This window comes from Planococcus sp. TJ-201, from assembly GCF_058268495.1.
In genome coordinates this window covers 400333-458003 of the sequence record NZ_JBZDOG010000002.1, presented here as the reverse complement: position 1 = coordinate 458003, position 57671 = coordinate 400333, and the positions used below count along the sequence as shown (strand labels likewise).

At 46.7% G+C, this 57671-nt stretch carries 55 protein-coding genes, 1 other RNA gene and 3 other annotated features (1 of these 59 running past the window's edge); of the genes, 52 read left to right on the top strand and 4 right to left on the bottom strand.

The genetic code is table 11. The features are described 5' to 3' along the window. The 9 genes from AC4EG4_RS08015 to AC4EG4_RS07975 form a co-directional block, all read left to right on the top strand. On the top strand, nt 1–1219 hold the 3' portion of the coding sequence (locus AC4EG4_RS08015) for a VanW family protein (RefSeq protein WP_490987472.1). 287 nt of this gene lie to the left of the window's left edge; the window shows 1219 of its 1506 coding nt (coding positions 288–1506); its start codon lies off the left edge, out of view; its stop codon occupies nt 1217–1219. Nucleotides 1220–1242: 23 nt separating this feature from the next. Next, nucleotides 1243–2901 (top strand): GspE/PulE family protein, encoded by a 1659-nt coding sequence (locus AC4EG4_RS08010; protein ID WP_490987471.1) that lies wholly within the window; start codon nt 1243–1245, stop codon nt 2899–2901. Between the two features lie 4 nt (nt 2902–2905). Then, entirely contained in the window at nt 2906–3946 is a 1041-nt protein-coding gene (locus AC4EG4_RS08005) for a type IV pilus twitching motility protein PilT (RefSeq protein ID WP_490987470.1), read from the top strand. A 1-nt stretch (nt 3947) separates the two neighbouring features. Then, nucleotides 3948–5159, top strand: coding sequence for a type II secretion system F family protein (locus tag AC4EG4_RS08000; RefSeq protein WP_490987469.1), 1212 nt, complete (start codon nt 3948–3950; stop codon nt 5157–5159). 132 nt (nt 5160–5291) lie between these two features. Beyond that, nucleotides 5292–5753: a prepilin-type N-terminal cleavage/methylation domain-containing protein gene (locus AC4EG4_RS07995; RefSeq protein ID WP_490987468.1), complete on the top strand. Its 462-nt coding sequence runs from the start codon at nt 5292–5294 to the stop codon at nt 5751–5753. A gap of 30 nt (nt 5754–5783) precedes the next feature. After that, nucleotides 5784–6710, top strand: coding sequence for a type IV pilus biogenesis protein PilM (gene pilM / locus AC4EG4_RS07990; RefSeq protein WP_490987467.1), 927 nt, complete (start codon nt 5784–5786; stop codon nt 6708–6710). 2 nt (nt 6711–6712) lie between these two features. Beyond that, nucleotides 6713–7468, top strand: a complete 756-nt coding sequence (locus tag AC4EG4_RS07985; protein ID WP_490987466.1) for a PilN domain-containing protein — start codon at nt 6713–6715, stop codon at nt 7466–7468. Beyond that, complete coding sequence (locus tag AC4EG4_RS07980; protein ID WP_490987465.1) at nt 7465–8259, top strand: pilus assembly protein PilO; 795 nt, start codon at nt 7465–7467, stop codon at nt 8257–8259. Before AC4EG4_RS07985 ends, AC4EG4_RS07980 begins: the two co-directional genes overlap by 4 nt. Before the next feature lie 203 nt (nt 8260–8462). Further along, nucleotides 8463–9218 carry a prepilin peptidase gene (locus tag AC4EG4_RS07975; RefSeq protein WP_490987464.1) on the top strand — a complete coding sequence of 252 codons (756 nt, stop codon included), beginning with the start codon at nt 8463–8465 and terminating at the stop codon, nt 9216–9218. Between the two features lie 39 nt (nt 9219–9257). Here the strand turns inward: AC4EG4_RS07975 and AC4EG4_RS07970 are convergent, their stop codons facing one another. After that, entirely contained in the window at nt 9258–10784 is a 1527-nt protein-coding gene (locus tag AC4EG4_RS07970) for an AbgT family transporter (RefSeq protein ID WP_490987463.1), read from the bottom strand. Nucleotides 10785–11171: 387 nt separating this feature from the next. Here AC4EG4_RS07970 and AC4EG4_RS07965 point away from each other — a divergent pair, with 387 nt between their 5' ends. From AC4EG4_RS07965 to pheA, 15 genes are all read left to right on the top strand, one after another. Continuing rightward, nucleotides 11172–11780, top strand: a complete 609-nt coding sequence (locus tag AC4EG4_RS07965; protein ID WP_490987462.1) for a Maf family protein — start codon at nt 11172–11174, stop codon at nt 11778–11780. After that, entirely contained in the window at nt 11774–12466 is a 693-nt protein-coding gene (gene radC / locus AC4EG4_RS07960) for a RadC family protein (protein WP_490987461.1), read from the top strand. Before AC4EG4_RS07965 ends, radC begins: the two co-directional genes overlap by 7 nt. 94 nt (nt 12467–12560) lie before the next feature. Beyond that, nucleotides 12561–13589, top strand: a complete 1029-nt coding sequence (locus tag AC4EG4_RS07955; protein ID WP_490978729.1) for a rod shape-determining protein — start codon at nt 12561–12563, stop codon at nt 13587–13589. Between the two features lie 13 nt (nt 13590–13602). Continuing rightward, nucleotides 13603–14487: a rod shape-determining protein MreC gene (mreC, locus tag AC4EG4_RS07950; protein WP_490978728.1), complete on the top strand. Its 885-nt coding sequence runs from the start codon at nt 13603–13605 to the stop codon at nt 14485–14487. Then, nucleotides 14484–15014, top strand: coding sequence for a rod shape-determining protein MreD (gene mreD / locus AC4EG4_RS07945; RefSeq protein ID WP_490987460.1), 531 nt, complete (start codon nt 14484–14486; stop codon nt 15012–15014). Before mreC ends, mreD begins: the two co-directional genes overlap by 4 nt. A gap of 22 nt (nt 15015–15036) precedes the next feature. Further along, nucleotides 15037–15702, top strand: coding sequence for a septum site-determining protein MinC (minC, locus tag AC4EG4_RS07940; protein ID WP_490978726.1), 666 nt, complete (start codon nt 15037–15039; stop codon nt 15700–15702). Between the two features lies 1 nt (nt 15703). Then, a complete protein-coding gene (gene minD / locus AC4EG4_RS07935; RefSeq protein WP_490978725.1) occupies nt 15704–16504 on the top strand; it encodes a septum site-determining protein MinD in 801 nt (266 codons plus the stop codon). Nucleotides 16505–16564: 60 nt separating this feature from the next. Next, a complete protein-coding gene (locus AC4EG4_RS07930; protein ID WP_490987459.1) occupies nt 16565–17503 on the top strand; it encodes a nuclease-related domain-containing protein in 939 nt (312 codons plus the stop codon). Nucleotides 17504–17726: 223 nt separating this feature from the next. Further along, nucleotides 17727–17808, top strand: a sequence feature (ribosomal protein L21 leader region). 14 nt (nt 17809–17822) lie between these two features. Continuing rightward, nucleotides 17823–18131 (top strand): 50S ribosomal protein L21, encoded by a 309-nt coding sequence (rplU, locus tag AC4EG4_RS07925; protein WP_490978722.1) that lies wholly within the window; start codon nt 17823–17825, stop codon nt 18129–18131. 2 nt (nt 18132–18133) lie between these two features. Further along, entirely contained in the window at nt 18134–18463 is a 330-nt protein-coding gene (locus tag AC4EG4_RS07920; RefSeq protein ID WP_490978721.1) for a ribosomal-processing cysteine protease Prp, read from the top strand. Between the two features lie 13 nt (nt 18464–18476). Then, a complete protein-coding gene (gene rpmA / locus AC4EG4_RS07915) occupies nt 18477–18770 on the top strand; it encodes a 50S ribosomal protein L27 (protein WP_308787978.1) in 294 nt (97 codons plus the stop codon). A 138-nt stretch (nt 18771–18908) separates the two neighbouring features. Beyond that, nucleotides 18909–19424, top strand: a complete 516-nt coding sequence (locus AC4EG4_RS07910; RefSeq protein WP_490987458.1) for a Spo0B domain-containing protein — start codon at nt 18909–18911, stop codon at nt 19422–19424. Between the two features lies 1 nt (nt 19425). Further along, nucleotides 19426–20715, top strand: a complete 1290-nt coding sequence (gene obgE, locus AC4EG4_RS07905) for a GTPase ObgE (protein ID WP_490978719.1) — start codon at nt 19426–19428, stop codon at nt 20713–20715. 16 nt (nt 20716–20731) lie between these two features. After that, on the top strand, nt 20732–21184 hold the full coding sequence (locus AC4EG4_RS07900; RefSeq protein WP_490978718.1) for an ACT domain-containing protein: 453 nt from the start codon (nt 20732–20734) through the stop codon (nt 21182–21184). Between the two features lie 15 nt (nt 21185–21199). Then, a complete protein-coding gene (gene pheA / locus AC4EG4_RS07895; protein WP_490978717.1) occupies nt 21200–22063 on the top strand; it encodes a prephenate dehydratase in 864 nt (287 codons plus the stop codon). Between the two features lie 223 nt (nt 22064–22286). On the opposite strand, the gene AC4EG4_RS07890 is transcribed toward pheA, so the two are convergent. Beyond that, on the bottom strand, nt 22287–22820 hold the full coding sequence (locus AC4EG4_RS07890) for a transcription repressor NadR (protein WP_490987457.1): 534 nt from the start codon (nt 22818–22820) through the stop codon (nt 22287–22289). 125 nt (nt 22821–22945) lie between these two features. On the opposite strand from AC4EG4_RS07890, the gene ruvA reads away from it, so the two are divergent. The 14 genes from ruvA (at nt 22946) to dtd (ending at nt 38240) form a co-directional block, all read left to right on the top strand. Further along, a complete protein-coding gene (gene ruvA, locus AC4EG4_RS07885) occupies nt 22946–23542 on the top strand; it encodes a Holliday junction branch migration protein RuvA (protein WP_490978715.1) in 597 nt (198 codons plus the stop codon). An 18-nt stretch (nt 23543–23560) separates the two neighbouring features. Then, nucleotides 23561–24559, top strand: a complete 999-nt coding sequence (gene ruvB, locus AC4EG4_RS07880; protein ID WP_490978714.1) for a Holliday junction branch migration DNA helicase RuvB — start codon at nt 23561–23563, stop codon at nt 24557–24559. After that, nucleotides 24556–25638: a tRNA preQ1(34) S-adenosylmethionine ribosyltransferase-isomerase QueA gene (gene queA / locus AC4EG4_RS07875; RefSeq protein WP_490987456.1), complete on the top strand. Its 1083-nt coding sequence runs from the start codon at nt 24556–24558 to the stop codon at nt 25636–25638. Before ruvB ends, queA begins: the two co-directional genes overlap by 4 nt. Then, complete coding sequence (gene tgt, locus AC4EG4_RS07870) at nt 25635–26777, top strand: tRNA guanosine(34) transglycosylase Tgt (RefSeq protein ID WP_490978712.1); 1143 nt, start codon at nt 25635–25637, stop codon at nt 26775–26777. Before queA ends, tgt begins: the two co-directional genes overlap by 4 nt. A gap of 42 nt (nt 26778–26819) precedes the next feature. Continuing rightward, nucleotides 26820–27095 carry a preprotein translocase subunit YajC gene (yajC, locus tag AC4EG4_RS07865; protein WP_142827736.1) on the top strand — a complete coding sequence of 92 codons (276 nt, stop codon included), beginning with the start codon at nt 26820–26822 and terminating at the stop codon, nt 27093–27095. A 120-nt stretch (nt 27096–27215) separates the two neighbouring features. Further along, the gene (locus tag AC4EG4_RS07860; RefSeq protein ID WP_490987455.1) at nt 27216–27530 is read left to right on the top strand and encodes a post-transcriptional regulator; all 315 of its coding nucleotides are present in this window, start codon (nt 27216–27218) and stop codon (nt 27528–27530) included. 159 nt (nt 27531–27689) lie between these two features. Then, complete coding sequence (gene secDF, locus AC4EG4_RS07855; RefSeq protein ID WP_490987454.1) at nt 27690–29963, top strand: protein translocase subunit SecDF; 2274 nt, start codon at nt 27690–27692, stop codon at nt 29961–29963. 76 nt (nt 29964–30039) lie between these two features. Beyond that, nucleotides 30040–30393, top strand: a complete 354-nt coding sequence (locus AC4EG4_RS07850; protein WP_142827739.1) for a LapA family protein — start codon at nt 30040–30042, stop codon at nt 30391–30393. Nucleotides 30394–30477: 84 nt separating this feature from the next. Then, nucleotides 30478–32820, top strand: coding sequence for a single-stranded-DNA-specific exonuclease RecJ (recJ, locus tag AC4EG4_RS07845; protein ID WP_490987453.1), 2343 nt, complete (start codon nt 30478–30480; stop codon nt 32818–32820). Further along, on the top strand, nt 32811–33323 hold the full coding sequence (locus AC4EG4_RS07840; protein ID WP_490978707.1) for an adenine phosphoribosyltransferase: 513 nt from the start codon (nt 32811–32813) through the stop codon (nt 33321–33323). Before recJ ends, AC4EG4_RS07840 begins: the two co-directional genes overlap by 10 nt. A 92-nt stretch (nt 33324–33415) precedes the next feature. Beyond that, a complete protein-coding gene (locus AC4EG4_RS07835; protein ID WP_490978706.1) occupies nt 33416–34972 on the top strand; it encodes a glycosyl hydrolase family 28-related protein in 1557 nt (518 codons plus the stop codon). A 20-nt stretch (nt 34973–34992) separates the two neighbouring features. Then, nucleotides 34993–35517, top strand: a complete 525-nt coding sequence (locus AC4EG4_RS07830) for a type 1 glutamine amidotransferase domain-containing protein (protein ID WP_490978705.1) — start codon at nt 34993–34995, stop codon at nt 35515–35517. 80 nt (nt 35518–35597) lie between these two features. Next, nucleotides 35598–37790, top strand: a complete 2193-nt coding sequence (locus tag AC4EG4_RS07825) for a RelA/SpoT family protein (RefSeq protein ID WP_490978704.1) — start codon at nt 35598–35600, stop codon at nt 37788–37790. A gap of 9 nt (nt 37791–37799) precedes the next feature. Next, nucleotides 37800–38240, top strand: a complete 441-nt coding sequence (gene dtd / locus AC4EG4_RS07820) for a D-aminoacyl-tRNA deacylase (protein WP_490978703.1) — start codon at nt 37800–37802, stop codon at nt 38238–38240. Nucleotides 38241–38420: 180 nt separating this feature from the next. Here the strand turns inward: dtd and AC4EG4_RS07815 are convergent, their stop codons facing one another. Beyond that, nucleotides 38421–40016, bottom strand: coding sequence for an N-acetylmuramoyl-L-alanine amidase family protein (locus AC4EG4_RS07815; protein WP_490978702.1), 1596 nt, complete (start codon nt 40014–40016; stop codon nt 38421–38423). A gap of 112 nt (nt 40017–40128) precedes the next feature. Beyond that, nucleotides 40129–40367, top strand: a binding site (T-box leader). Between the two features lie 55 nt (nt 40368–40422). Between AC4EG4_RS07815 and hisS the strand changes: the two genes are divergently transcribed. The 4 genes from hisS to AC4EG4_RS07795 all read left to right on the top strand — a co-directional run bounded on the left by hisS (nt 40423) and on the right by AC4EG4_RS07795 (nt 44583). Beyond that, nucleotides 40423–41703 carry a histidine--tRNA ligase gene (gene hisS / locus AC4EG4_RS07810; protein WP_490978958.1) on the top strand — a complete coding sequence of 427 codons (1281 nt, stop codon included), beginning with the start codon at nt 40423–40425 and terminating at the stop codon, nt 41701–41703. Nucleotides 41704–41705: 2 nt separating this feature from the next. Further along, a complete protein-coding gene (gene aspS, locus AC4EG4_RS07805) occupies nt 41706–43490 on the top strand; it encodes an aspartate--tRNA ligase (protein WP_490978701.1) in 1785 nt (594 codons plus the stop codon). A 44-nt stretch (nt 43491–43534) separates the two neighbouring features. Then, a non-coding RNA gene (gene ssrS, locus AC4EG4_RS07800) (6S RNA) lies at nt 43535–43717 on the top strand. A gap of 101 nt (nt 43718–43818) precedes the next feature. Next, nucleotides 43819–44583, top strand: a complete 765-nt coding sequence (locus tag AC4EG4_RS07795; protein ID WP_490978700.1) for a tRNA threonylcarbamoyladenosine dehydratase — start codon at nt 43819–43821, stop codon at nt 44581–44583. Nucleotides 44584–44679: 96 nt separating this feature from the next. Here the strand turns inward: AC4EG4_RS07795 and AC4EG4_RS07790 are convergent, their stop codons facing one another. Next, nucleotides 44680–45972, bottom strand: coding sequence for a replication-associated recombination protein A (locus AC4EG4_RS07790; protein WP_490978699.1), 1293 nt, complete (start codon nt 45970–45972; stop codon nt 44680–44682). Between the two features lie 280 nt (nt 45973–46252). Here AC4EG4_RS07790 and cymR point away from each other — a divergent pair, with 280 nt between their 5' ends. From cymR to mltG, 10 genes are all read left to right on the top strand, one after another. After that, on the top strand, nt 46253–46669 hold the full coding sequence (cymR, locus tag AC4EG4_RS07785; RefSeq protein WP_490978698.1) for a cysteine metabolism transcriptional regulator CymR: 417 nt from the start codon (nt 46253–46255) through the stop codon (nt 46667–46669). 15 nt (nt 46670–46684) lie between these two features. Continuing rightward, nucleotides 46685–47818: a cysteine desulfurase family protein gene (locus AC4EG4_RS07780; protein WP_490987452.1), complete on the top strand. Its 1134-nt coding sequence runs from the start codon at nt 46685–46687 to the stop codon at nt 47816–47818. Between the two features lie 14 nt (nt 47819–47832). Next, nucleotides 47833–48951: a tRNA 2-thiouridine(34) synthase MnmA gene (mnmA, locus tag AC4EG4_RS07775; RefSeq protein WP_490978696.1), complete on the top strand. Its 1119-nt coding sequence runs from the start codon at nt 47833–47835 to the stop codon at nt 48949–48951. Between the two features lie 14 nt (nt 48952–48965). Beyond that, nucleotides 48966–49625, top strand: a complete 660-nt coding sequence (locus AC4EG4_RS07770) for a tetratricopeptide repeat protein (protein WP_490978695.1) — start codon at nt 48966–48968, stop codon at nt 49623–49625. A 24-nt stretch (nt 49626–49649) separates the two neighbouring features. Then, entirely contained in the window at nt 49650–52067 is a 2418-nt protein-coding gene (gene recD2 / locus AC4EG4_RS07765; RefSeq protein ID WP_490987451.1) for an SF1B family DNA helicase RecD2, read from the top strand. Nucleotides 52068–52374: 307 nt separating this feature from the next. Beyond that, nucleotides 52375–52586 (top strand) — a binding site (T-box leader). A 42-nt stretch (nt 52587–52628) separates the two neighbouring features. After that, entirely contained in the window at nt 52629–55253 is a 2625-nt protein-coding gene (gene alaS / locus AC4EG4_RS07760) for an alanine--tRNA ligase (RefSeq protein ID WP_490987450.1), read from the top strand. Between the two features lie 89 nt (nt 55254–55342). Next, nucleotides 55343–55609: an IreB family regulatory phosphoprotein gene (locus AC4EG4_RS07755; protein WP_490978692.1), complete on the top strand. Its 267-nt coding sequence runs from the start codon at nt 55343–55345 to the stop codon at nt 55607–55609. 2 nt (nt 55610–55611) lie between these two features. Next, on the top strand, nt 55612–56028 hold the full coding sequence (gene ruvX / locus AC4EG4_RS07750; protein ID WP_308788005.1) for a Holliday junction resolvase RuvX: 417 nt from the start codon (nt 55612–55614) through the stop codon (nt 56026–56028). Between the two features lie 13 nt (nt 56029–56041). Further along, nucleotides 56042–56350, top strand: a complete 309-nt coding sequence (locus AC4EG4_RS07745; RefSeq protein ID WP_490978691.1) for a DUF1292 domain-containing protein — start codon at nt 56042–56044, stop codon at nt 56348–56350. Nucleotides 56351–56477: 127 nt separating this feature from the next. After that, nucleotides 56478–57602: an endolytic transglycosylase MltG gene (gene mltG / locus AC4EG4_RS07740; RefSeq protein WP_490978690.1), complete on the top strand. Its 1125-nt coding sequence runs from the start codon at nt 56478–56480 to the stop codon at nt 57600–57602. Nucleotides 57603–57671 lie beyond the last annotated feature (69 nt).

The window sequence follows — 57671 nt, the reverse complement described above, 5'->3', positions numbered from 1 at the left end:
ATTAGAAGAAACAGCTCAGCAGGCACAGTCGGGTGTGCAAAATAGTTTCATCTATGATCTTCAAAGCAGAACTACTGAACAATTTTTAGCGGAAAACTTCCCTCAAGCAGAATTTTCTGCCTCGGAAGCCGAAATGCTTACCGCAAAGCTGGAACAGGCACTTCAATCAGGGCTTGAGCAAACGCATGTGACCATCAGCGATGATTCACTTACCATCGATCGTGAAACGGTAGCTGAAGTGGTTTTCCCAAGAAGCCCCTCTAGTGAAGCAGCTATAGCTGTTGTAGCTGCAATCAATGAAATCCAGATTGCCCCAGGTGCAAGTTTTTCATTTTTGGACTTTGTTAATGAAGGCAATTTTATTGGTATGACAAACAGTGAACTAACTGAAATCGCTTCAGCAATTTACTCAGCAGTACTTCAAACAAACTTTAAAATAGAAGAACGCAGTATTGGAACTGAAATTCCGGACGAAATTCCAGTCGGCCAAGAAGCGGCGATTAACCTTGAACTGGGCATTGACTTGGTGTTTTCCAATCCCAATGCCAGCTCGTTTACTTTAAATACAGCATTTGAAGGTGATTCTTTAACGGCTTCATTGACCGGCTTTCCATTTGTTTATGACTATGTGGTATTGACAGGCGCGACAGAAACTGTTCAACCACGCCTAGTTAAGCAGTACAGCGCATTTGTTACAAGTGGTATTGCGGTAGACGAAGCGGGAAGCGAAGGGGTCCGGCTCGAAATGATTCGTTCGGTACTATCAGAAGGAGAAGAACTGGAGTCTGAAACGATATCAACCGATTTTTACCCACCTGTTAACCGAGTTGAAATTTATCCATTAATCGCACCACCTGTAGAAACGGTTCCAACTGAAAACGCTGATGGAGTGACGGAAGATCCAACAGATGGTTCGACAGATGGTTCAATAGAAGGTCAGAATTCAAATGGCGGCCAAGCATCAACGGATTCTCCAAATGGAAATACGGATACGGGTTCTGGAACGACAGGCGGACAAAATTCTTCTGGAGGCACTCCGTCCACCGGATCAGGAAATGGGAACACCAATAATGCTGGTTCTGGAACTGGAAACACGGGATCAGGGGCAGGGAATAATTCACCAGATCAAGAAACTGGCAGTTCAACTCCGGATTCAAACAACAATTCAGGGTCAGACCAACCGGTTTACGATAAAGGCGGAAATTTAGTCCATCCGTAATCGATTTTAAGGAGGAGAAAGGATTGGCGAAAATACGCAAGCGGCTAGGCGACATTCTGGTTGATCATGGACTGTTGACACAGTCAGACCTGGACGAGGCGCTCAATACGAAAAAAGCAGAGCAAAAAATAGGGGATGCTCTTCTCCAACGGGGACTGATCACCGAACAACAGCTGATTGAAACACTTGAAGTACAGCTGGGCATTCCGCACGTTTCGCTTTTCCGTTATCCTTTTGACAAAAACCTGTTTAATATGGTGCCAAAGGAAATGGCGAAGCGCAATCAGCTGGTGCCATTAAAAATAGAAGGCGACAAATTATTTGTGGCCATGACCAACCCGATGGACTATATCACAATTGATGACTTGCGTTTGACGACAGGCTTTCAAATTCAGCCGGCTATCGCATCTAAAGAAGATGTCACGAAAACCATCTCCAAATACTATGATGAAGAATCCTTTGACGAATTTATCGTCGATTTGCCTGAGAGAACCCAAGAACAACAAGAAGATATGGGCGACTTGGATGCCCCGATTGTCCGCTTGGTCAGCCAAATTCTTTCCACCGCCGTATCGCTGAAAGCCAGTGATGTGCACATGGATCCACAGGAAAACCGCGTATTGATTCGTTACCGGATTGATGGGTCGCTTCGCACAGAGCGAGTCTTACCAAAAGCGATGCAAGGAATGATCACAGCGCGGATTAAAATATTGGCCAATCTAGACATTACAGAAAGCCGCATTCCACAAGATGGCCGCATCAAGACGAATGTAGACACGCGACCGATCGATTTGCGTGTCTCTTCATTGCCGACCGTATACGGTGAAAAAATTGTTATGCGGATCCTCGATTTGAGTGCCAACTTGACCGATATTTCCAAGCTTGGCTTCAGCAAGTTAAACATGGAGCGGTTTATGCATGAAATCGATAAACCAAACGGCATCATCCTAATTTCGGGTCCGACGGGCTCTGGTAAGTCGTCTACACTTTATGCTGCGTTAAACAAACTAAATAGTGAAGAAGTCAACATCATCACTGTCGAAGACCCGGTTGAATATCAGCTGGAGGGCATTAACCAAATTCAAGTGAATACAAATGTCGGATTGACCTTTGCGGCAGGGCTTCGTTCGATTCTCCGTCAAGACCCGGACATTGTCATGGTCGGGGAAATTCGGGATAAAGAAACAGCGGACATCTCTATACGCGCCTCGCTTACCGGCCATTTAGTATTGAGTACCATTCACACCAATGATTCCATCGCGTCGATTACGCGTTTAATGGATATGGGCATCGAGCCGTTTTTGGTAACAGCTTCGCTTAATGCCGTTGTGGCACAGCGCCTGATTCGCAGAGTGTGCCGAGATTGCCGGGAAATTCACCAGGCGACTGACCGAGAAAAACACATTTTTGAAAAACGAGGCTTGACGATTGATACCATTGCACGTGGAAGCGGTTGTTCCCAGTGCAACATGACCGGCTACCGTGGACGTATGGCCATTCATGAAGTGCTGGTTGTGGATGAAGAAATAAAAGACATCATCAACCGCAACGGTACGGCTGGGGAAATACGCGAAGTAGCCATGAAAAACAAGACAATTTTCCTGATTGATGACGGCCTATCAAAAGTGAAGGAGGGCATGACGACAACAGAAGAAGTTCTGCGCGTTGCCATGATGGACTAAACCTATGCCTACTACCTATATCGATGAAATATTAACCGCAGCCAGTAAACTGGACGTATCAGATATTCACTTAACCGCAGGAATTCCACCAGTTTTTCGAATGAATGGAGAACTTCAACGATACGGAGACACAATCGTTACCCCAGATCAAACAAAAGAAATCAGTGAAGCATTGGTTCCCGAGAAAGCATGGGAAGCATTTCAGTTAAAAGGCGAAATGGATTATTCGTATTCTTTGCCGGGGGTTGCCAGATACCGGGTGAACTCGTTTCAACAGCGCGGATCCGTATCGCATGCGTTCCGTGCCATTTCTGCAGGAGTTCCAACGATCGACCAATTGAAAATGCCTGGCATACTAAAGACACTAGCGGAAACCCATCAAGGTTTGATTTTGGTAACTGGACCAACGGGGTCTGGTAAATCAACCACTTTGGCCGCGATGATTCGCCACATAAACGAAACGATGACCAAACACATCATTACGCTTGAAGACCCGATCGAATATTTGCACCGGCATGGCAGTTCGATCATCAACCAGCGGGAAATTGGCTTTGACACCAATTCGTTTTCCAATGGCTTGCGGGCAGCTTTGCGCCAAGACCCGGATGTGATTTTGGTCGGGGAAATGCGTGACTTGGAAACGATCACCACCGCCATTACCGCAGCTGAAACCGGGCATTTGGTTATGGCGACGCTCCACACATCCAGTGCTGCTTCGACCATTGAGCGGATCATTGATGTATTTCCAGCTGGCCAGCAAGCTCAAATTCGGACGCAGCTCGGCGGTGTTTTAAAAGCGGTAGTCTCACAGCGACTGCTGCCAAAAGCAGACGGCAAAGGACGTATCGCTGCAACAGAAATAATGATCAATAACACTGCCGTTTCGAACTTGATCCGTACCGAAAAAGTACATCAAATTCCAAACGTTATTTTGACCAATCGAGCAGCAGGCATGCATATGATGTCAACATCCATTCAGGAATTGTTGACGAGCGGAAAAATTACTCGCCAAATCGCTCACCCTTACCTGAAAGGGGAAGAGTAGCATGGCGCGATTTAAATACGAAGGCCGCGATACGAAGAAAGTAAGAAGCGGAGTTGTTACTGCCGCCAATCGTAGGGAAGCGATCATTAAGTTGCGTGATGATGGCGTTAAAGTAATCGACATAAAAGAAATTGAAACGACAGCGCTTCAAAAGGATATTACACTTGGCAATCCGGTCAAACGTGATCAGTTCATCATGTTCCTGCGCCAGTTTTCTACGTTGATGCGTGCCGGTGTAACGATCGTCGATACGATTCGGATTTTGTCACAGCAAGTCGAATCTAAAGCATTGGGCAAAACACTTGCCATTGTAGAAGACGAACTGCGAAAAGGCAATACGTTATCGGATAGCTTGGCAAAACATCCGAAAATTTTTGAACCTTTGACAATCAACTTGATTAAGGCTGGAGAAATGTCAGGGAACATCGACGAATCTTTGGATCGCTTGGCAACCCATTACGACAAAGCGTACCAAACGAGGCAAAAAGTTATTTCCGCGATGTCTTATCCGGCAATTGTAGGCTTTTTGGCAATTGGTGTAGTAATCTTCCTTTTGGCAACGATCGTCCCCATGTTCGTAGACATGTTCGAAGGATTTGGTGGAGAACTTCCGTTATTAACGCAGGTGGTTATGCAAGCGAGTGACTTTACTATCAGTTACTGGTACTTGCTTGTCGCCGCATTTCTCGTAATGGCAGTGTTGTTTTGGTTGATGAAGCGCAATAAAAGAGGACGAATGGCGTTGGATACCATTTTACTGAAACTTCCGGTGTTCGGGAAAATTTTCAAAAAATCGGCTTTGGCCCGATTGACGCGTACCTTGAGTTCGCTGTTTTCCAGTTCAGTCCCGATTTTACAGGCAATGACCATGGTTGAAAAAGTGGTCGACAATGCCGTGATGTCGAAAGTGCTGCTGGAGTCACGCGACTCACTGGAAAGAGGGGGATCGCTAACAGAACCGATGCGCAACCATTGGGCATTTCCTCCGTTGATTCCCCATATGATTTCAATTGGTGAACAGACAGGATCACTCGATCACATGTTGCTGAAAGTTGCGGAGTTTTATGAAAAAGAAGTGGATGCAGAAACGGATCGCTTAAAAGCACTTATTGAGCCATTAATGATCGTATTGCTTGCTGCATTGGTCGGGACTATAGTCCTTTCTATCATGCTTCCGATGTTTGAAATGTTTAATAATGTGGATAATTTGTAGTCTTTTTAGAGTGGTCTATTAAAAATATTTTACAATAAAACAAGAAACTGCTCTTGCTATAACTATGACTTTTGTTATAATTAAGCTGTACTCATAGTAGTGCTAAATAGTAAAAAAATGGAGGAAAGAAAAATGAAAAAGTTTTTAAAGAGCAAGTTGAACAATGAAAAAGGTATGACATTGATCGAGCTTTTAGCCGTTATCGTAATCATCGCGATTATTGCTGCAATTGCTATTCCAGCGATTGGGAATATTATTGAGAATAGCCGTTATAGTGCTACTAAGTCGGATGCTTTAAATGTGATTTCAGCAGCTCAAATTTATTACGCTGATAATGCAGGAGATACAGATGTTACAGTAACTGAGTTGGATACAGCAGGGTATTTAGAATCCGCAGGAAATATCCCTGATGCAGCCATAATAGCTAAACCAACTACAGGAGAATTGGAATTAACAGCAGATGCTATTGCATTTTCAGGTTCAAAGACTGTGAAATTCACAAGTGCAACAGTTACTAGTATTAATGCTGATAACCAAAGAGGTAGTAGTGATACAATTGCTACAATAACTGCAACTCCTGTTACAGAAGACTAAAATTTCAAACCATTTCTAGGAGCTGAAAAAATGGCCTTACCGTTTTTATCGAAAAAAGCACGCGTCGTGACAATTACTATAGAAGAAGATGCCGTTCGGTATGTAGAGCTGAAATCTGCAGAACCGCTCTCGATCAGCCAGGCGGAAGAGACGGCTCTTCCGGCCGGGATTATCAGAGATGGCGAAATTGTCGACGTGGATGCGCTTGGATCGATACTCGGTGAGGCTGTCAATCAGTGGGGTCTCTCTAAGAAGTCAGTCCGATTCCTCGCCCCTGACGAATTCGTTATCATCCGCAAAGTCACATTTCCCCAAGGTGTTAAAGTTGATGAGCTGAAGGGCCATTTCTTTATTGAAATCGGTTCGACACTTTATCTGCCCTTCGAAGATCCGGTGTTTGACGTTGTGCCATACAACGACAATGCTGAAGTGTTGATCATCGCTTCAAAAGAATCAGTTGTTAACTCGTATGAACAATTATTTGACCAAGCCAAAATGAAAGCCGCAGTGGCGGATATCACGCCGCTCGCTTTATACCGTCTGGCTTATCTGCAGCACGATTTCGATGAAGAAGAGCATGTCATGATGATCGATCTTCAATCAAAAAAAATGACCGTTTCAATTTTCCATGCGCACTATCCGTTGTTTATGCGTCCGGTTGAATTGAACTTGGCCGAAGAAGAGTTTACGGATCCAGATATGTTTATTGAAGAAATTGAAACGGAAGCTGAAAAGTTGGGCAATTTTTATCGCTACAGCATGAATGCCGGAGAAGCGGGCATTACGAAAGTAGTCTGCAATGGCCTGAGAGATTGGCCGGAACTGCAGTCAAGGCTTGAAAAGCGTTTGAATGTACCGGTTTATCCGATCGTTATGAAACCCATCCCTTCCGAATTAAGCGACAGCATTCCTGAACGTTTTAACCGTGCCATCGGTTTAGCCCTGAAAGAGGTGTAAGCATGTTAGTAGATATTAATTTATTGCCGCAAAAAGAGCGGGAACGTCCCGTTATCCTTTTTGCGGCAATTGGGATTTTATTAGTGGCTGTTATAATATGGGCGATCTTTTTCTTTATGGCACAGTCACAAACCGATCAGCAAGCAGCTGCCAATGCAGAATATACACAAGTGGCTGCCCAAAGTGCTGCTATCCGCACCCAATTGGAAGCTTCTATCGGCCTAAACGATGAGCAACAGTTGCAGGCCACTGTTGATTGGGCAGAAGGCTATCAATTTGATACCGTACCGTTATTAGATGACCTTGTGTCAAGGCTCCCGGAACGCGGATTTTTTGATTCGTTTTCATTCGTTCAACCGAACCTTGCAACATTAACGATTCAATTTGATACATCTCGCGAAGCGGCATATTACTTGGCCCAGTTAAAAGCTTCAGCGTTTTTGGAGTCGGCCCAGTTGGATTCTGTCACCAATGAAGAACTGGATGCGGAGACAGAAACGGATCCAAATACAGGGACTGCAGAAGAAATCATTGAAAATCCACGCTATTTGGCTACGTACAGCCTGGTTTATGTTGATGAGCGTTTGCCGGAAGAAGCAACGGTCAATGCAGATGGCACGGTAACAGAAGTTCCTGCGACTGAAGATGAGGTTCCGGTAACTGAAGAAGTACCAGTTGAAGAAGAGGTGCCTGCAGCAGAAACCCCGGTTGAAGAAACGGAAACGGTTCCTGCAGAAACTGAGGTGGATGTGCAATGAGCAGTTTAACAAAACGCCAAAAAGAAATGGCATTGATCATATTAGCGGTTCTTTTGTTGGCCGGTAGCGCAGCGTTTTCTTATTTTTCGTTGTATGTGCCGGCAAGAGATGCACGCGTCCAGTCTGAGCAATTGCTTACTTCGGAAAAAGAAGTGCTGATGGCTTTAGAGGCACAGCAGGAAGCAGCACCGCCAACCGAAAAAATCAGCACCCGGGACTTGCAGCGTCAAGTTTCGGTAGAACCGTTGACAGATTTGATTTTGTTGCAAGTCGAACAAGCTGAGCTGATTTCAGAGACTTTGGTGACATCGGTCAATTTTACAGAGGCGCCAGTCACATTGCTTCAGCCGGTTGAAGGGTTGGAAAGTATCCAAGAAGTTGTGGCGGCCATTGAGTTTAATGCAGTGGACTACAACAGCATTATTACCTTTATTGAAGAAATTGAGAAAATGGAACGGATTATGGTAGTCGGTGCGATTGATTTTGCTGCCAACCCGGAGCTTACTCGGGCAGATCAGCTTGGAGAACCGTTGACAGTGTCTGTATCGTTTTCAGCCTATTACCGGCCAGATTTAGTCGCATTAGCAGATACTCAGCTGAAAGTCGATTCTCCAGCGCCGGCGAATAAGATAAATCCTTTGCCGCAAAATGACGGAACCAGCTTAGTTGCACCCGAAATAGTGCCTGAAGAAACGACAGAAGTCGAAACGCAGATTACGACTGACGATCCTGATACGGAAGTAAACGTGGAAGTTGATGTCGAAGAAAGTGAAGAAACGTCCGCTCAATAATAAATGAAAGAGAGAAATCATTGTGATTTCTCTCTTTTTGGTAGAGTGGGGTTGGGTGGTTCTTTCTGCAAACAAAGGGATGTATCGCGCAAACAAACTAAGATTTCCCGCAAATAAAATCCAGTATCCCGCAAACAACAGCTCGGATGATCGCTTTTCGTCTGCGAAAAGGGTCGCTAAAAACTATAGCAAAGAGGGTTCTTATGGTTCTGACGTATTCAATATTTATCTCCTTGTTTGGGCTCGTGTTCGGCTCGTTTTTCAATGTGGTCGGCTTGCGTGTGCCGAAAAAAGAATCGATTGCTTATCCGCCATCCCATTGCACCAATTGCCAGCGGCGTTTAACGGCAATTGATTTGGTGCCGGTCTTTTCATATTTATTCCTAAAGGGCCAATGCCGAACGTGCGGCTCGAAGATTCATTGGATTTATCCCTTAATGGAAGCAATCACCGCGATTTTATTCGTGGCGTCGTATTTGGTGTTTGGGTTTACGCCAGAATTGATCGTGGCCATCCTGTTTGTTTCGATGCTGGTGATTATCACCGTGTCGGACATCGCTTATATGCTGATTCCCGACAAAGTGCTCTTGCCGTTTGCAGTCGTGCTGCTCGGACTGCGCTTTGTCATTCCGCTTGATCCGTGGTGGGACAGCCTGCTCGGTGCTGCAGTTGGATTTTTGCTGCTGTTCTTAATTGCAGTGGTGTCAAAAGGCGGGATGGGTGGTGGCGATATTAAGCTCTTTTTTGTGATCGGTCTTGTGCTTGGAATAGCCGGTACGCTGATGACCTTGTTCTTTGCTTCATTTATCGGAGCAATTGTCGGCATTATCCAGCTTCGCGTGACGAAACAAGGGCGCAAAACACCCATTCCGTTTGGCCCATCCATTGCAGCTGCAGCGATCATCGTCTATTTCTGGGGCGACGGCATGCTCGCGTGGTATTGGAATATGTTGATGTAAAAAAGCTCAAGGAGATGTCCCTTGAGCTTTTTTCTTGCTTTAATTTGAATAAAAAATAGGTGAAGCCGGACCGAGGTCGAGACCGAACAGCATCCAAACGATCAACATCAATGACCAGATGATCATGAAGAAAATGGAGTATGGGAACATAACCGAAATCAACGTGCCGATGCCCATTTTCTTATCGTATTTCTGGGCAAAGGCGATGACGATTGCAAAATAGGTCATCAGCGGCGTGATGATGTTTGTCGACGAGTCAGCGATGCGGTAAGCCATCTGCGTCAGTTCAGGCGAATAGCCAAGCTGCATCATGATCGGCACGAACACGGGCGCCATCATGGCCCATTTCGCAGAAGCTGAACCGATAAACAGATTGATGATTCCAGTGACAAGGACAAAGCCAAGAATCAGCGGAATGCCTGTCAAGTTGGCGGCTTCCAGTACTTCGGCGCCATATACACCGAGTACCATGCCGATGTTGGATTCCGTGAAATAAGCGACAAATTGGCCAGCGGTAAATGCCAAGACGATGAACATCCCCATGGTGGCCATTGTGTCCGTCAAATGTGCGGCGACGTCTTTGTCGCTGCGGATGTCTTTAGTAGCGATGCCGTAGAACAGTCCTGGGATAAAGAACAGGAGTGTGATGATCGGCACCAATGAACTCATAAATGGCGACTGGACAATGCCGCCGTCTTCGGCACGCAAAATGCCGTTTTCAGGAACAATTAACAGTGCAGTAAGAATGATTCCGAACAGTGCTGAAATTCCAGCCCATAGGAGGCCTTTTTTTTCTTCGGCAGTCAATCCTTTCAATTCTTCACGGTATTGGCCGTGGTATTCACCAAGGCGCGGTTCAACCACTTTTTCCGTAACGACTGCGCCAACAATGGTCAACAGAAAGACGGAAGCAATGATGAAGTAATAATTCATCGCAATGTTCATGCCTTCCGCATAAGTAGGGTCGATGATGGCAGCTGCAGCAATGGTCATTTCACCAAGCATGGCGTCTGTTGCCGACAGCAGCAGGTTCGCTGAGAATCCAGCAGAAACTCCGGCAAATGCGGCAGCGAGGCCAGCCAGTGGATGGCGCCCGAGCGCTGCGAAAATAACGGCGCCAAGTGGAGGAAGGACAACATAGCCGGCGTCAGAAGCAACGCTCGACATAATTCCGGCAAAGACAAGACCTCCCGTGATCAAGAATTTCGGAACGGATAGGACGAATGCTCGCAAGACAGCACTGATGAGTCCTGTGCGTTCCGCAATTCCGATACCGAGCATCGTAACCAAGACTACGCCCAATGGTGCAAATCCAATAAAGTTGTCGACCATGCTGGCAAATATGTACTGGATCCCTTCGGCGTTCAGCAAGTTGTTCACCTCGATGATTTCGCCTTCTTGCCCAGGGTGTTCGACCGTGATGCCAATCGCCGATATGATGGCTGAAACCACGAGGACGGCAAATGCCAGCAAGGCAAACAAAGTTACCGGATGCGGCAGCTTATTGCCGATAAATTCGATGCGGTCCAATGATTTTTGAAATAATCCTTTGCGCTTTGTCTTCAAAAAGACAGCTCCTTTACTTAAGAATTGGGTGAAAATCATTAATACTTTATTTCATAATAATAATTTTCAAAAATTAATAGACAGTTTTCATTATAAAGGCTCGTTTATTCAAAATAAATCATTCTCGAAAAGTGCTAATAATGCTAATTTTGAATAATGTTTATATTTATTTGTAAATGATCTCGAAACCTTGTCTGGTCAGTCACGGCAAGATAATCGGCAGCAAAGTAAATATGAACTTTAGATGGCGGAAACTAATGAATCACAGAAAAATGACAGGGCAAAAATGAGATTTAGAAGTGCAATACGTCGCAAAAATGATTTTTCACAGTTTGTTGAGTACTTAGTGGAATGATATGATGCTAGAAAAAAGGAGAGAATCCATCTATGAAATTCCAATCTGATTTCCCCATTATTTTAGCTTCCCAATCTCCGCGCCGCCAGGAACTGCTCGGACTGCTCGGCGTGGACTTTGCTGTCGTGCCGAGCACGAAGGATGAACCCGATCCGGTCCAATTCCAAACAGCTCTCGACTATGTTTGTGCATGTGCTGAACAAAAAGCGCAGGAAGTGGCACAAGGTAACAGGGAGGCTGTGGTTATTGGCTCGGATACAATTGTTGTATGCGACAGCGAAATTTTACTGAAGCCCAAAAGCACCGCGCAGGCAAAACGCTATTTGCAAAAACTGTCTAATCGCACCCACCAAGTCATAACGGCCGTGACGGTGATGCAGGGAGACAACAAGCTGTCGTTTCATGAAACGGTTGACGTAACGTTTTATAACTTGCCGGAAGCTTGGATTGATTTATACATAAGTACGGAAGATCCATACGACAAAGCAGGCGCATACGGCATCCAAACGGTATCGGGTCTGTTTGTCCAAAAAATTCAAGGCGATTACAATGCGGTAGTCGGTTTGCCGATTGCAGGGCTGACGCAAAAGCTGGCAGCTGCTGGATTTATTTTCTTGGAGGGGAGCAGTGTCGAATGCTAAACGAAGCCCCATTGATGATCCGCGATGTGCATATTGCCGACCGTCCCCGCGAGCGTTTGGTCAACCAAGGCGCTGCTTCCTTGTCTAATCAAGAGCTGATCGCCATTCTTTTGCGTACGGGGAGTAGACAAGAATCGGTCTTGCATTTGGCGAACCGGGTGATGACTCATTTCGAGCAAATTCAGGAATTGAAAAGCGCCACCATTGAAGAAATGGTGGCAATCAATGGCATCGGGCAGGCGAAAGCAGTACAGTTGCTTGCGGCAGTTGAGCTTGGCAGACGCTTGTCCTCGAAACAAACCGATACAAAATTCACGATCCGTTCTCCAAAAGATGCGGCTTCTTATTTAATGTCCGACATGACCTCACTCAAACAAGAGCATTTCGTCGTGTTGTTCCTCAATATCAAAAACCAGGTGATGCACCGGCAGACGATTTTTGTCGGAAGCTTGAATGCCTCCATTGTCCATCCACGCGAAATTTTCCGTGAAGCCGTACGCCGTTCTTCGGCTTCCATTGTCTGTGCCCATAATCACCCTTCCGGCAATCCGGCGCCTTCACCGGAAGACATTGACGTCACAAAACGGCTTGTCGAAGCTGGCAGCATTATTGGCATAGAACTGCTTGACCACGTTATTATCGGCGACCACCAATTCGTTTCCTTGAAAGAAAAGGGGTTCATGTAGCACTGTTTATTTTTTTTCTTTTCGTCTATAATGAGTGATATTGTGTCAACGCAATTGCCGAAATATCGGCTTGTTACAGAAAGGAAGAAACTCCGTGTTTGGATTTGGTTCAAAAAATATTGGAATTGATTTAGGTACTGCAAATACATTGGTGTATGTTAAAGGCAAAGGAATCGTTCTTCGCGAACCTTCCGTTGTCGTTAAAAATAAAAAAACTGGCGAAATTGTGGCAGTCGGCAGCCAGGCGAAAAATATGATGGGGCGCACCGCAAGTACAATTACGGCCATTCGTCCGATGCGCGATGGTGTCATTGCCGATTACGACACAACCTTGGCGATGATTAAACATTACTTGGTCGAAGCTTCCAAAGCAGCCGGCAGCAAATGGAAAAGTGGAACGGTAATGATTTGTGTTCCTTACGGCATTACTTCTGTTGAACGGCGTGCAGTTTTGAACGCCGCCAGAGGTGCTGGAGCGAGTGAGGCATATACAATTGAAGAGCCCTTCGCAGCGGCAATTGGAGCAGATTTGCCAGTATGGGAACCTATGGGCAGTATGGTCGTCGATATTGGAGGCGGAACTACGGAAGTAGCGGTTATTTCACTGGGCGGCATCGTTTCGAGTGAATCGATTCGCGTTGCGGGTGATGCACTGGATATGGAAATTACTCAGTATGTCCGTAAAACATACAACGTGTTGATCGGCGAACGAACAGCCGAAGCACTGAAACTTGGCATTGGCTCTGCGCGTATCATGGAACCGTCTGAACAGGGCGTGACGATGGAAATTCGCGGACGCGACTTGTTGACCGGTTTCCCGAAAACACTGAATGTCACGTCCGAAGAAATTGCGGGTGCTTTAAGTGAATCGGTTGCGGCCATTGTGGCTGGTGTCAAAGCGACGCTGGAACAGACACCGCCTGAGTTGAGTGCAGACGTTATGGAAAACGGCATCGTTTTGACAGGTGGAGGCGCATTGTTGAAAAACCTCGATCGCGTCATCTCAGCTGAAACGTCCATGCCGGTGTTCATCGCCGAAAATCCTTTGGACTGTGTCGCACTTGGCACGGGCAAGGCTTTAGAAAACATGGACCAATTCCGCCGCCAGATATCAATCAAATAAGGAGGATGGCGACATGCCAAAGCTTTTAACGAACAAGCGGCTTATTTTGCTGCTGTTGGGTGTCATCCTGCTCGTAGCCCTCATTTCTTTTTCGCTCCGTGACCGCAGCAATGTATCGCTCCCGGAACAAATCATAAAAGATGCTGTTGGAGCCGGGCAGTCGGTGTTTTCGCGCCCTGCTCATTTTGTAACTGGAATTTTTGATAATGTCGATTCCTTGCTGAATACATTTGAAGAAAACCAGCATTTGAAAACGCGCTTAGAGGAGTTTGCAAGCGTGCAGGCTGAAGTAAAAGACTTGCGCTCTGAAAATGAAGAACTCAATCAACTTGTTGGAAAAGAAGAAGATTTGCGAGACTACAACCCAATCCAGGCCACCGTCATTGCACGAAATCCGGATCAATGGGAAGAAAAAATCATTTTAAACCGCGGTTCCAACCAAGGCGTGGCGGAAAACATGGCTGTCATGACTGCCAGCGGCCTCATTGGCAAAGTGACGTTGACAACGCCGACGACTTCCACTGTCGAATTGATTTCCACGCTTAATCCGAACTACCGGGTATCGGCAATGGTCGTGGGTGGAGACAACGACGTTTTTGGTTTGATCGAAGGCTATGATGCCGAACGCCGCGAACTTTTATTGAAGCGGATTGATGCCGATATCGAATTGAATGAAGGCGACCAAGTCATCTCCAGCGGGCTGGGCGGCATTTTTCCAAAAGGCATTTTGGTCGGCACCATTACTGAAATCACTATCGATGAATTTGGCTTGACGCAGCTTGCTTACGTTAAACCTGCTGCAGATTTTTCTTTATTGAACCATGTGATCATCGCGGACCGGGTAATGCCGGAAGTGGACGGTGAAGACAATGGCGTGACAGGAGACGATGAATCATGATCCGTTTCCTTATCCCGTTGATCTGCCTCGTCCTGTTTTTCATGGAACCGGTTTTCGGCCTTTTTTCACCTTTGAACATTGATGGAGAGTTGAATTACATTGTGCCGCGCTTTCTTATTATGTTCCTCATTTTCCTGACGCTTTACTATGACTTGAAGCATGCGATGTTTTATGGATTATTTTTCGGGCTCTTGTATGATGTCTTTTACATTGATATTATTGGATTATATTCTTTCTTGTATCCAGCCATTTGCCTCGTGGCGTCGTTTGTCTTCAAGCGGATTCCGCAGAATTTGCTGACAGCGACACTGCTGACGCTTGCTTTATTGGCTATATTTGAATTTGTGCTTTACCAGTTTTTCCTGCTGATTTCATTAACAGGAATGCCGCTTGGCACATTTTTGTCCACACGGCTTTGGCCGACAATGGTCGCCAATTCGATTTTCCTGGTGATGCTCGGCTGGGTGTTCAAGTCAATAATTGTTACGCAGCTGTCAGAGCGTGACAATAAGATAGGGTTATATTAATGAAAGCGCAGGTGACACATTTTTGAAGAATCTCGTTACGATTAAAGGGAAAAATAAAGGGCTTGTGCTGTATTTAGATGATCAGTGTGCGTATACGGATCTATTGGCCGAGCTAAAGGCAAAGGTGTCGGATCCTGCGCTTGACAGTGATACCGAAGTCACGATCCACCTGAATAAGCGCTATTGCACAGACAGCCAAATTCAGGAATTGAGCGAGTCGGTCCAAACCAATCCACATTTAAAAGTCGTTTCGACGACCAGCGACATCCTGACTGTTGAACAAAGCGATCAAATGATCCTTGAACGCCAATCGGAAACTTACGTTGGCATCGTGCGCTCCGGGCAAGTCATCAAAGCCGAAGGCGATTTGGTCGTCATTGGAGATGTGAATCCGAACGGCCGGGTTGAAGCAGGCGGCAGCGTATACGTTCTCGGCCGGTTAAAAGGCGCTGCGCATGCGGGGACAAAAGGCAATCGCGACGCAGTTATTGCAGCGTCTTGGCTCGAAGCAACGCAATTGAAAATCGATGACGAATTGGAAACCATGACGGACGAGTTGTCCAGTTTATCAGAGCAGCCGGAAATGGAATGCGCTTATTTACATACAAACGGCACTATTATTATTGACCGTTTGCAGGAATTGCGGTTTATCCGTCCGCAAATTTCAACGTTTAAAGGAGGAAGCTAGTGTGGGAGAAGCTATCGTAATTACATCAGGCAAGGGAGGCGTCGGTAAAACGACGACAACCGCCAACCTCGGCACTGCATTGGCTCTTCAAGGGAAAAAAGTATGCTTGATCGATACTGATATTGGATTGCGTAACCTCGACGTCATCTTAGGTCTTGAAAATCGCATCATCTATGATTTGATTGACGTACTCGAAGGCCGCTGCAAAGTACACCAGGCGCTCGTTAAAGACAAGCGTTTTGAAGATATGCTGTACCTGTTGCCAGCCGCACAAACGGCTGACAAAAACGACGTCAACCCGGAACAGATGAAAGAATTGGTGACGGAACTGAAAAAAGACTATGATTTTGTCATTATCGATTGCCCAGCCGGCATCGAGCAAGGCTATAAAAATGCGGTTGTTGGAGCAGACCATGCTATCGTCGTTACGACACCGGAAATTTCGGCAGTCCGCGACGCTGACCGCATCATCGGCTTGCTTGAGCTGGAAGAAAACATCGACGCACCGCGTTTGATCATCAACCGCATTCGTCCGCATTTGATGAAAGCGGGAGAAGCGCTGGACGTCAATGAAATTACCACTCACTTATCCATTGATTTGTTGGGCATCATCGCAGACGACGAACGCGTCATCTCGAGCTCCAACAAAGGCGAACCGATTGTTATGGATCCATCAAACACGGCGGCACTTGGCTACCGCAACATTGCGCGCCGCTTGCTCGGTGAATCAGTGCCACTCATGAGCATGGAAAAAGCACCGCCAAGCTTGTTTACCAAAATCAAAGCTGTTTTCACAAAATAAGATCATTTGAGCCTCCGCTGTGAAAGCGGGGGCTTTTTTAAAACCTTGAGGAGGTGTCGAATGAACGATTTTTTATTGGCAGGAATGATTGCGGCAGAACGTCTGCCGACCGTGCACAAATCAAAGACTGCAGTATTGTCAGAACTGAAAAATTCGTTGGCGGGTGCCAGCGGTGAGCAACGCACGGCTTCTTTATTAAAGAGAGAACTGGATTTGCCGGGTGAAGCGATTTTTTTGAGCGATGTGCATATCCCATACAAAGACGGCGCGGCGCAAATTGATTTGCTGCTGGTTCATGCGGAATTTGTTTGCGTACTTGAAGTGAAAAACATGGTTGGGGAATTTTACTTTGACACGGTGAACTTTCAGTTTCACCGTGTAGTCGACGGCCGCAGGGAAGGAATGCGCAATCCGGAAGCGCAGCTGCACCGGGCAGTACGAGCGGCTAGCGGGTTTCTCGGCGTTCCGGTGCATGGTGTCATCGTTCTGGCAAGCCGGTCAGGAAAAGTGGTGGAAGCACCCAAACATTATCCAATTGTATCGCTCGATTATTTGCCGTTCTATTTGGAGCAGTTCGCGAACGGTCTAAAACTTTTCGATACAGCAGCGCTGGTCTCCAAACTGGAAAACTTGCCGACGCGAAATTCCAGTCACCACTGGCTCAAACGTCACAATCTCACTTTCGATTCCTTGCGCCTCGGCGTCACCTGTCCAACGTGCCGCACTTGTTCACTGGAATGGAAAGAGCGCAAATGGCTTTGCAAGCTTTGTGGCTTTTATTCGCGGGATGCACATGAAGTGACGCTGCAGGAATATGCGCTGTTGTTTGGCGACGAGCTCGATACAAGGCTTGCTTACCGTTTGCTTGGTGTGGAAGACAAGTATGTTCTTTACCGGCTGCTGGAAAAGACGGCGCTTCAAGGCAATGTGCGTGGAAAGCGGCATATTGTAGAGAACCGTGAGTTGTTGCAGGAATATTTTTCGCGTGTTTATCGATGACCGCACCCCAAATGGATTTAACCGCACCTCAACCGGCAAAGACCGCACCTCGCAAGCCGATAACCGCACCTCAAACCGCCTAAACCGCACCTCACGACCCAAAAACCGCACCTCAATCCAATCAATCCACAAGCTGCAGATCATCAATTCCTCAAAACCTCATATTCTCTATTGACGCAACCTGTTCTGGCGTGGTATTATTTTAATGTTATGTTTGTAGCGTACCGTGCTACAACCGCTCGAATCAGGTTGCTTTAAGAATTCGCTCCGGCGAGTCACCTGAATAGGCGAGTCTTATTCTAAGAGGAGGTGCAAGGATATGTACGCGATTATTGAAACTGGTGGAAAACAAATCAAAGTTGAAGCAGGCCAAGAGATCTATGTTGAGAAATTGACTGGAGAAGCTGGAGATGTTATCACATTTGATAAAGTTCTATTTGTAGGTGGAGACAATACTAAAGTTGGTGTTCCTTTTGTTGAAGGAGCTACTGTTTCAGCTAAGATTGTAAAAAGCGGTAAACAGAAAAAAATTACTGTCTTCAAATACAAAGCTAAAAAGAACTACCATAAAAAACAAGGTCACCGTCAGCCATACACGAAATTGACTGTCGATGCCATCAACCTGTAAGAATGATACTTGTAACTGTAAAAGAAACGTCAAAACGCATTTCGTCATTTGAAATGTCAGGCCACGCGGATTACGCTGAACACGGGCAAGACCTCGTATGTGCTGGAGCGTCTGCTGTCTCATTTGGAGCGGTGAACGCCATCATGGAGCTGACGGGAATCGAACCTGACATTCAGCAAGCGAACAGCGGCTTTTTAAAAGTCAGTTTTCCGATAAACCTGAATGAAAAGACGGACGAGCAGGTTCAACTGTTGGTACGCGCAATGATTGTTTCATTAAAAACGATTGAACAAGACTATGAAGAATATATTAAAATAACCTTCACAGCTTAGGAGGTGGGACAGAATGTTAAGATTAGATCTTCAGTTTTTCGCATCCAAAAAAGGTGTAGGTTCAACGAGAAACGGACGTGACTCAGAATCTAAACGCCTTGGCGCTAAACGTGCAGACGGCCAAGAAGTTACTGGTGGTTCAATTTTATACCGTCAACGCGGTACTAAAATTTATCCAGGAGAAAACGTTGGACGTGGCGGAGACGATACACTTTTCGCTAAAATCGACGGTGTTGTGCGCTTTGAGCGTTACGGCCGCGACAAGAAAAAAGTGAGCGTATACCCTGTAATTGCACAAGAAGCTTAATAAAAACGAAAAGGGCTGCTTTCGCAGTCCTTTTTCTTTTGAACACAATAAGCGCGGTTCCCGTTGTACGCATTATTTTAGGAGATTATTGCAATCTCTTGGTATACTGGAATAAGAAGCTGAATCGGGACGTGACTTATGGAAAAAACAATGACAGTGGCACAATCGCTTCGGCATGCGCGCCATGATTTCTTGAATGAACTGCAATTGATCAAAATGAATTTGGACCTTGGCCGTCATCAGGAGGCGCAGGCCATAATTCGTTCGCATGCCGAAGCGGCTATGCATGCCAGCCGGCTGTCCGACCTTGGGCTGCCGCTGACAGAGGAATGGCTGTTGACTGCCAATTGGCGGTTTTCTGGATTCTATTTTCAAGTAGAGTGTCCTGCAGTCGAGGCACCTGCGCATTTGGATGAAGAGTTTCGCCGTTTTCTGGAAGACTTTGTGGAAACCGCCAAAGGCCATCTGGATCCTTGCCAGGCATTCAACAGCAAAATTCTATTGGTTTCCAATGCCTTATCTTTTGAACTACACATCACTTGTCCGGGAAATTGGCTGGATTTGAAACTCGCAGAAGCACCAGGATTTACAGTACGAAAAGAGTGCAGCGGAAACAGCACATTGTTTGCTGTCCGTGCACAGATGGAGGGATAATATGTTTGTCGATCACGTAAAAGTTTATGTTAGAGGTGGCGACGGCGGAGATGGCATGGTTGCATTCCGTCGCGAAAAATATGTACCGAACGGCGGACCTGCCGGCGGAGATGGCGGGAAGGGCGGAAATATCGTCTTTATCGTTGAAGAAGGATTGCGCACGCTAATGGATTTCCGCTACAAGCGGATCTTTAAAGCAGACCGCGGAACACACGGCATGAGCTCCAATAAACACGGTGCCAAAGCACAAGATACCTTGATCAAAGTTCCGCCGGGCACAGTGGTAAAAGATGTGGAGACGGGCGAAACCATTGCCGATTTGGTGGAACATGGCCAAACAGCCGTGATCGCAAAAGGCGGACGCGGAGGCCGAGGAAACTCACGTTTCGCAACGCCTGCCAACCCTGCACCGGAACTGTCTGAAAAAGGCGAACCGGGCTTTGAACGCAATGTCATTTTGGAACTGAAAGTGTTGGCAGATGCCGGACTTGTTGGATTCCCGAGTGTCGGAAAATCAACCTTGTTGTCAGTTGTTTCAGCTGCCAAGCCGAAAATTGCTGAATATCATTTCACGACGATCGTTCCGAATCTCGGCATGGTGGAAACGGAAGATCAGCGCAGCTTCGTTATGGCCGATCTTCCTGGATTGATCGAAGGTGCTCACGAAGGAATCGGCCTTGGCCATCAATTCCTGCGCCATATCGAACGGACACGTGTTATCATCCACGTTATTGACATGTCCGGACTAGAAGGACGCGATCCTTACGACGATTATGTCACCATCAATGAAGAATTAAAGCAATACAATATGCGTTTGACAGAACGTCCGCAATTGATTGTCGCAAACAAAATGGATATGCCGGATTCAGAAGAAAACCTGGCGAAATTCCGTGAGAAGTTGCCGGAAGATGCCCGCATTTTCCCAATTTCGGCGTTGTCGCGCAAAGGCTTAAACAACTTGTTGTTTGCAATTGCCGATGTGATTGAAGTAACGCCAGAATTCCCATTGATCGACGATACGGAAGAAGATTCAGAAAGCACGGTTCTTTACAAACACGAATCCGATGCAGATGGCTTCAACATTACGCGTGATTCGGATGGATCATTTGTCTTGGCCGGTTATGCGATTGAGCGGATGTTCAAAATGACCGACTTCTCGCGTGAAGATTCAATTCGCCGATTTGCCCGCCAAATGCGCGGCATGGGAATTGATGATGCGCTTCGCGAACGCGGTGCGGAAAATGGCGACACAGTTCGCCTGCTTGAATTCGAATTCGAATTTATGGATTGATGCGGAGGTAACTTGAATGAAGGATATTTCGGAACAACGGTATTATTTGGTGCGTGAAGACGTTTTGACAGAAGCGATGCAAAAAACGCTTGAAGTGAAAAAAATGCTGCAAAACGACCGCATTTCCATTATGGATGCGGTCAACAAAACAGGTCTTTCGCGCTCTGCGTTTTATAAATATCGGGACGCTGTATTTCCGTTCCATTCGATTGTCAAAGAGCGGATCTTGACGGTTTTCCTGCAGTTGGAAGACCGTTCAGGGACGCTCGCGACGCTTTTGCAGGCAGTCGCCGACAACGGCTGCAATATTTTAACCATCCACCAGACCATTCCAATCCAAGGGCGTGCGAATGTTACCTTGTCCTTGGATGTAACGGCGATGGACGGGGATTTGGACGTCTTTTTGCATCAGCTGAAAAAACTCGATTTTGTCGAGTCGGCAGATGTGGTATCAAGCGGATCATCTTAATGGAGGAATGTTTAAATGACTGGACAAGCTGTTAAAAAAAGAATTTCATATTTAGGGCCGGAAGCGTCATTTACTCATCTTGCGGCAACCAAAGTTTTTCCTGAAGAGACCCTGGTGCCATTTACAACCATCCCCGAATGCATAGAAGCAGTGGCAGAAGGCAGCGTAGACTACGCTGTCGTGCCACTGGAAAATGCGTTGGAAGGATCTGTTCCATTAACAGTGGACTATTTGTTTCATGAAGCGCAATTGTATGTGACGGCTGAAGTCTTGTCACCGATTGAGCAGCATTTACTGGTACATCCGGAAAACCGCAACGCGGAATCGTTTGAAGCGATTTACTCGCATCCGCATGCATTGGCGCAATGCCACAAATACCTTTTTTATACATACAAACATACGCCTCTGGAGCAATACAGCTCGACGGCTGCTGCTGCGAAAATGGTTTCCGAGTTGCCGGAACGCAACATCGCGGCGATCGGCAATGAATTTTCCGCCCATAAATACGGGCTGGATATTTTGCAGCGCGATATCCACGATTTCCATTTTAACCATACGCGCTTTTTCGTCTTGTCGAAATCTGACCACAAGTTGACCGATCCGGCACACGACAATCAAGTCAAAACGACCTTAATGATCACGCCGCCCGACGATGACCGTTCCGGTGTCTTGCACCAGATCTTGTCGGTCTTTGCGTGGAGACGGTTGAACTTGAGCAAAATCGAGTCGCGTCCACTCAAAACTGGCCTTGGCGATTACTTTTTTATCGCCGATGTGCTGGCAGACGAAAGCGACACGATGATGCGTGGGGCGTTCGAAGAGTTGTCGGCAATTGGCTGTACAGTGAAAACTTTAGGTTCGTATTATACGTATAAATAAAACATGAAAGTCCCGTAGCCTAATCGCTGCGGGACTTTCATGTTTGTAGAAGGGATAGGGAATTTTTGAGCTTTATAGCAAATCCTGCTCTTCGGGCTGAAGCTATGCCCTAAGCGACCGAAGCGATGTGAAAAAGCGAACTCAATAAGCCGAACTGTCTAAGTTTGCACAAATAAAAAAACCCACAATCCCGCACAATGCGGGTTCATAGGTTCACAAATACTTATTCACTTTCTTCCAGCAAAAAGCCATTTTCCCGCATTCCGTTGACGGCTTTTTCAAGCGTGGCGTTGTCAGGAGCTGTGATTGTGTGAAGATGCGTGCCGTCAGTCAGTTCGAGCAGGTAGCTGGCACCGGTGTCGCGCACGCGCTTCATAAACGCATCAACGTCTTGAGCGCTCGAGACATGGATGCCTGCTGTTAGTTCGCCGTACACCGGATGCTCAATTGACACGTCTTTGACCGTAACGCCTGACTCTACAAGCAGCTTTAATTCGCGTTCGGTGTCCTCAGGCTGATGCCGGCAAGCGATGCGCCGGCTTGCTTCTTCGTTTACTTGGCGGGCCAGAAATAAATAGCCTTGGCTCGTGGCAATAATGGGCTCGCCTTTTGCTTTTAACAGCGTCATGTCACCGACAATAACTTGGCGCGACACATTTGCCAGCGCTGCTAATTCGCTGCCGGTCATCGGCAGCGCAGACGTTTTAATTTTTTCCAGCAGAAATTGGCGCCGCTGTTCGCCGAGTAATTTTTTCATGTGGATCCCTCGCTTATCGACTCGTTCCCTTTATCTTATCATGTGCCGAACAGCAACGGGTTTATTTCGTCTAAAGCGGCTGAATATGGTATAATCATGGAGTTGAATTAAAGGAGAGACTGTCCATGTACGATTACATAAAAGGCAAGGTTACACGCGTAACGCCGGAATATTTAGTGATAGAACAGCAAGGAATCGGCTGGCAGATTTTTGCGCCAAATCCGTATTCATTCGGTTCAGATGAGCTGCAAGTTTTCCTGCACCACCACATTCGGGAAGATGCACAGCTGTTGTTCGGATTTCCAACACTGGAGCAGCGCGAGTTGTTTCGCAAGCTGATTTCGGTTTCCGGCATCGGCCCCAAAGGTGCGCTGGCGATTCTTGCAAGCGGCCAACCGCAGCACGTCATCGAAGCGATCGAACGGGAAGATGAAACCTATTTGGTAAAATTCCCGGGAGTCGGCAAAAAGACGGCACGCCAAATGATTCTGGACTTGAAAGGCAAGCTGACCGAGTTTTTCGGCGATCCTTTCGATCCGGAAGAGTCCCATACTTTGTTGTCGAACGACCAAGCAGAACTGGAAGAAGCAATGCTGGCACTTGGTGCACTCGGCTACTCAGAACGCGAAATTACGAAAGTTAAACCGCAGCTGCGGGATCTCGATCTTGATACAGAAGGCTTTATGAAAAAAGCTTTGCAGCTATTGCTTAAACAAACTTGATGAAAGGAGGCGAACGGCATGGAAGAACGCATCATAGACAGTGAAATTTCGGAGTTTGATGAGCGCTTTGAACAATCGCTTCGCCCGCAATTGCTGGGTCAGTACATTGGCCAGCATACCGTAAAACACAATTTGCAAATTTTCATCGAAGCTGCAAAAATGCGCCAGGAAAGTCTGGACCATGTCCTGTTGTATGGGCCTCCTGGACTCGGAAAAACGACACTTGCAGCGGTTATTGCTAATGAAATGGAAGTCAACATCAAAATGACCAGTGGCCCTGCCATTGAACGGCCTGGCGACTTGGCGGCCATCGTGTCATCATTGGAACCTGGAGACGTTTTGTTCATTGATGAAATTCATCGCTTGAACCGGTCAATCGAAGAAGTGCTGTATCCCGCAATGGAAGACTTTTGTTTGGACATTGTGGTCGGCAAAGGGCCAACCGCGCGCTCTGTCCGGTTGGATCTGCCGCCATTTACGTTAATCGGTGCGACAACACGTGCAGGCGCCTTGTCGGCACCGTTGCGTGACCGTTTTGGCGTTTTATCCCGGCTTGATTATTACGACACGGAAGCGTTAACGGAAATCGTTGTCCGCAGTTCGAAACTATTCGAAGCAGACATCGATCCGAACGCCGCTGTCGAAATTGCCCGCCGTTCCCGTGGGACCCCGCGTATCGCCAACCGTTTGCTGAAGCGCGTCCGCGATTATGCGCAAGTGCGCGGAACCGGTTCGATTACGATGGACATGGCTGAGCAGGCACTGGAAATGCTGCAAGTCGATCCGCTTGGATTGGATCATATTGACCATAAATTATTGACGGGCATGATTGAGCGCTTCCGCGGTGGTCCGGTTGGATTGGATACGATCGCTGCCAGCATCGGCGAAGAGTCGACGACGATTGAAGACGTCTACGAGCCGTACTTGCTGCAAATTGGGTTTATCCAGCGAACACCTAGAGGCCGCACCGTAACGCCATTAGCCTATGAACACTTTAAAATGGAGATGCCTGAATGACTAAACTAAACACACCACCCACAACGTTAAATGTACAAGACTTTGATTTTGAACTGCCAGAAGAATTGATTGCCCAAACGCCGCTGCTTGATCGTACGTCGAGCCGGTTATTGGTCATGAACAAAACCACTGGAGACACGGAGCACCGCCATTTTCGCGATATTATCGAATACTTGCATAAAGGTGACACGCTCGTTTTAAATGACACACGGGTGCTTCCAGCGCGCCTCATGGGCGTTAAAGAAGACACGGGCGCCAATATTGAATTGCTGCTGCTCAAGCAAATTGAAGATGACGTTTGGGAAACCTTGGTCAAACCGGCGAAAAAAGTCAAAGTCGGAACCGTCGTTTCTTTTGGCGAGGGCTTGCTGCGTGCAGAATGCACCGGCATCCTTGACCATGGCGGACGTCATTTCAAAATGATCTACGACGGCATTTTCTACGAAATTCTGGACCAATTGGGTGAAATGCCCTTGCCGCCTTATATCCGTGAAAAGCTGGAAGATCAGGATCGCTACCAAACTGTTTTTGCCAAAGAGCGGGGAAGTGCGGCAGCACCAACAGCCGGACTTCATTTTACCGACGAGCTTTTGGAAGAAATTCGTGCAAAAGGTGTCCACATTGCGTTTATTACGCTGCATGTCGGGCTCGGCACGTTTCGTCCGGTGTCGGTCGATTCGATCGAAGACCACGAAATGCATTCGGAATTTTACCGCATCAGCAAGGAAACAGCTGATTTGATCAATCAAACCAGACAACAGGGGGGCCGCATTGTTTCAGTTGGCACGACGTCGACACGCACCCTGGAATCAGTTGCGCAGAAATTTGGCGGCGAATTGCAGGAAGACAGCGGCTGGACCGATATTTTCATTTTCCCGGGCTATGAATTCAAAGCCATCGATGGCCTAATCACCAATTTCCATTTGCCGAAATCCACTTTGGTTATGCTGGTCAGTGCTTTATCCAACCGCGACCATATTTTAAACGCCTATCAACAAGCCGTTGATGAACGCTACCGTTTCTTCAGTTTTGGAGATGCGATGTTCATTGAACCACAGAAAAAGGAGACTCACCCATGACAGCAGCAGTCACATACGAACACATCAAAACCTGCAAACAAACCGGTGCGCGCCTAGGCATTGTCCACACGCCGCACGGTTCGTTTGAAACACCGGCATTTATGCCCGTTGGCACACAGGCGACAGTCAAAACCATGTCACCTGAAGAACTGAAAGCCATGAACGCCGGCATCATCTTGAGCAACACCTACCATTTATGGCTGCGCCCCGGCAATGACATCATCAAAGAAGCAGGCGGCTTACATAAGTTCATGAACTGGGATCGTCCGATCTTAACGGATTCGGGCGGCTTCCAAGTGTTTTCGTTGAGCGAATTCCGCAACATTAAAGAAGAAGGCGTCCATTTCCGCAACCATATGAACGGCGACAAACTGTTCTTAAGCCCGGAAAAGGCGATGCAGATCCAAAACGACCTTGGTTCTGATATCATGATGGCTTTTGACGAATGTCCGCCGTTCCCGGCAACGCATGACTACATGAAGTCCAGTGTTGAACGGACTTCCCGCTGGGCAGAACGCTGCTTGGAAGCACACGAACGCAAAGCGGACCAAGGATTGTTCGGCATTATCCAAGGCGGCGAGTTTGAAGACTTGCGCAAACAAAGTGCACGCGATCTTGTGTCGCTTGATTTCCCTGGTTACGCAATCGGCGGATTATCGGTCGGCGAACCGAAAGACGTCATGAACCGTGCGCTGGAATTTACGACGCCGTTAATGCCTGCCGACAAACCGCGTTACTTGATGGGCGTCGGTTCACCCGATTCCTTGATCGACGGCGCGATTCGAGGCATTGACATGTTTGATTGCGTCTTGCCGACTCGCATTGCCCGCAATGGTACCTTGATGACAAGCACCGGCCGATTGAACATTAAAAATGCCGCGTTCAAACGTGATTTTGGACCGATTGACGACAAATGCGATTGCTATACATGCACAAATTATTCGCGTGCATACGTCCATCACTTGATTCGTGCAGATGAAACGTTTGGAATTAGGCTTACTAGTTATCATAACCTGCAATTTCTGTTAAACTTAATGGGACAGGTGCGTCAAGCAATTCGCGAAGACCGCCTGGGAGATTTCCGCGAAGAATTTTTTGAAGCTTACGGTTTCAATAAACCTAATGCAAAAAATTTCTGAGTTTGCACGAGAATAGAGAAAGTGAAAGGGGGAAAATGAATAATGGAAACTTTAATTGCGTTATCACCTTTACTATTAATGTTCTTGCTAATGTGGTTTTTCATCATCCGTCCTGCCCAAAAACGCCAAAAAGCAACTAAGAACATGCAGACAGAGTTAAGACGTGGCGACCGCATTGTAACGATTGGCGGATTGCACGGCCTTGTAGATGCAGTGGACGATGCAACCATCTACATTACTGTAGCTGACGGCACGCGCATGCAGTTCGAGCGTCAAGCAATCGCACGTGTTGTAGAATCAGCAAAATCAACAATCTAAAAACAAGTAAAAGCTCGCCTTCGATTTTGAAGGCGTTTTTTTAATGAAGATAATGTCCTTATTCTAAATTTTCCAGTTACGAGGTACAATAGGTGTAGTAAGGTGGAAAGGAGTCCATGCATGGCGAGTTATCCGGAACAATTTGAGTTTGTTCTGCCGGCGCTTCAAAGCAAAAGCAGCGAATTTCACCATTTTCAATACGATACGTTTACAGAAGAAGACCTATGGGAATTTTGTGTCAAAAAAAAATGGCGAAAAAAAGACATAGATACAATGCATCTCTACGAAATGATTAATGATATTATGGACATGACCGCTTCGGACTTTCTGGCTTACCACCAAGTGGAAGAGCTGAAAAAAGCCCGTTGGAACGATGACAGCACATTAGAAAATATCGGACATCTCTTGCGTCCGTCCCCGAAAAAAACAACATAGCTGGTATGGATTGTCTATAAAATTTGGTTTTGAAAGAGATTGCTTTGAACAATGAAAACTGATTTTTCATTCAATCCATCCAGTTCGATTTGACAGCAATCAGCGGCTGTTTCATAATGATAGTGCTGTGTTTTACACACCCGAGGAGGAAGTTTACATATGAAAGCAAGAGGTCGCATTATTGCCTTTTTCTTACTGGTTATTGTACTGATAGGAATCATTGGCACCACGAGTTTACCCATCGCAAAAGACATTCGATTAGGCTTGGATCTTCAGGGCGGCTTTGAAGTGCTCTATGAAGTAGAAACTTTGGATGGCTCAGAAATTACGGAAAGCGTACTGACGGATACAACAGACGCATTGATGAACCGAATCAACGTGCTCGGCGTCAGCGAACCGGTGATCCAAATTGAAGGCGAAAACCGCATCCGTGTCCAATTGGCGGGAGTCGAGGATCAAGCTTCGGCGCGTGAATTGCTGTCGACTGAAGCCAATCTGACGTTCCGCGATGCAGAAGACAACTTGCTGCTTGCCGGAAATGACTTGAGCCAAGGCGGCGCAACTGGAACGTTTGACCAAAACGGCAATCCGATTGTTACTTTGGAATTGAACGATCCAGGCAAATTTGCAGAAGTAACCGAAACCGTTTCTCAAATGCCGGCACCGGATAATGTATTGGTCATCTGGCTGGATTTTGAAGAAGGCGTGGATTCTTTCGCAGAAGAACGTTTGAAGGCAGATCCTAAATTTGTTTCAGCACCAAGTGTGCAGCAGCGAATTTCATCGCCAACTGTTGAAATTTCTGGATCGTTCACTGTGGAAGAAACGCAGAACTTATCAGGAATCCTGAATGCCGGTGCTTTGCCGGTAAGTTTGGAAGAAATCTATTCAACTTCGGTAGGAGCGCAGTTTGGTGAAGAGGCGCTTGACCAAACCATGGTCGCAGCGGCTGTCGGGATTGCCTTGGTTCTGTTGTTCATGCTGGTTTATTACCGCTTGCCAGGCGCCATTGCTGTCGTTACCTTATCGGCTTATGTTTACTTGATCTTGTTGGTGTTTGAATGGATCGGCGGCGTGTTGACGCTCCCTGGAATCGCGGCAATTATGCTCGGTGTCGGGATGGCAGTAGATGCCAACATCATCACGTACGAGCGGATCCGTGAAGAAATGCGCGTCGGCAAGACGGTTAAAGAGGCCTTTAAGGTAGGTGCGCGTTCATCGTTCTCGGCAATTATTGATGCGAACGTGACAACCTTGCTGGCAGCTGCCGTCCTGTTTTATTACGGAACAAGCTCAGTTAAAGGTTTTGCGACACTATTAATCATTTCAATTTTAGCCAGTTTCTTAACAGCTGTCTGGGGATCGCGTTTGCTTTTGGGCTTATGGGTCAACAGCGGTGCACTCGACAACAAATTTGGCTTGTTTGGATTAAAGAAATCACTCATTCACACCAAAGAAGAAGAGCTGGAAATTACCGATCTTACGACACGTTTTGATCGTTTTGATTTTGCGGGCAACCGCAATAAGTTCTTCTTGGCTTCGATCGTGCTGATTGTGGCAGGAATGGCCGTTCTTGGTGTATTCCGCCTGAATCTGGGTATCGACTTTTCAAGTGGTACCCGTGTTGAGATCGCTTCAGAATCAGCATTGACGAAAGAGGAAGTGCAAAGCTTCCTAGACGGTGCAGGCTATGAAACGGAAGATATTGTTATCTCGGGTGATGAAGCCAATCTCGGTGTAGCCCGGTTTAATGAAGAATTCAGCCAGGAAGAAATCAATGGCCTGAAAGCAGTCGCTGTGGAAGAATTTGGTTCTGAACCAAACATTTCAACGGTATCTCCGACAGTTGGTGAGGAACTTGCAAAAAATGCCATGTATGCATTGGCGATTGCAGCTCTAGGGATCATCATTTATGTTGCTTTCCGGTTTGAATGGCGTATGGGTGTGGCGTCTGTCGTCGCATTGGTGCATGATGCATTCTTTATTGTTGCTGTGTTCAGCCTGCTTCGCCTTGAGGTGGACATCACCTTTATTGCAGCTGTGCTGACCATCGTGGGTTATTCGATCAACGACACCATCGTGACATTTGACCGAATCCGCGAAAACATGAAGCGCATGAAGAAAATCGATACAGTCGAGCAGTTGGAGAATGTGGTCAATGTATCGTTGCGCCAAACACTGGGTCGTTCCGTCAATACTGTAATGACAGTTGTATTGGTTGTAATTGCCCTGTTGATCTTCGGTGCACCGTCGATTACTAACTTCTCCATCGCTTTATTGATCGGCTTGATTGCCGGTACGTATTCTTCAATCTTTATCGCAGCCCAGCTTTGGTTAGTCTTGAAAAAAGGCGAGCTGAAGAAAAAAGGACCAATCGATATTGAGAAAAAAGACCAGGAAAGCAAATGGGGTTCTGATGAGCCTGTAGTATAAGTTTCAATTTGAAATGGAACAGGGTATAGATAAAATGACCTTGTTCCATTTTTTTATTTTGAAAGGAGAATTGACAATGAAATTACAATGGCTTATTTTACTTGGACTTGTTTTTGCAGTAATCATCGCCGTATTTGCTGTTGTGAATGTTGACGAAGTACCGGTCAACTACGTATTTGGTGAAGCACAATGGCCGTTGATTTTGGTTATTCTGGCATCCGCTTTGCTTGGATTTTTGCTGAGCGGCGTGCTGGCAATCATGCGCCAATACCAAATGCAGCGCAAAATCAAAGCTTTGCAAAAAGAGATGGCGGTTAAAGAAACCTTGATCGCAACGCAGCAAAACGAAATTGGCGAGTACCAAAAAGCCGGTGTCGTGCCGGATGCACAGATCGTTACGAGTGAAGAACTGAAAAAAGAAGAAATTTAAAAGATGAACCTTTCGGTGCAGTTGCCGAAAGGTTTTTGTCTGTGTTTTTTTGCTGTATAATGAACCGGTGAGGAAGTGAAAGCAATGATTGAATCCAAAAAGAGGTGGCGTTTGACGACGCCCGATGAAAAAGCAGTAGAAGAAATCCAAAAAGAATTGAAGATATCATCAGTGCTGGCCAAGATTTTGGTGACGCGCGGTTTAAATACGGCAGCATCAGCGCGTTCCTTTATGCAGATGGACGCCAGCGCCATACACGATCCCTATTTAATGAAGGATATGGATGTGGCAGTTGAACGCATTCGTGAAGCGATCGAAAATCAGGAAAAAATTGTAGTCTATGGTGATTACGACGCAGATGGCGTGACCAGCACAACCGTAATGATGACCGTATTGCAGGATTTGGGAGCAGATGTGTCCTTTATGATCCCGAACCGCTTTAAACACGGCTACGGACCGAATAGCGAATTGTTCCAGCAGGCATTTGACAACGGCACCAAGCTGATTGTCACTGTCGATAATGGCATTTCCGGCATCGAGCAAGTTGATTTTGCGAATGGTCTGGGGATGGATGTTATCATCAGCGACCACCATGACATCGGAGACCAAATGCCGAATGCCTTGGCCGTCGTTCACCCGCGCCACCCTGAGGGCAACTATCCTTTTGGTGAACTGGCAGGAGTTGGAGTCGCATTTAAAATAGCGCATGCTTTGTATGAAGAAATCCCAGATCACTTGATTGAATTGACGGCGATTGGCACGGTTGCGGACTTGGTTCCGCTGCATGGCGAAAACCGGTTGTTTGTCAAAGAAGGGCTTGCCGCTTTGATTGATTCGCCAAGCCCGGCCATTGCTGCATTGTGCGAAGTGTCGGGTGTCAAACAGCAGGACATTACTGAAGAAACGCTCGGCTTTATGTTTGGCCCGCGCATCAACGCCATTGGCCGACTGCAGGATGCCGATCCTGCTGTCCAAATGTTTCTGACAGAAGATCCGGCTGAAGCACGTTCGCTCGCATCCGGGCTGGACGTACTCAACAAAGAACGCCAGGCTATTGTTAAACAAATTTCGGAAGAAGCGATACAGCAAGTAGAGCAGCGTTATCCGGATGGATCGCCTCACGTCATTGTCGTAGCACAAGAAGGCTGGAATCCTGGCGTCGTCGGCATTGTGGCATCCAAACTGACCGAGAAATACTATCGCCCGTCCATTGTGTTGTCGCTGATTCCAGAAACGGGCAAAGCGAAAGGTTCTGCCCGCAGCATTGAAGGATTTCATTTGTACAACGAATTGGCAAAAAACCGCGATATCCTGCCTCATTTCGGGGGCCACCCGATGGCAGCCGGCATGACGCTGGAAGCGAGTGATGTGGACGATCTGCGCGAGCGGCTAAACGAACAAGCTAAAGCAAGCTTGACTGAAGAAGATTTGCTGCCGGTAGTGGAAATTGATATTCCATTGCGCTTGGATGAAATCGATATTACGGCGATTGAATCCATGCGGCTCTTGGCACCATTCGGCATGGGATTTGCGAAACCGAAGTTTTACCTGGAAGGCGTCAAAGTGGCTTCTATCCGCAAAATTGGAGCGGCGCAAAATCATTTGAAAATGGAACTGACGCAGCATGCCGCTACGTTGGACGCTGTGGGATTCGGCATTGGACCAATCGGTGACGAATTGACGCCGGACGTAAAAATTGATGTTATTGGCGATTTGCAGATCAATGAATGGAACGGCCGAAAAAAGCCGCAGTTGATGGTGGAAGATGTCCGGACCGATCAATGGCAGCTCTTCGACATTCGTGGCATCCGCCAAGTGTCGCGCTGGTCCAAGTTGATTCCGCAGGAAAACCAAGTTTTTCTGGCATTTAACGAGGATACGCCTGCTTTGTTCCAATCCTTTCTGTCGGAGCCAATTGTGACGGTGGCTCAATTAAATAATTTGCCCGGCACTAAAGACCATTTGGTGCTGTTGGATTTGCCGGAATCGGAAGAGCAATTGGCGTCTGTATTGGCCGCATTAAAGCCGAAACGCATTTACGCCCATTTCCATGCCAAAGATTCGCAGTATTTCGAGCAGATTCCGACGCGGGAACAATTCAAATGGCTGTTTGCCTTTATCAAAAAACGAGGAACCTTCGATTTTAATAAACACAGCGAAGAGTTGGCTAAACACAAAGGTTGGACGCGTGAATCATTATTTTTCATGCTGCAGGTGTTTTTTGAACTCGGTTTTGTTACACTTAACAATGGTATTACCGAGATTGCCCAATCGCCAAGCAAACAGGATTTGTCGGAAGCGCCGATCTACAAAAAGCGCGAGCAGCAAATTGCTCTGGAGCAGAAGCTTTTGTACGCATCTTATAAAGATTTAAAAGAGTGGTTCGATGCGAAAGTGTCTGCCAAGGAGGAAGAAATATGGATTTGAAGAAGTATATTACGATTGTAGAAGATTGGCCAAAACCAGGAATCCGTTTTAAGGACATCACATCGCTGATGGATGACGGAACTGCTTATAAGTATGCAACGGACCAAATCGTTGAATACGCAAAAACAGTAAACGCTGAGATTATTGTAGGGCCGGAAGCACGCGGATTTATCATCGGATGTCCCGTGGCTTATGCGCTTGAACTTGGCTTTGCTCCAGTCCGCAAAGAAGGCAAATTGCCCCGCGAAGTGATTCGTGCGCAATATGGCCTTGAATACGGAACAGATGTATTAACGATGCACAAAGACGCCATCAAACCGGGACAGCGTGTGTTAATTACTGATGACCTGCTGGCTACTGGCGGCACAATTGGCGCGACCATCAACTTAGTTGAACAGCTTGGCGGAATCGTTGTTGGCTGTGCATTTTTGATCGAGTTGACTTATCTGGATGGCCGCAAAAATTTGGATGGCTACGACGTAACAACTTTAATGCAATATTAATACGGAATCTCTCTGCCTTTACAGGTGGAGGGATTTTTTTCTATCATGAAGGGTATGGAAATAAGAGCAAGTATGGGACTGGAGGTGACTGGATGATGGAACTGATAAAAGAGCATGATCCTCGTTTGAACGCTGCATGGATTGACCAATTGCTGGACGACCGTACACCTCTGGAAAGGATCACCCGTGAGACAGAACAATTCTTTAAGGCCATCAAAAAAGATTTCGCTGTCAGCAAACACGCCAAGCAAAAAATGAATTTTAAAGAACGGCTATGGTCTTTGTTTGCAGAAGAGTTTTCACTTGAAGATGAACATGGTTTTAAAACCAATGTTTCTGGCCAACAGCTTTACCCTGAGTGGAAAGAACGGTTGGACAGTGAATACCGGAAACTGGAATCGACAATTCAGCGGCGTGTGGATGTCAGGGAATTTGGTGCTGTAGGGGACGGAGAAACCGACTGTACTGATGCTTTTAAAAAAGCCTTTGGCAAAGGAGCAGTGGAAGTGAAGGTGCCGGCGGGCATCTTTATGGTGGACGGCTTGCAGCTGCCGTCTTGGACTCGGCTGATTGGTGCCGGCAAAGGACAGACTGTTATCAAGCTGCAAGCAAAGGCACCACGAAAGGCGCGTCTTTTAACCAACAGCAATTATGTGTCCGGCAACCGCAACATTTCTGTGGAAGAGCTGACCTTGGATTGGCATATTGAACGCCTTGGCGATATTAAAAACACCAGTGCAGGAGGCAATCATTCCAGCTGCCTGACCTTTGCGCATGTCACATACGGATGGGTGAAAGACGTGGAAGCACTCAATCCGGGTCTGCATTGTTTTGACATTACAGCCCCTCTTTATAACTATTCCGGAGACGGCATGCGGGGCAAGGGGGGCAGCCGGTTTGTCTGGCTCGACGGCGTCAGCGGCTCCGGTTTTGGAGATGATGGCTTAACAACGCATCACAGCGATTATATATTTGTTTCCAATTCGCATTTCAGCGATCCGAGTGGACGGGCGCATGCACTGGGATTCTCCAATTCAAACGGTTTTGAAATAGATGACGGGTCCCGGCACGTCTGGCTGGCCAACAATTCGAGCAGCCGTTGTTTTGGAGGCATTGAAGTCAAGGCACATGCCAATTCTTCAGCTGCAACAGGCGTCCACATTTCAGGTCATTTATCAATCCACGACAACCGGTCCTTTAATTTCCGCCATATAGGCCATCACAAAAAAGACGATCCGGAATCGCGGTCGGCGTTTAATATACTGGCTCAACGGCTGGTAGCGATTGAACCGATTGAAACGCCGTTGTACGAAGGTTCCTCTCCGCGCTGTTTGGTGGTGTCGGGCTACCGAAACGTCGCCATCAACCGATTTTTATTCATCGGAAATCCGAATCACGACTACAAGCGGCAACCGGCCGCTGCCATTCAATATCGTGCAGGCTATGTATCGTTAACAAATGGTGTTATTCGTGATTTTAAGACGGCTGCAGCAGACGTTTCGATTGCCGGTGGTGAACAAAGCGCCCGCAATGTTCGGGTGCAAAATCTGGTCAGCATCGGTTCAGCTGAACAGGCGGTTGCGGTTGGAAAAGGCAGCGAGCTTGTCCATTTGGAAGAAATCAGAAAGCGCAGTTCACATCTGCTTTAACAAAAAAAGGAGGCAATATTATGAGATTGACGGGTAAAAAAGTATTGAGTTTTGTACATCATGAATTCGAGGATTTGGAACTGTGGTACCCAATTTTAAGATTGCGTGAAGAAGGGGCGGAAGTAGAACTTGCCGGAGAAGAAACCGGTGTGGATTATATTGGCAAATACGGTGTTCCGGCGACTTCTGATTTGTCCTACGGAGAAGCACTCGCGAAAGAATACGATGCCATTCTTGTTCCAGGTGGTTGGGCGCCGGACAAAATCCGCCGTTTTCCGGAAGTTTTGGACCTGGTACGCCGAATGGATCAACAGAAAAAGCCGATTGGGCAAATTTGCCACGCAGGCTGGGTGCTTGTGTCCGCCAATATTTTAAACGGACGAAAAGTCACCAGCACGCCGGGTATAAAAGACGATATGACCAATGCCGGCGCGGAATGGCTGGATGAGCCGGTAGTGGTTGATGGCCATCTTGTGTCGAGCCGCCGTCCGCCCGATCTGCCGGATTACTTGCGTGAATTTATTAAAGTGATGGAGCAGAGCTAACAAAGCTTTACATTTAACCACTTTGTTTTTTATAATAGAAAGATATACTTTTGGAAAAATTTAAAGCAAGGTGGGCAATTATGGCTAAAGATCAAGTAAGAACAGCTGAAGATGTATTTGAAATGGTTGCGTCTTATATGAATGCCGATCATGTAAAAACGATTAAGAAGGCTTACCAGGTAGCTTACGATGCTCACATGGGACAATTTCGAAAATCTGGTGAGCCGTATATCGTACATCCGGTGCAGGTGGCTGGGATTCTTGCAGAATTGCAAATGGATCCAGCTACCGTAGCAGCGGGCTTTTTGCATGACGTCGTGGAAGATACAGAAGTCAGCCGTGAAGACATTGTCCGTGATTTCGATGAAGAAGTGGCAATGCTCGTCGACGGTGTGACCAAACTAAGCAAGATCAAGTACTTGTCCAAAGAAGAGCAGCAGGCGGAAAACCACCGCAAAATGTTTGTGGCGATGGCACAGGACATCCGTGTCATTTTGATCAAATTGGCGGACCGTCTGCACAATCTGCGGACCTTAAAATACCAGACCGTTGAAAAACAGCGCATCAAAGCCAATGAAACGCTGGAAATCTTTGCCCCGATTGCGCACCGGCTTGGCATCAATACCATCAAATGGGAACTGGAAGATACGGCGTTGCGCTACTTGAACCCGCAGCAGTATTACCGAATCGTCAATTTGATGAAAAAGAAACGGACCGAACGGGAAGACTATTTAAATAATGTGATAAGTGAGATCCGCACACAGCTCGACGAAGTCGACATTCAGGCGGATCTTTTCGGCCGCCCAAAACATATTTACAGCATATACCGGAAAATGGCGATTCAAAACAAGCAATTTAACGAAATCTATGACCTATTGGCAGTCCGGATCACAGTCGACAGCATAAAGGATTGCTATGCTGTGCTTGGCATTATTCATTCCACATGGAAGCCGATGCCTGGCCGCTTTAAAGACTATATCGCCATGCCGAAACAAAATCTGTACCAGTCGCTCCATACAACCGTGATTGGTCCGCAAGGCGATCCGCTTGAAGTGCAGATCCGAACCGAAGAAATGCACCGCATCGCCGAATACGGGGTGGCGGCGCATTGGGCATACAAAGAAGGCAAAACCATCGACAAGCCGAAAAGCTCGGTTGATTCACGTTTGTCCTGGTTCCGTGAAATTTTGGATTTCCAAAACGAATCGGACAATGCAGAAGAATTCATGGAATCCTTAAAATACGATTTGTTTTCCGATATGGTTTACGTCTTTTCACCAAAAGGCGACGTGATTGAAATGCCGGCTGGCTCTTGCCCAATCGATTTTGCGTACCGTGTCCACTCGGAAATCGGCAATAAAACCATCGGAGCCAAAATCAACGGCAAAATGGCCCCGCTCGATACCGAACTGCATACCGGAGATATTGTGGAAATCTTGACCTCCAAGCAGTCATTTGGTCCAAGCCGCGACTGGCTGAAGATTGCCAAGTCAACGCAGACCAAAAACAAAATCAAGCAATTCTTTAAAAAGCAATTGCGTGAAGACAATGTGCAAAAAGGCCGGGACATGATCGAAAAAGAAATCAAGGCACAAGAATTCCCGATCAAAGAAGTGCTGACAAATGAAAACATCAAGCGCGTCTGCGAAAAATTCAATTTTGCAGGGGAAGACGACATGTATGCAGCAGTCGGATTTACCGGCATTACCGCACAGCAAGTCGTCAACCGCCTGGCTGAAAAAATGCGCAAAAAGCGTGAGCAGGAAGAAGCGCTTGAAAAAATTACCGTTGAAATGAAATCCAATACACCGAAAAAGCAAACCGACTCAGGCGTCATTGTCCGGGGCATCGACAACATGATGATCCGCTTGTCAAAATGCTGCAACCCGGTTCCGGGCGACGACATTATTGGGTTTATTACCAAAGGGCGCGGCGTTTCAGTTCACCGGACAGATTGCCCGAACATCCACTCTGAGGCAAATGATCGGCTGATCTCGGTGGAATGGGAAAATGCAGGATCGCCGGACAACAAAGCATATCAAATTGACATCGAAGTGCAGGCGTATGACCGAACAGGGTTGATCAACGAAGTCATGCACATGGTCAGTGAAACGAAAACAACCATTACTGCCGTGAGCGGCCGTGCAGATAAAGACAAGATTGCGACGATCAACCTGTCCATCATGATTCCGCATATCTCACATCTGAACCGTGTGGTCGAACGAATCAAATCGATTCCGGACGTCTATTCGGTCTTGCGTGTGACGAATTAAGGAGGCAGCATGAGAGTAGTTTTGCAACGATCTAAAAAGGCTTCTGTGACAGTCGACGGCGACATTACCGGCGCAATCAGCTCCGGCTATGTCTTGCTTGTTGGCATCACTCATGAAGATACAGAAAGGGATGCTGATTACTTGGCTGGCAAAATTGCGCAGCTTCGCCTGTTTGAAGACGAAGAAGGCAAGATGAACCGATCCATTCTCGATAACGGCGGCGAGATCTTATCGATTTCTCAGTTCACACTTTATGGCGATGTTAAAAAAGGGCGCCGGCCAAGTTTTATTTCAGCGGCCCGTCCGGAAACGGCTGAACCGCTTTGGTTGGCCTTTAACGATGCGCTGCGCAGTCAAGGGCTGGTTGTTGAAACTGGCATCTTTGGCGCAATGATGGACGTGCAGCTGGTCAACGATGGCCCAGTGACGATCCTGGTGGAGTCAAAATAGGAACTTGTTGAGAAGTACAGGGAATTTCTTGTACTTCTTTTTCTGTCCGATTTTTTTGGCTATGCTCGTTCGCACCCGGATATGCACGCTTAGTTGAAAATATGCTCGCTCACAGGAAAATATGCACGAAAAGCAAAAAAAGATGCAAAAAAGCACGGAGAAAAAAATTCTCCGTGCTTTTTATTCGCCTAGTTGTGCATCAAAATATTCGATAATGCCGCTGTAAAGGCCAAGTGCAGCTTGTTCGCGGAATTGATTGCTGGTCAAGACGCGTTCTTCGTTGAAGTTGCTCAGGAAGCCGAGTTCAACGAGAACTGCCGGCTGGCGGTTTTCACGCAGCACCAAATAATTGCCGTGCTGGACGCCGCGGTCATGCAAGGTCAGTTTGTCACCGAGTCCTGTATTAAGGTATTCAGCCAGTTCTTTTTGGTAGTCGTGCTGGTAATAGGATGTGAATCCAGAAACGCTGCTGTCTTCAGTGGCGTCGTAATGGATGCTGATAAAAGCATCCGCTCCAGCTTGATGGCTTTCTGCAACGCGCTTGCGAAGATCAACGTACGTGTCGGATTGTCTAGTCATGACTACTTCTGCTCCTGCCGCACTCAAATGCTGTGACAAGATTTCAGATGTTTTGAGCGTCAGTTCTTTTTCTTCAGTTTTGCGCACGCCGACTGTTCCGCCGTCATTGCCGCCGTGACCCGGATCAAGGACAATGGTCAGGCCGTTTAAAGTGCCTTTTCTGCGGTCAGTTACTGCGGTTTCTTCTCCTTCAGTAGAAGATTCATCTGAAGAAATGACCCATTCTGCCACAAAAGCGGATTGGCCATCCGGCAATTGAACCTGATACCACTCACCTTGCTTGCCTGTTACAGTCAATTTATCACCGGCATTTGCACGGCTGGCTACTTCAGAGCCGGTCGATGCAGCCGTTCGAAGATTGGTGCCATCGGTCAAGATGGTTACCGATTCAGTAGAGTCATTTTCAACGGTCGCTGCAGTTTGGTCGGATAACTGGCCGTGAAATGCATATGCCCATCCATTTTTGCCTTCTGCCAGTTCAATTTCTACCCAATTTCCCTGCATTGAAACGACAGGGAAGACTTGGCCTTTATTTACCGTTTGCTGGATATCAGAACTGAGGTCGGGTTGTGAGCGCACATTCAATGCACTGACAGCAATTTCAAAAGAAGAGACTTTGGAAATAGCGTCTTTTTGTTGTACAGGTTCGGTGTCATTGTCAGACTGTTCGGTTTCAGCTGTTGATTCAGATTCGGCGGCCGCTTCTGATTCAGCTAAGCTTATGTATTGTTTGGAAACAAACCCACGCGTGTTGCGGAAGCTGATTTCAATCCAATCACCGGTCGTGCTGAGGACTTCCGCTTCTTCACCAGCATTCATTTTCGTCAACACAGCGGCTGATAAATCAGCTTGTGCACGAACATTCAAGCCATTCACTGAAGACACGGCTGTTTGTCCAGCAGCAGTTTGTTCCTCACCAGCCGCTGTTGTTAGCCAAGAAGCGATCCAGCCTTCTTCGTCATCTGTGCGAACTTCCAACCAATCGCCCTCTTTGGAAATAACAGAAGCAGTTTCTCCTTGTTCCAAGTCCCCAATGAGGCTATACGACAACCCTGGGCCGGACCGGACATTCACGGTCGTCCCGGAAATTTCGATGGTGCCGGTATCAGCGAGTGCGTGATCTTTATCAAGCAGCGGCAAAGTGCCCGCTATAAGTAAAAAAAATAAAATAATTGCGATGGATCCTTTGTGTTTCATGCCATTCCCCCTCATACATGTTCTCTTCCATAGTATCAAAAAAAAGACAGCTTGTGTCAAAAAGGTTGACAAGCTATGTGGGAGTTATTAAGATTGGTTTATTATCTTTATATATTTGCTGACGACGAAGAAAGTAATTGCATGATTTGGCTGAAAAGAGAGGGGAAGTCTCAGGCTGTAAACTTTCCTGCAGACACCTGCGATGAATAACACTTTTGAGGCTTTTTTCTGAAAAGCGCTTGCCGCTTATTAGGAAAAGACGGAACCGGCCGTTACCCGGAATGAGAGGGTGCATTTTCTGCATCAACTAGGGTGGAACCGCGGAAGCTTATACAAGCTCTCGTCCCTTGCGTAAAGCAAGGGGCGGGAGCTTTTTTGTATGGAAAAATAGAGGAGTGAAGAGATGATGAACATTCAAGCACCACGCGGTACGTACGATGTGCTGCCCGAGCAATCTGCCAAATGGCAGGAGATTGAACAAAAAATTAATGAGTTGTGCAGGCTCTACCAATACAAGGAAATCCGCACGCCCATTTTCGAACACACGGAATTATTCCAACGCGGCGTCGGCGATACAACCGATATCGTTCAAAAGGAAATGTATACATTTCAAGACCGCGGTGACCGTTCGCTGACATTGCGGCCGGAAGGCACAGCTTCTGTTGTCCGTTCATACGTCGAAAACAAATTGTTCGGCATGCCGGACCAGCCTGTAAAATTATTTTACACTGGCCCAATGTTCCGCTATGAACGTCCGCAGGCTGGCCGAATGCGCCAATTTGTGCAATTCGGAGTTGAAGCAATTGGTTCCAAAGATCCGGCCATCGACGCAGAAGTGATTTCGTTGGCGATGGACTTGTACCGCTCAGTTGGCCTTAAGCAGTTGCGCTTGGTCATTAACTCACTTGGTGACACGGAAAGCCGCATTGCGCACAAAGAAGCATTGATCAAGCACTTTGAGCCAAGCATCAATGAGTTCTGTGCAGACTGCCAGACGCGTCTGGAGAAAAATCCGTTGCGCATCCTGGATTGCAAAGTGGACCGAAACCACCCCTTGATGGCGACTGCGCCCTCACTTGCCGATTACTTGAACGAGGAATCACAAGCTTATTTTGATGAAGTGCAATCTTATCTTGCAAGCATGGACATCGATTTTGTCGTCGATCCGAATTTGGTGCGCGGCCTGGATTATTACAACCACACCGCATTTGAAATCATGAGCGACGCAGAAGGCTTTGGCGCCATCACAACCTTAGCTGGTGGTGGACGTTACAATGGCCTGGTTGAAGATCTTGGCGGTCCAGAATCTCCAGGAATTGGCTTTGCAATGAGCATCGAGCGGCTACTTTTGGCATTAGAGATGGAAAAAGTGGAAATAGGCCAGTCGCAAAACTTGGAAGTGTATGTAGTAGCAATGGATGAAACGACGAAGAAAAAAGCATTTTCAGTCGTGCGCGACTTGCGCATGAATGGCATTTCGGCAGATATGGATTTTGCCGGCCGTAAAGTAAAAGCACAGATGAAATCTGCAGACCGCAAAGGTGCCGCATTCGTCATCGTGATCGGCGAAACGGAACTGGAAAGCGGAAAAGTAGCATTAAAAGAAATGGCGACGGGTGAACAACAGGAAATGGCATTCGAAGAAATCGCTGGAACAATACTGAAAAAGAAATCACTGGAGGAATAATTATGTCAAGAACGCATTATTGTGGAGAAGTCAACGAAACAGCTACTGGACAGCGTGTTACATTAAAAGGCTGGGTACAAAAGCGCCGGGATTTGGGCGGTTTGATTTTTGTTGATGTCCGTGACCGTTCGGGAATCGTCCAAGTGGTTTTCAACCCGGAAATTTCAAAAGAAGCAGCAGCAATCGGCGAATCGCTGCGCAACGAATTCGTGGTCCATATTGACGGACTGGTTGTAGAACGGGCAGAAGGCCAAATCAATACGTCAATGAAAACCGGTAAAATTGAAGTGCAAGTGGATCATGCGGCCATCATCAACGCGGCTAAAAATCCGCCGTTCGCCATCGAAGACAATACCGATGTCAACGAAGACTTGCGCTTGAAATACCGTTACTTGGATCTGCGCCGTCCTGCGATGTATGAAACATTCAAAATGCGTTCAGACGTCACCAAATCAATCCGCCGCTTTTTGGATGAAGAGGGTTTTATCGAAGTGGAAACACCGATTTTAACCAAATCAACTCCAGAAGGCGCACGCGACTATTTGGTGCCAAGCCGTGTCCACGATGGTGAATTTTATGCCTTGCCGCAATCGCCGCAGTTGTTTAAGCAAATGCTGATGGTTTCCGGCTTTGATAAGTATTACCAAATTGCCCGTTGCTTCCGTGACGAAGATTTGCGCGCAGACCGCCAGCCGGAATTCACGCAAATCGACATGGAAATGAGTTTCCAGACAATGGAAGACATTATTGGGATGAACGAGCGCTTGATGGTGCAAATGATGAAAGATGTTAAAAACATCGACATCGAACCTACATTCCAGCGCATGAGCTACACAGAAGCAATGGACCGCTTTGGTTCAGATAAACCGGATGTCCGCTTTGGTTTGGAACTTGTGGATGTATCGGAGCTTGTTAAAGATTCTTCTTTTAAAGTATTTACGGGTGCTATTGAAAACGGCGGCCAAGTCAAACTCATCAACCTTAAAGGGCAAGCCGCCAACTATTCACGGAAAGACATTGATGCATTGGGCGCGTTTGCGGCCGTTTACGGAGCAAAAGGCCTGGCTTGGCTGAAAGTTGAAGAAGAAGGCGTCAAAGGACCAATCGCTAAATTCTTTGAAGGTGAAGCAGCAACTGCTTTGACGGAACGTGCACAAGCGGAAGCAGGAGATTTGCTGCTGTTTGTGGCAGATAAGAAGACGGTTGTGGCTGATGCACTTGGGGCACTTCGTTTGAAGTTCGGCAAAGAACTCGACTTGATCGACAACTCGGTTTATAAATTCCTATGGATTACAGACTGGCCGCTGCTTGAATACGATGACAAGGAAGGCCGCTACTATGCAGCCCATCATCCGTTTACGATGCCGTTTGAAGAAGACTTGGATAAATTGGCAACAGAACCGCAAAACGTCCGAGCGCAGGCCTATGATCTTGTGTTGAATGGCTATGAGCTGGGTGGGGGGTCTTCCCGTATTTATCGCCGTGATATTCAGGAGCAAATGTTCGAAGTACTGGGCTTCAGCAAAGAAGAAGCTAACGAGCAGTTTGGTTTCTTGATGGAAGCTTTTGAATACGGCACGCCTCCACACGGCGGCATTGCATTTGGTCTTGACCGCTTAGTAATGCTGCTCGCAGGCCGCACCAACTTGCGCGACACCATCGCATTTCCGAAAACAGCCAGCGCCAGCGACTTGTTGACAGATGCACCAAGCCCAGTTTCTGAAACACAACTTGAAGAATTAAGCCTATCCCTGAACATTCAGAATAATAAAAAAGTATCAGAGTAAAAAGCTTGTTTAAATAAAATAGGTATGCTAACATACTGGTATAGAGAATCCTGATGTGTACGTTTTAAGCAATTCGATTTTGACCCAACATTATGTCGTCGGGAGATCACATTTTACCATGGCTAACATGCCTTAACGGGAAGTTATAAGTGGTAAAGAGATCACCCACCTGCTTTCAGCGGGTTCAAACGATGCGCACCAACAAAGACGGCACGATTGGGATTCCTAATAAAAAATCATTTTTATCCCTTCGACAATTTATTGTCGAAGGGATTTTTAATGTGTATACTTTCTATTATGCGTACTAACTTTGAAAGGCAGTGGCTTAATGTTACATCAATTTTCTAGAAATGAACTGGCAGTAGGAAAAGAAGGAATCGATTTATTGAAGAACGCAACGGTCGCGATTTTAGGTATTGGCGGCGTAGGTTCATTCGCAGCAGAGGCTTGTGCGCGAAGTGGCGTTGGAACGATCATCCTTGTGGATAAGGACAATGTGGACATCACCAATATCAATCGGCAGCTGGTGGCCAATTTGTCGACCGTAGGAAAATCCAAAGCGGGCGTCATGAAAGACCGTATTGCCGATATTAATACAGAGTGCAAAGTGATTTCTTTGCATATGTTTTATACAGAAGAAACGTATGAAGAATTTTTCAGCTACAATCCGGACTATGTGATTGATGCATCGGATACAATGATTTATAAAGTCCATTTGATGGAAGAATGCTACAAACGCGGCATTAAAATTATTGCTAGCATGGGTGCGGCCAATAAAACCGATCCAACTCGCTTTAAAATTGCGGATATCTCCAAGACTCATACTGATCCACTTGCAAAAATTATCCGAAAAAAATTGCGCCAGGCTGGAATCTATAAAGGCATTCCTGTTGTCTTTTCAGACGAAAGCCCAATTATTGTCCGCGAAGATGTAGTGGAAAACGTCGGCAAGCCTGATGCACCGATCCGAAAAGCACAGATGCCGCCGTCGTCGAATGCATTTGCACCTTCGACTGTAGGATTGATTGCTGCCAGCTGGGTCGTCAACGACATCACCAAATCCATTCCAATCACACGTGTTCGTATGAATTAAACAAAAGAGCCGGTTCAGCGATGAGCCGGTTTTTTCTATATTGGAGTTTAAAGACATACAAAAAGCCATTTCCGGAAGGGGAAATGGCTGACTCAATTATATTTTTTTGTTTTTTCGGAAACTCTTCAGCTTTTCGTATATTCCTGCGAACTTTTTTTCTTCACCAGCAACAATGGGTTTGTAAAACTCGGCCGATTTTACTTCTTTCGGCAAATAATCCTGGTCGGCCCAACCGCCGAACGATCCAACCGGCGTGTCGTGCGGGTATTTGTAGCCACCGTGGCCAAGCTCTGCGCTGCCGGCGTAATGAGTGTCCCGCAAATGCATGGGGATGTCGCCAACATTGCCCTTGTTGATGGCGGCAGTCGCAGCATCAATAGCTTTGTAAGCTGAATTGGATTTTTCGGACAGACACATTTCTGCAACAGCCTGTGCAAGCGGAATGCGTGCTTCCGGCAGTCCGAGCCGGTCAGCTGCTTGGCAAGCTGCCAGAACGTGTCCGCCAACTGCCGGGTTTGCAAGGCCAATGTCTTCATAAGCCATCACCAGTAGGCGGCGTGTGACTGCCGTCAGGTCACCGTTTTCTAGTAAATGTGCCAAGTAATACATGGCGGCGTTAACATCGCTGCCACGCACTGATTTTTGCAGCGCAGACAGCAAGTTGAAGAAATGAGATCCTTTTTTGTCGCCAAAAACACCGACACGCTTAATCATCTGCTCGATCATTTGGTCCTCAACGATGTATGTGCCGTCGCGTTCGTCCGAAGCGATGACAATCGATTCCAGCATTGTCAACGCCTTGCGCGCATCTCCGTTAGTGCCTTCTGCAATGCGCTCAACCTGCTTCTCGGAAATGTCAATTTCTTCGTTTCCAAGACCGCGCTTCGGATCCGTTAACGCTGCATTTAAAAGTTGGACGATGTCTTCGTGCGCCAACCGTTTGAGCTGTTTGATTTCGCCGCAGCGTGAGCGGATGGCTGGATTAACGTCATGGAATGGATTTTCCGTTGTCGCACCAATGAGGACGATTGAGCCGCTTTCAACATGCGGCAACAAAGCATCCTGCTGCAGTTTATTGAAACGGTGGATTTCGTCCAGAAACAATAGGACTTTTCCAGTCATTCGGGATTCCGTTACAACTTCTTCGACATCTTTTTTGCCGGAAGTCGTCGCGTTCAATGCGATAAACGGCAAATTGGACGTGCCGGCAATGGCATGTGCGATGGACGTTTTGCCGATTCCAGGTTCCCCGTACAGCAGCATGGATGGCACATGGCCGTTAGTGATCATTTTATATAAAGCCGTGTGCGGCCCAATGACATCTTTTTGACCGACCACTTCGTCGATAGTTCGGGGGCGCATACGAAAAGCTAAAGGTTCGTTGTGCATAAAAAAAACTCCTTCCGTACATTCGTTCTATCAGTATAGCGTTTAGAGTTTCAAAAGTCATTGCAAGTCCATTTGCCCCAAATTATGCTATACTGTTTTGAAGAATATTGGAATATAGTTAGAGTGAATCAAGGTATTTTTTTTTTTTGCAAATCACGCCGGTCGCTTTGGGCATAGCTTCCGCATGAAGCGTCAACTGGAGTGATTTTTTCGTTTAGTATCTTAATCAATTTAAACAGAAAAATTTTTAGTTCAATTTATTAAACTTAGAGGTGTAATGATGAAAATATCAACTAAAGGCCGTTACGGGCTGACCATTATGATTGAATTAGGCAAGCAATACGGAGAAGGCCCGGTGCCGCTTCGCAAAATCGCTGCAGAAAATGAATTGTCAGAAGCCTATTTGGAGCAGCTGGTGGGGCCACTCCGCAATTCAGGGCTTGTTAAAAGTGTCCGCGGGGCATATGGCGGCTATATGTTGACGCGTCATCCAAGAGAAATTTCTGCAGGAGACGTGATTCGTGTCCTGGAAGGTCCGATTCAGCCTGTGGAAGGCATCGAAGACGAAAAGCAGCCCCAGCGTGAGCTATGGGTGCGCATTCGTGACGCGGTAAAAAATGTTCTTGACACAACCACCATTGAAGATTTAGCGAAAGCCAACAACGGCGAAACCGAAAGTTATATGTATTATATATAAGGGAGTTAACTGATCATGAAACAAATATATTTAGACCATGCAGCAACCTCACCGATGCATCCGGAAGTCGTATCGACATTTTCTGAAGCTCTTGGCACAGTCTATGGCAACCCGTCGAGCATTCACGGAACGGGCAGAGCAGCACGCAAAGCGTTGGACGATGCACGCAAATTATTGGCAGCGAGCATCCGCGCTGATGACAATGAACTCATTTTTACAAGCGGCGGGACAGAAGCAGATAATTTAGCGATCTTTGGTACAGCTACGAAAAAAACAGGCAAGCATATCATTACAACAGTGATTGAACACCATGCAGTTTTGCATGCTTGCGCGAAACTGGAACGTGAAGGATATGATGTCACTTACTTGCCAGTCGGCGAAAATGGCCGAGTGCAAGCAGAAGACGTGAAAAATGCGCTGCGGGACGATACAATTCTAGTGTCCGTCATGTTGGGCAATAATGAGGTTGGCACTTTACAACCCATCGCTGAAATTGGCGAGTTGCTAAAAGGGACAGATGTAACCTTCCACACCGATGCGGTTCAAGCGTACGGTGTTTTGCCGATTGATGTGGACCATTTGAATGTCGACTTGTTGTCGGTTTCTGCCCATAAACTGAATGGCCCGAAAGGTGTCGGGTTTTTGTATCAGCGCAAAGGAACGGCTTTGACGCCCCTTTTGTATGGAGGGGAACAGGAACGCAAGCGCCGTGCCGGAACAGAAAATGTGCCCGCTATAACTGCATTTGCCAAAGCTGTGGAAATTTCACTTTCGACAATGGAAGACAAAGCATCGGCTTTTGAGCAATACAAAACAATTTTTAAATCTGCCTTGGATCAACAAGGTGTTGTCTATAAGGAAAACGGCAGTGACCAAATGCCGCATATTTTAAACCTCAGCATCCCAGGCATTGAAATTGAGTCGTTTCTGGTCAATTTGGATTTGTCAGGAATTTCAGCTTCCAGCGGATCAGCCTGCACAGCGGGGTCCATTGATCCTTCGCATGTGCTCGTTGCGATGTACGGGGAACAGGCTGCTGAAATCCGCAACTCCATTCGATTTAGCTTCGGCATTGGATTGACTTCTGAGGATATTGAACAAGCTGCCGCAAAGACAGCTCAAATCAGCCAGCGTTTGGCGTTAAAATGAAAAGGTGAGAGATAATGACTGCAAAAGCACCACAAGATATTCGCGTTGTCGTCGGCATGTCCGGAGGGGTCGACTCTTCGGTTGCCGCTTATTTATTGAAAGAACAAGGCTATGATGTCATTGGCATCTTTATGAAGAACTGGGATGACACCGATGAAAACGGCGTCTGCACGGCGACGGAAGATTACGAAGATGTTATCCGCGTCTGCAACCAAATTGGCATTCCGTATTACGCCGTAAACTTCGAAAAGCAATACTGGGACAAGGTTTTTACGTATTTCCTGGAAGAATACAAAGCGGGACGCACGCCAAACCCGGATGTCATGTGCAACAAAGAAATCAAGTTCAAGGCGTTTCTTGAGCATGCGTTGAGCCTTGGCGCGGATTATTTAGCGACTGGCCACTATGCACAAGTGGAGCACGCGGAAAACGGCGAAACCAAAATGCTGCGCGGCAAAGACAACAACAAAGATCAAACCTATTTCTTAAACCAATTGGATCAGAACCAATTGTCTAAAGTGATGTTCCCAATCGGCCATATGGAAAAGAAAAAAGTTCGTGAAATCGCGTTGGAAGCTGGACTTGCGACTGCGACGAAAAAAGATTCAACAGGCATTTGTTTTATTGGCGAACGTAATTTCAAAGAATTTTTGGGACAATACTTGCCGGCACAGCCTGGCGGAATGGAAACTTTGGAAGGCGTCAAAATGGGTACGCACGACGGCCTTATGTATTACACCATTGGGCAGCGCCAAGGTCTTGGCATTGGCGGCGCCGGCGATCCGTGGTTTGTCATCGGCAAAGATTTGAAAAAAAATGTCTTGTACGTTGGGCAAAATATCCATCACGATGCTCTTTTCTCAGATAGTCTGACTGCGGTAAACTTAAGCTTCACGTCAAATACAGCACCAACCGGCATTTTGGAATGCACTGCGAAATTCCGCTACCGCCAACAGGATGTCGGCGTGAGCGTGGAATTTAAAGGTGAAGAAGCCATTGTGACATTTGCAGAATCGGTTCGTGCCATCACACCTGGCCAGGCAGTCGTTTTTTATGACGGTGAAGAATGCTTGGGCGGCGGAACCATCGACCGCGTCTTTAAAAATGGCGCGCGTTTGGAATATGTAGGTTAATGGGAGAGACAGCGATGAATTACAATGAAATTGGCATACAGGCCTTACAAGAAGGCAATACGGAAGAAGCGATCAAAGCTTTCTCACAAGCAATCGAGGAACAGCCGGATGATGCGCTTGGCTACATCAATTTTGGGCATGTATTGACTTCAATCGATGAAATTGAGCGCGCCGAGCGCTTTTTCCAAAAAGCGATTGTGCTGGACGAAACATCAGCGACGGCGTATTACGGCTTAGCGAATCTATATTTCAACGCCGAGCGCTACGCAGAAGCATTGAAACTGTATGAAAAAGCATTGCAGTATGAATTGGAAGGCGCCGATGCACATTTCATGATCGGCAAATGCTTTGAAAAGCTGGAACAGCCGAAATTGGCGCTGCCTTATTTGCAGCGGGCAGTGGAACTCGATGAAACCGATGTACAGTCTCGCTTGAGCTATGGCATTACCTTGGCATCAATGGAATTGTTTGAGCTGGCAGAACCACAATTTCTGCAAGTGCTGGAGCAGGATCCGAACCATTCGGACGCCCATTATAATTTGGGTGTTCTTTATGCCGTGTCTACAAATCGCACAGAAGATGCGATGCATCACTTGAAACAAGCGTATACGCTTGATGAACGAAACGAAATGGCACGCTACGCTTATGATATGATTGCAACAACACTGGAATAGCCACGTGAAAGGGAGACGACAGACATGACCGGACAAATCGATTTATTTCAAGAAGAAAAACAATTTGTATTAGGGCGTCCTGTCGTCTCAATTTTTCACAATCCCCAAAATTTATTCTCCATTGCGAAAGTGAAAATCCAGGAAACCAACACCCCTTATACCGAAAAAGAAATCATTGTGTCAGGCTATTTTCCAATGCTGACCATGGAAGAGCAATACCGGTTTACTGGAGTGGTAAAAAACCACCCGCGTTACGGCGTCCAGTTTCAAGTCGAGACCTTCAGCAAAGAAGTGCCTGAAACCGAGCAAGGAATCATCCATTATTTATCAAGTGACATGTTTGACGGAATCGGCCGAAAAACGGCGGAGACGATCGTAAAAAAATTGGGCAAAGACGCCATCAAAAAAATTCTGGAAGATCCCGATGCGCTGGACAAAATTCCCCGCTTGTCAGATGAAAAAAAAGACACCATTCGCGCAACGCTTCAAATGAACTTGGGCCTCGAGCGGGTTATGATTCAGCTGAACGACTGGGGGTTTGGCCCGCAAGTTGGCATGCGCATTTATCAGGCTTACCGCGAGGAAACGATTGATATTTTGACGAAAAACCCGTTTCAGCTGATTGAAGAAATCGAAGGAATCGGCTTTCAGCGCGCGGACGAACTGGGGTTGAAGCTCGGCATTACCGGCAGCCATCCCGACCGTATTAAAGCATCGATTTTGCATATTCTCAATCAAGCCTCGCTGTCAGAAGGACATGTGTATGTTGATGCAAAAACCCTTATTCCGATGGTTAAAGAGATGCTTGAAGCGCGGCAGCAGGGAGAAATTCCAATTGATGCGATTTCCAAAGCTGCCATCGAATTAAATGAAGAAGGCAAAGTCGCAGGCGAAGAAACACGGCTTTATTTGCCATCGCTGTATTATTCGGAAGTGGGCATTGCCACGAAACTGGAAACATTGCTGGCTGAACAGGAAACCCGCACGAAATTCCCAAGTTCAGAAGTCCGCAAAGCGTTGGGTGAAGCGGAAGAGCGGCTGGGCGTTAATTACGCAGAAACGCAAATTGACGCCATCGAAAACAGCATCAATTCGTCCGTCATGATCTTGACCGGGGGACCAGGAACAGGGAAAACCACCGTAGTCCGTGGCCTCGTAGAAATATACGCGGAACTGCATGGCTTGTCGCTGGACCCTAAAGAATATGCCAAGAAAAAAGAACCGTTCCCTATTATTTTGGCTGCCCCGACAGGACGTGCTGCCAAGCGCTTGAGTGAATCCACGGATTTGCCGGCGATGACCATACACCGTTTGCTGGGCTTTAACGGACAGGAAAAAGATGAAGAAACCGAGAAAGAAATTGAAGGCAAATTGATCATCATTGATGAGATGTCGATGGTCGACACGTGGCTTGCGCATCAGCTATTAAAAGCAGTGCCAGAGGACGCGCAGCTGATTTTCGTTGGGGACCAGGACCAATTGCCGCCGGTCGGACCGGGACAAGTGCTGCGGGATCTGCTTGAGTCGAAGCGGATTCCGACAGTAGAGTTGACGGATATTTACCGGCAGTCGTCGGGTTCGTCAATAATTGAGCTGGCCCATCAAATGAAAAACGGCCAATTGCCGGAAGACATCACCGCTAAAACAGCCGATCGTTCGTTTATCAAAGCAGGAATCGAGCAGATTCCGTCGGTTGTCGAAAAAGTGGTCAAAAGCGCTTTGTCAAAAGGCCATACCATTAAAGACATTCAAGTGTTGGCGCCTATGTACAAAGGGCCGGCAGGAATTGATGCCCTAAATCGCATGATTCAGGAAATGGTCAATCCAAACCCGGATGGCAAACGCAAAGAGCTGGTGTTTGGTGACATCACATACCGCATCGGCGACAAAATCCTCCAACTCGTCAACCAGCCGGAAAGCAATGTCTTTAACGGTGATATGGGCGAAGTTGTCGCGATCCTGAAAGCAAAAGAAACGGTTGAAAAGCAGGATATGCTGGTGGCGTCTTTTGACGGCATCGAAGTGACCTATGAACGCAGCGACCTAAATCAGCTGACGCTTGCCTATTGCTGTTCGATCCATAAATCGCAGGGTTCTGAATTTTCGACGGTTATTATGCCGGTTGTCCGGGGCTACATGAAAATGCTGCGGCGCAACTTGCTTTACACCGGGATCACCCGAAGCAAAGATTTCCTCATCTTGTGCGGCGACCCAAGCGTTTTCCGCTACGGCGTCGAACGCACAGACGACGCGCAGCGGATGACTACTTTGAAAAACCGCCTGGCTGTCGCAGCAGAACAACCGAAAACCGAGCAGGAAACCAAAGAACAAGCAGAAGCCGTTCAAAGCGGACCCGTTAGCCTGACCAACGAAAACGTCCACGCCATCCACCCAATGATCGGCATGGAAGGCATTACGCCACAGAAGTTTATGGAAGCTTAATCGATTTGTTTTTGGTTTTAATATCCTGTAAAACAACTCCGCTCTCATTGCCATTCTTAGCGATGGCGCGTCCAAGGGCGAGGCAAGAAGAAGGGTGTACTTTGCCAGGCTTTTTGCGGGAGCCCTGACCAAATCGGCCGAAGCGATGAGCAAAAGTTGTTTTCTTTCGTACAGCATGTATTACAGTCCACTCGTATGTGTTTAGAAATTCATAGGAAAAGAATAGAAGCCTCTGCCTGGAGCGATTTCTTTTCCCCACTATTGACATCACACTAAGCTTTTTCTATAATTCAAATTAGATTGATAGACAAACACATTGATGGAGACAGTATAAAATCGCATCCGGACAGAAACGGGACCCATGGCTGAAAGGCCCCGACGAGATTTGATTTTAGAAAGCTACTCTGGAGTGCAGCTAATCCCTGCCGTTGAACCGCGTTAAGGTGTTCGAGAGACACGGAGCTTTTCATGGTCCGTGTAACTAGGGTGGTACCGCGAAATAAAGCCTTCGTCCCTTTTTTGGGATAAAGGCTTTTTTATTATGCTGAGGAGGAAAAACAGATGAAGAATTTGAAAGCTGAAGACATTAGACAATTGTATCTCGACTTCTTTAAAGAAAAAGGACATGACCAGGAGCCCAGTGCACCGCTTGTGCCTTTTGAAGATCCATCGTTATTGTGGATCAACAGCGGCGTGGCAACGTTGAAAAAGTATTTTGACGGCCGTGTCATTCCTGAAAATCCACGGATCGTCAATGCACAAAAGTCAATCCGTACAAACGATATTGAAAATGTCGGAAAAACAGCGCGCCATCATACATTCTTTGAAATGCTTGGGAATTTTTCCATTGGTGAATACTTTAAAACTGAAGCAATTCATTGGGCTTGGGAGTTTCTGACGGATGACAAATGGATCGGCTTTGATGCTGAGAAATTATCAGTAACGATTCATCCGGAAGATGAAGAAGCTTACGGCATTTGGTTAAATGAAGTTGGGGTGCCGGCTGAACGCATTATCCGCCTTGAAGGAAACTTCTGGGACATCGGCGAAGGCCCAAGCGGACCAAACTCTGAAATCTTCTATGACCGCGGCGAAAGCTACGGCAATGATTTAAGCGACCCAGAACTATACCCGGGTGGAGAAAATGACCGTTACCTGGAAATTTGGAACTTGGTCTTCTCGCAGTTCAACCATAACCCGGACCATACGTACACACCGCTTCCAAAACAGAACATCGATACCGGAATGGGCTTGGAGCGCATGGCTTCTGTTGTTCAGGACGTACCAACCAATTACGATACCGATCTTTTTGTTCCAATCATTCGCAAAACGGAAGAAATTTCCGGCAAAAAATACGGCGAAGATGCCGATATGGACATGGCTTTTAAAGTCATCGCTGACCATATCCGCACCGTAGCATTTGCGATTGGAGACGGTGCGCTTCCTTCAAATGAAGGCCGCGGCTATGTTTTGCGTCGTTTGTTGCGCCGGGCTGTGCGTTATGCGAAAAAGCTGGGGGTTGAGAAACCGTTCCTATTCGAGTTGGTGCCGGTTGTAGGAGACATCATGAAAAACTTCTATCCGGAAGTGAAGGACAAGCAGGACTTTATTATCCGTGTCATGAAACTCGAGGAAGAACGGTTCCACGAAACACTTCATGATGGCTTAGCGATTTTGTCATCGGTTGTGGAAAAACAAAAAGCGGCAGGACATTCGGAAATTCCGGGCGAAGATGCATTTCGTTTGTATGATACGTATGGCTTCCCGGTAGAGCTTACGGAAGAATACGCGGAAGAAGAAGGCATGGGGATTGATCACCAAGGATTTGAAGCAGCGATGCAAGCACAGCGTGACCGTGCAAGAAAAGCGCGTCAAAATGTCAATTCCATGCAGACTCAATCTGAAGTGCTGGGGAATATAAAAGAAGCCAGTGAATTTATCGGTTATAGCCAAACAGTATCAGATGCTAAGGTCCTCTTCATCATTAAAGATGGTGAACTGGCAGACAACGCACACGAAGGCGAAGAAGTTCAAGTCATTTTGGATCAAACGCCATTTTATGCAGAAAGCGGCGGCCAGATTGCCGACCGTGGAACATTAAGCAATGATTTGGTGCAAGCAGCTGTATTGGATGTTAAAAAAGCGCCAAACGGCCAGAACTTGCATTCCGTTCGCGTAGAAACCGGCGAATTGACGAAATCTACTGTCCACGCTCAAGTGGATGCATCAGAACGCCGCCATACGGTGAAAAACCATACAGCGACACATTTGCTTCACCAAGCGCTTAAAGATGTACTAGGTACGCATGTTAACCAGGCTGGATCATATGTAGGGCCAGACCGCCTGCGTTTCGACTTTTCGCATTTTGGGCAAGTGACAAAAGAAGAACTCGAAACGATCGAAGAAATTGTCAATGAAAAAGTGTGGGACGGCATCGCAGTCGAAACGGGCTACCATAATTTGCAGGAAGCAAAAGAAATGGGCGCAATGGCTTTGTTCGGCGAGAAGTATGGCGATGTAGTCCGCGTGGTTGAAATTGGCGGCTATTCTCTGGAGCTTTGCGGTGGAGTCCATGTGGCAAATACCTCTGAAATCGGCTTGTTCAAAATTGTATCTGAAGGCGGCATCGGAGCCGGTATCCGCAGAATTGAAGCGGTAACAGGCAAAGGTGCCTACAGCAGCTTAAAAGACAGCGAACAGACTTTGGAACAGGCTTCAAGCTTGTTGAAATCTACACCAAAAGATATGGTCCAAAAAGTACAGTCTGTACAGGCAGAAATAAAATCGCTGCAGCGTGAAAATGAATCCCTGCTTGCGAAAATCTCCAATGCACAGTCTGCGGGCATTCTCGATAGCGCACAAAAAATTGGCGATATTACGGTCCTGTCGGTAAAAGTGGAAGCAAAAGACAATAACCAGCTGCGCCAAATGATGGATGATTTGAAAACCAAAATCGACAAAGCAGTGATTGTTCTCGGTGCGACTGATGGGGACAAAGTCATGTTGGCTGCAGGGGTTACAAAAGATTTGGCTGGCGGTGATTACCATGCGGGACAAATCGTCAAACACGTGGCAGAACTTTGCGGCGGAAAAGGCGGAGGCCGTCCGGACATGGCGATGGCAGGTGCGAAAGACGCTGACAAATTGGAATCAGCACTCGAATCCGTTTACAGCTTAGTGAAATAGGTTTAATAAATCTGAGCTATCGGTTATAATGAAAAATAGACAGCGGAAACGATTAATGCTATTTAAAATCCGAAAGCGAGGTGCTTGTCGTGAGTTCATTTGATCATACTATGAAGTTCGATTCCTCTGATGAGTCGATGGAGCAGGAAGTTAAGCAAGTCATGCTTCAAGTTCATGCTGCACTTGAAGAAAAAGGCTATAACCCGATCAATCAGATTGTCGGATATTTATTATCAGGTGATCCGGCCTATATTCCTCGCCACCAGGATGCGCGCAACATGATTCGCAAGCTTGAACGCGATGAAATTCTGGAAGAGCTTGTTAACTTCTACATCAAGAAGAATAACGAGGAATAATGATGCGTATAATGGGACTTGATGTCGGTTCGAAAACAATTGGAGTCGCAATCAGCGACCCAATGGGCTGGACTGCCCAAGGAATCGAAACCGTCAAAATAAATGAAGCGATCGAAGAATTTGGAATGGTTCGCCTTGGCGAGCTGATTAAGCAGTACGAAGTGACAGAAGCGGTAGTCGGTTACCCGAAAAACATGAACAATTCAATCGGGCCGCGTGCTGAGGCATCTGAAAGATTTGCAGCTTTGTTGAAAGAAGCGTATAGTATACCGGTGGTCCTATGGGATGAACGGCTTACAACGTCGGCAGCAGAGAAGATGTTGATTTCCGCAGATGTCAGCCGCAAAAATCGCAAAAAAGTGATCGACAAGATGGCAGCAGTTATGATCTTGCAAGGCTATCTTGATTTTAAAAAATAATGAGGTGACGCAAATGGAACACGGACAAGAGCACATTACAGTCGTTGATGAAAACGGCAACGAACAATTATTTGAAGTATTGTTTACATTTGAATCAGCTGACTTCGGAAAATCATACGTCTTGTATTTCCCGGTAGGCGCTGAAGAAGATGAAGAAGGCGAAATTGAAATTCATGCATCTTCCTTTACTGAAAATGCTGATTCAGACGAAACGGCAGGCGGCGGAGAGTTGCGCCCGGTAGAAACTGAAGCAGAATGGGACATGATCGAAGAAATGCTGAATACGTTCCTTGACGAAGAAGAAGAAAACGAAGAACTTTAAAAAGCAGGAGGGACGGAATTGATTGCTGATTCCGTCTTTTTCTTTTGTATGATTTTCTTGTATACTGATAGGAGTTGAACATTTTCAGTCCAACTTCTGCAGAACAGAAAAGCTAGGGGGAACACCCGTGGAAAAACCGTCCAAAAAAGACATTATGTTTGAACGAATGACAGAAAAGAAGAAGGAAGTGAGAGTCGTCCGACGCATTGTATTAATAGTCGCACTGATCCTGTTGGTCATCATCGGAATTGCAGGCTTCCAAACTTATAATTACATCTCAAATGCTTTAGAGCCGGTTGATTCAGAATCGGAAGAAGTCATTACCGTCGAAGTGCCAATTGGTTCGAATTTGGACAGCATCGCGGCATTGTTGGAAGAAAACGGCGTCATTGAAGACGCTCGAATTTACAAATACTACGTGAAGTTTAATAATGAATCGGAGTTTCAAGCCGGAACCTATGGATTGCTTCCATCTATGACGCTGGCTGAAATTACGGAAAGCTTGAAAACAGGCACTGTTTACCGAGAGCCGCTCTACACCATTAATGTTCCGGAAGGACTGACGGTAGAAGAAATTGCCGAAAATGTTATTGCCGAAAAAACATCGTTTACGGCTGAAGAATTCCTGGAAAAAATTGAGGATCCTGTCTATCTGGAGGACCTCATGATAAAATACCCTGAGTTGCTAACAGACGATATTTTAGCTGAAGATGTCCGTTATTCCCTTGAAGGGTATTTGTTCCCGGCGACTTATCCTATTTACGAAGAAGACCCATCGCTGGAATTGTTGATCGAGCAAATGCTTGATACGACACAAGCCAATGTGATGCAGTATCAAACCGTTTTAGAGGAACTTGGCCAAACGCCTCATTGGCTGCTGACTTTCGCTTCTCTATTAGAAGAGGAAGCCACTGCACAAGCAGATCGGCAGACTATTGCCAGCGTCTTTTATAACCGCATAGAAGACGATATGCCTTTGCAAACAGATCCAACAGTCATTTATGCAATGGGCGAACACAAAGACCGCTTGTTCAATACCGATTATGAGTTCGAACATCCTTACAGCACCTATCAAAACAATGGGCTTCCGCCTGGACCCATTGCGAACTCCGGAGGGTCTTCAATTGAAGCTGTACTGGACCCTGCCGAAACCGAGTACTTCTACTTTTTGGCTGATTCAACAGGTGTAAATCACTTTGCTAAGACCTACGAAGAGCATTTGGCAAATCGTGATGAATATATTGGAAACTAAAACGATCGAGAAGGAAGCACCTCGCTTTCCTTCTCTTTTTATGGTAAAATTTGAAGTAATTTTTGCTGA

What these genes read in the sequence shown, in the direction of transcription:
- alaS (WP_490987450.1), top strand. Translation starts at nt 52,629, where the DNA reads ATGAAGAATTTGAAAGCTGAAGACATTAGACAATTGTATCTCGACTTC.
- AC4EG4_RS07900 (WP_490978718.1), top strand. Translation starts at nt 20,732, where the DNA reads ATGAAGGATATTTCGGAACAACGGTATTATTTGGTGCGTGAAGACGTT.
- cymR (WP_490978698.1), top strand. Translation starts at nt 46,253, where the DNA reads ATGAAAATATCAACTAAAGGCCGTTACGGGCTGACCATTATGATTGAA.
- AC4EG4_RS08005 (WP_490987470.1), top strand. Translation starts at nt 2,906, where the DNA reads ATGCCTACTACCTATATCGATGAAATATTAACCGCAGCCAGTAAACTG.
- mreD (WP_490987460.1), top strand. Translation starts at nt 14,484, where the DNA reads ATGATCCGTTTCCTTATCCCGTTGATCTGCCTCGTCCTGTTTTTCATG.
- AC4EG4_RS07790 (WP_490978699.1), bottom strand. Translation starts at nt 45,972, where the DNA reads ATGCACAACGAACCTTTAGCTTTTCGTATGCGCCCCCGAACTATCGAC.
- AC4EG4_RS07770 (WP_490978695.1), top strand. Translation starts at nt 48,966, where the DNA reads ATGAATTACAATGAAATTGGCATACAGGCCTTACAAGAAGGCAATACG.
- AC4EG4_RS07780 (WP_490987452.1), top strand. Translation starts at nt 46,685, where the DNA reads ATGAAACAAATATATTTAGACCATGCAGCAACCTCACCGATGCATCCG.
- secDF (WP_490987454.1), top strand. Translation starts at nt 27,690, where the DNA reads ATGAAAGCAAGAGGTCGCATTATTGCCTTTTTCTTACTGGTTATTGTA.
- AC4EG4_RS07795 (WP_490978700.1), top strand. Translation starts at nt 43,819, where the DNA reads ATGTTACATCAATTTTCTAGAAATGAACTGGCAGTAGGAAAAGAAGGA.
- AC4EG4_RS07890 (WP_490987457.1), bottom strand. Translation starts at nt 22,820, where the DNA reads ATGAAAAAATTACTCGGCGAACAGCGGCGCCAATTTCTGCTGGAAAAA.
- pheA (WP_490978717.1), top strand. Translation starts at nt 21,200, where the DNA reads ATGACTGGACAAGCTGTTAAAAAAAGAATTTCATATTTAGGGCCGGAA.
- aspS (WP_490978701.1), top strand. Translation starts at nt 41,706, where the DNA reads ATGTCAAGAACGCATTATTGTGGAGAAGTCAACGAAACAGCTACTGGA.
- AC4EG4_RS07930 (WP_490987459.1), top strand. Translation starts at nt 16,565, where the DNA reads ATGAACGATTTTTTATTGGCAGGAATGATTGCGGCAGAACGTCTGCCG.
- AC4EG4_RS07980 (WP_490987465.1), top strand. Translation starts at nt 7,465, where the DNA reads ATGAGCAGTTTAACAAAACGCCAAAAAGAAATGGCATTGATCATATTA.
- recJ (WP_490987453.1), top strand. Translation starts at nt 30,478, where the DNA reads ATGATTGAATCCAAAAAGAGGTGGCGTTTGACGACGCCCGATGAAAAA.
- obgE (WP_490978719.1), top strand. Translation starts at nt 19,426, where the DNA reads ATGTTTGTCGATCACGTAAAAGTTTATGTTAGAGGTGGCGACGGCGGA.
- queA (WP_490987456.1), top strand. Translation starts at nt 24,556, where the DNA reads ATGACTAAACTAAACACACCACCCACAACGTTAAATGTACAAGACTTT.
- AC4EG4_RS08000 (WP_490987469.1), top strand. Translation starts at nt 3,948, where the DNA reads ATGGCGCGATTTAAATACGAAGGCCGCGATACGAAGAAAGTAAGAAGC.
- rplU (WP_490978722.1), top strand. Translation starts at nt 17,823, where the DNA reads ATGTACGCGATTATTGAAACTGGTGGAAAACAAATCAAAGTTGAAGCA.
- mreC (WP_490978728.1), top strand. Translation starts at nt 13,603, where the DNA reads ATGCCAAAGCTTTTAACGAACAAGCGGCTTATTTTGCTGCTGTTGGGT.
- AC4EG4_RS07975 (WP_490987464.1), top strand. Translation starts at nt 8,463, where the DNA reads ATGGTTCTGACGTATTCAATATTTATCTCCTTGTTTGGGCTCGTGTTC.
- recD2 (WP_490987451.1), top strand. Translation starts at nt 49,650, where the DNA reads ATGACCGGACAAATCGATTTATTTCAAGAAGAAAAACAATTTGTATTA.
- AC4EG4_RS07830 (WP_490978705.1), top strand. Translation starts at nt 34,993, where the DNA reads ATGAGATTGACGGGTAAAAAAGTATTGAGTTTTGTACATCATGAATTC.
- ruvA (WP_490978715.1), top strand. Translation starts at nt 22,946, where the DNA reads ATGTACGATTACATAAAAGGCAAGGTTACACGCGTAACGCCGGAATAT.
- AC4EG4_RS07840 (WP_490978707.1), top strand. Translation starts at nt 32,811, where the DNA reads ATGGATTTGAAGAAGTATATTACGATTGTAGAAGATTGGCCAAAACCA.
- yajC (WP_142827736.1), top strand. Translation starts at nt 26,820, where the DNA reads ATGGAAACTTTAATTGCGTTATCACCTTTACTATTAATGTTCTTGCTA.
- tgt (WP_490978712.1), top strand. Translation starts at nt 25,635, where the DNA reads ATGACAGCAGCAGTCACATACGAACACATCAAAACCTGCAAACAAACC.
- AC4EG4_RS07815 (WP_490978702.1), bottom strand. Translation starts at nt 40,016, where the DNA reads ATGAAACACAAAGGATCCATCGCAATTATTTTATTTTTTTTACTTATA.
- AC4EG4_RS07965 (WP_490987462.1), top strand. Translation starts at nt 11,172, where the DNA reads ATGAAATTCCAATCTGATTTCCCCATTATTTTAGCTTCCCAATCTCCG.
- AC4EG4_RS07910 (WP_490987458.1), top strand. Translation starts at nt 18,909, where the DNA reads ATGGAAAAAACAATGACAGTGGCACAATCGCTTCGGCATGCGCGCCAT.
- pilM (WP_490987467.1), top strand. Translation starts at nt 5,784, where the DNA reads ATGGCCTTACCGTTTTTATCGAAAAAAGCACGCGTCGTGACAATTACT.
- dtd (WP_490978703.1), top strand. Translation starts at nt 37,800, where the DNA reads ATGAGAGTAGTTTTGCAACGATCTAAAAAGGCTTCTGTGACAGTCGAC.
- rpmA (WP_308787978.1), top strand. Translation starts at nt 18,477, where the DNA reads ATGTTAAGATTAGATCTTCAGTTTTTCGCATCCAAAAAAGGTGTAGGT.
- AC4EG4_RS07995 (WP_490987468.1), top strand. Translation starts at nt 5,292, where the DNA reads ATGAAAAAGTTTTTAAAGAGCAAGTTGAACAATGAAAAAGGTATGACA.
- radC (WP_490987461.1), top strand. Translation starts at nt 11,774, where the DNA reads ATGCTAAACGAAGCCCCATTGATGATCCGCGATGTGCATATTGCCGAC.
- AC4EG4_RS07745 (WP_490978691.1), top strand. Translation starts at nt 56,042, where the DNA reads ATGGAACACGGACAAGAGCACATTACAGTCGTTGATGAAAACGGCAAC.
- hisS (WP_490978958.1), top strand. Translation starts at nt 40,423, where the DNA reads ATGAACATTCAAGCACCACGCGGTACGTACGATGTGCTGCCCGAGCAA.
- AC4EG4_RS07825 (WP_490978704.1), top strand. Translation starts at nt 35,598, where the DNA reads ATGGCTAAAGATCAAGTAAGAACAGCTGAAGATGTATTTGAAATGGTT.
- AC4EG4_RS07920 (WP_490978721.1), top strand. Translation starts at nt 18,134, where the DNA reads ATGATACTTGTAACTGTAAAAGAAACGTCAAAACGCATTTCGTCATTT.
- AC4EG4_RS07850 (WP_142827739.1), top strand. Translation starts at nt 30,040, where the DNA reads ATGAAATTACAATGGCTTATTTTACTTGGACTTGTTTTTGCAGTAATC.
- AC4EG4_RS07860 (WP_490987455.1), top strand. Translation starts at nt 27,216, where the DNA reads ATGGCGAGTTATCCGGAACAATTTGAGTTTGTTCTGCCGGCGCTTCAA.
- AC4EG4_RS07985 (WP_490987466.1), top strand. Translation starts at nt 6,713, where the DNA reads ATGTTAGTAGATATTAATTTATTGCCGCAAAAAGAGCGGGAACGTCCC.
- mnmA (WP_490978696.1), top strand. Translation starts at nt 47,833, where the DNA reads ATGACTGCAAAAGCACCACAAGATATTCGCGTTGTCGTCGGCATGTCC.
- AC4EG4_RS07835 (WP_490978706.1), top strand. Translation starts at nt 33,416, where the DNA reads ATGATGGAACTGATAAAAGAGCATGATCCTCGTTTGAACGCTGCATGG.
- ruvX (WP_308788005.1), top strand. Translation starts at nt 55,612, where the DNA reads ATGCGTATAATGGGACTTGATGTCGGTTCGAAAACAATTGGAGTCGCA.
- ruvB (WP_490978714.1), top strand. Translation starts at nt 23,561, where the DNA reads ATGGAAGAACGCATCATAGACAGTGAAATTTCGGAGTTTGATGAGCGC.